The sequence below is a fragment of the Pokkaliibacter sp. CJK22405 genome (assembly GCF_046614695.1).
Taxonomy (GTDB): Bacteria; Pseudomonadota; Gammaproteobacteria; order Pseudomonadales; family Balneatricaceae; genus Pokkaliibacter.
On record NZ_JBKKHQ010000013.1, the window covers coordinates 55,620 to 113,290 of the forward strand.

The 57,671-nt window shown below is 57.6% G+C and carries 42 protein-coding genes (1 of these 42 only partly in view); 18 read left to right on the forward strand and 24 right to left on the reverse strand.

The window, feature by feature from the left end; all coding sequences use genetic code 11:
- The first annotated feature begins 127 nt into the window (after positions 1–127).
- Both ACKC9G_RS09225 and ACKC9G_RS09230 read left to right on the forward strand, forming a co-directional pair.
- Positions 128–775 (forward strand): TetR family transcriptional regulator, encoded by a 648-nt coding sequence (locus tag ACKC9G_RS09225; protein WP_411404658.1) that lies wholly within the window; start codon positions 128–130, stop codon positions 773–775.
- A gap of 94 nt (positions 776–869) precedes the next feature.
- Positions 870–1,607 carry a metalloprotease gene (locus ACKC9G_RS09230; RefSeq protein ID WP_411404659.1) on the forward strand — a complete coding sequence of 246 codons (738 nt, stop codon included), beginning with the start codon at positions 870–872 and terminating at the stop codon, positions 1,605–1,607.
- A 78-nt stretch (positions 1,608–1,685) separates the two neighbouring features.
- Here the strand turns inward: ACKC9G_RS09230 and uvrD are convergent, their stop codons facing one another.
- Complete coding sequence (gene uvrD / locus ACKC9G_RS09235; protein WP_411404660.1) at positions 1,686–3,872, reverse strand: DNA helicase II; 2,187 nt, start codon at positions 3,870–3,872, stop codon at positions 1,686–1,688.
- Positions 3,873–4,171: 299 nt separating this feature from the next.
- On the opposite strand from uvrD, the gene ACKC9G_RS09240 reads away from it, so the two are divergent.
- Both ACKC9G_RS09240 and ACKC9G_RS09245 read left to right on the forward strand, forming a co-directional pair.
- Positions 4,172–4,723 (forward strand): TRAP transporter small permease subunit, encoded by a 552-nt coding sequence (locus tag ACKC9G_RS09240; RefSeq protein WP_411404661.1) that lies wholly within the window; start codon positions 4,172–4,174, stop codon positions 4,721–4,723.
- Positions 4,723–6,102, forward strand: coding sequence for a TRAP transporter large permease (locus ACKC9G_RS09245; RefSeq protein WP_411405031.1), 1,380 nt, complete (start codon positions 4,723–4,725; stop codon positions 6,100–6,102). The genes ACKC9G_RS09240 and ACKC9G_RS09245 overlap by 1 nt, the downstream gene beginning before the upstream one ends.
- 79 nt (positions 6,103–6,181) lie before the next feature.
- On the opposite strand, the gene rlmF is transcribed toward ACKC9G_RS09245, so the two are convergent.
- The 6 genes from rlmF to ACKC9G_RS09275 form a co-directional block, all read right to left on the reverse strand.
- A complete protein-coding gene (rlmF, locus tag ACKC9G_RS09250) occupies positions 6,182–7,144 on the reverse strand; it encodes a 23S rRNA (adenine(1618)-N(6))-methyltransferase RlmF (protein ID WP_411404662.1) in 963 nt (320 codons plus the stop codon).
- Positions 7,145–7,300: 156 nt separating this feature from the next.
- Complete coding sequence (locus ACKC9G_RS09255; RefSeq protein WP_411404663.1) at positions 7,301–8,125, reverse strand: HDOD domain-containing protein; 825 nt, start codon at positions 8,123–8,125, stop codon at positions 7,301–7,303.
- Between the two features lie 189 nt (positions 8,126–8,314).
- Positions 8,315–9,139: an HDOD domain-containing protein gene (locus ACKC9G_RS09260; RefSeq protein ID WP_411404664.1), complete on the reverse strand. Its 825-nt coding sequence runs from the start codon at positions 9,137–9,139 to the stop codon at positions 8,315–8,317.
- Between the two features lie 207 nt (positions 9,140–9,346).
- Complete coding sequence (locus ACKC9G_RS09265; RefSeq protein ID WP_411404665.1) at positions 9,347–10,543, reverse strand: osmoprotectant NAGGN system M42 family peptidase; 1,197 nt, start codon at positions 10,541–10,543, stop codon at positions 9,347–9,349.
- A 91-nt stretch (positions 10,544–10,634) separates the two neighbouring features.
- On the reverse strand, positions 10,635–12,380 hold the full coding sequence (gene ngg / locus ACKC9G_RS09270; RefSeq protein ID WP_411404666.1) for an N-acetylglutaminylglutamine synthetase: 1,746 nt from the start codon (positions 12,378–12,380) through the stop codon (positions 10,635–10,637).
- Positions 12,381–12,382: 2 nt separating this feature from the next.
- Complete coding sequence (locus tag ACKC9G_RS09275; RefSeq protein ID WP_411404667.1) at positions 12,383–14,152, reverse strand: N-acetylglutaminylglutamine amidotransferase; 1,770 nt, start codon at positions 14,150–14,152, stop codon at positions 12,383–12,385.
- Between the two features lie 580 nt (positions 14,153–14,732).
- On the opposite strand from ACKC9G_RS09275, the gene ACKC9G_RS09280 reads away from it, so the two are divergent.
- Together ACKC9G_RS09280 and ACKC9G_RS09285 are read left to right on the forward strand one after the other, a co-directional pair.
- Complete coding sequence (locus tag ACKC9G_RS09280; protein WP_411404668.1) at positions 14,733–15,599, forward strand: hypothetical protein; 867 nt, start codon at positions 14,733–14,735, stop codon at positions 15,597–15,599.
- A 1-nt stretch (position 15,600) separates the two neighbouring features.
- The gene (locus ACKC9G_RS09285) at positions 15,601–16,125 is read left to right on the forward strand and encodes a hypothetical protein (RefSeq protein WP_411404669.1); all 525 of its coding nucleotides are present in this window, start codon (positions 15,601–15,603) and stop codon (positions 16,123–16,125) included.
- An 88-nt stretch (positions 16,126–16,213) separates the two neighbouring features.
- On the opposite strand, the gene gpt is transcribed toward ACKC9G_RS09285, so the two are convergent.
- Positions 16,214–16,714: a xanthine phosphoribosyltransferase gene (gpt, locus tag ACKC9G_RS09290; protein ID WP_411404670.1), complete on the reverse strand. Its 501-nt coding sequence runs from the start codon at positions 16,712–16,714 to the stop codon at positions 16,214–16,216.
- 140 nt (positions 16,715–16,854) lie between these two features.
- Positions 16,855–17,400, reverse strand: a complete 546-nt coding sequence (locus ACKC9G_RS09295; RefSeq protein ID WP_411404671.1) for a gamma carbonic anhydrase family protein — start codon at positions 17,398–17,400, stop codon at positions 16,855–16,857.
- Between the two features lie 375 nt (positions 17,401–17,775).
- Between ACKC9G_RS09295 and prlC the strand changes: the two genes are divergently transcribed.
- The 3 genes from prlC (at position 17,776) to ACKC9G_RS09310 (ending at position 22,160) form a co-directional block, all read left to right on the forward strand.
- Positions 17,776–19,836: an oligopeptidase A gene (gene prlC / locus ACKC9G_RS09300; protein ID WP_411404672.1), complete on the forward strand. Its 2,061-nt coding sequence runs from the start codon at positions 17,776–17,778 to the stop codon at positions 19,834–19,836.
- 74 nt (positions 19,837–19,910) lie between these two features.
- A complete protein-coding gene (locus ACKC9G_RS09305; RefSeq protein WP_411404673.1) occupies positions 19,911–20,162 on the forward strand; it encodes a YheV family putative zinc ribbon protein in 252 nt (83 codons plus the stop codon).
- A 552-nt stretch (positions 20,163–20,714) separates the two neighbouring features.
- On the forward strand, positions 20,715–22,160 hold the full coding sequence (locus ACKC9G_RS09310; protein WP_411404674.1) for an alanine/glycine:cation symporter family protein: 1,446 nt from the start codon (positions 20,715–20,717) through the stop codon (positions 22,158–22,160).
- A gap of 81 nt (positions 22,161–22,241) precedes the next feature.
- Here ACKC9G_RS09310 and ACKC9G_RS09315 read toward each other — a convergent pair whose 3' ends face one another.
- The 6 genes from ACKC9G_RS09315 to ACKC9G_RS09340 all read right to left on the reverse strand — a co-directional run bounded on the left by ACKC9G_RS09315 (position 22,242) and on the right by ACKC9G_RS09340 (position 29,030).
- Entirely contained in the window at positions 22,242–24,047 is a 1,806-nt protein-coding gene (locus ACKC9G_RS09315) for an aminopeptidase P family protein (RefSeq protein WP_411404675.1), read from the reverse strand.
- A gap of 174 nt (positions 24,048–24,221) precedes the next feature.
- Complete coding sequence (locus tag ACKC9G_RS09320) at positions 24,222–25,598, reverse strand: hypothetical protein (RefSeq protein WP_411404676.1); 1,377 nt, start codon at positions 25,596–25,598, stop codon at positions 24,222–24,224.
- Between the two features lie 206 nt (positions 25,599–25,804).
- Entirely contained in the window at positions 25,805–26,569 is a 765-nt protein-coding gene (locus ACKC9G_RS09325; protein ID WP_411404677.1) for a class I SAM-dependent methyltransferase, read from the reverse strand.
- Positions 26,570–26,614: 45 nt separating this feature from the next.
- A complete protein-coding gene (locus ACKC9G_RS09330; RefSeq protein ID WP_411404678.1) occupies positions 26,615–27,559 on the reverse strand; it encodes a 2-hydroxyacid dehydrogenase in 945 nt (314 codons plus the stop codon).
- 69 nt (positions 27,560–27,628) lie between these two features.
- The gene (locus tag ACKC9G_RS09335) at positions 27,629–28,174 is read right to left on the reverse strand and encodes a GNAT family N-acetyltransferase (protein WP_411404679.1); all 546 of its coding nucleotides are present in this window, start codon (positions 28,172–28,174) and stop codon (positions 27,629–27,631) included.
- Positions 28,175–28,340: 166 nt separating this feature from the next.
- Entirely contained in the window at positions 28,341–29,030 is a 690-nt protein-coding gene (locus ACKC9G_RS09340) for a flagellin (RefSeq protein WP_411404680.1), read from the reverse strand.
- A 228-nt stretch (positions 29,031–29,258) separates the two neighbouring features.
- Here ACKC9G_RS09340 and ACKC9G_RS09345 point away from each other — a divergent pair, with 228 nt between their 5' ends.
- Complete coding sequence (locus tag ACKC9G_RS09345; protein ID WP_411404681.1) at positions 29,259–31,469, forward strand: ShET2/EspL2 family type III secretion system effector toxin; 2,211 nt, start codon at positions 29,259–29,261, stop codon at positions 31,467–31,469.
- 73 nt (positions 31,470–31,542) lie between these two features.
- Here the strand turns inward: ACKC9G_RS09345 and ggt are convergent, their stop codons facing one another.
- Both ggt and ACKC9G_RS09355 read right to left on the reverse strand, forming a co-directional pair.
- Positions 31,543–33,333 (reverse strand): gamma-glutamyltransferase, encoded by a 1,791-nt coding sequence (gene ggt, locus ACKC9G_RS09350; RefSeq protein WP_411404682.1) that lies wholly within the window; start codon positions 33,331–33,333, stop codon positions 31,543–31,545.
- Positions 33,334–33,529: 196 nt separating this feature from the next.
- Positions 33,530–33,901 carry a winged helix-turn-helix transcriptional regulator gene (locus ACKC9G_RS09355; protein WP_411404683.1) on the reverse strand — a complete coding sequence of 124 codons (372 nt, stop codon included), beginning with the start codon at positions 33,899–33,901 and terminating at the stop codon, positions 33,530–33,532.
- Positions 33,902–34,056: 155 nt separating this feature from the next.
- Between ACKC9G_RS09355 and ACKC9G_RS09360 the strand changes: the two genes are divergently transcribed.
- Positions 34,057–35,088 (forward strand): zinc-binding alcohol dehydrogenase family protein, encoded by a 1,032-nt coding sequence (locus ACKC9G_RS09360; protein ID WP_411404684.1) that lies wholly within the window; start codon positions 34,057–34,059, stop codon positions 35,086–35,088.
- The gene (locus ACKC9G_RS09365) at positions 35,081–35,515 is read left to right on the forward strand and encodes a GlcG/HbpS family heme-binding protein (RefSeq protein WP_411404685.1); all 435 of its coding nucleotides are present in this window, start codon (positions 35,081–35,083) and stop codon (positions 35,513–35,515) included. The genes ACKC9G_RS09360 and ACKC9G_RS09365 overlap by 8 nt, the downstream gene beginning before the upstream one ends.
- Before the next feature lie 113 nt (positions 35,516–35,628).
- On the opposite strand, the gene ACKC9G_RS09370 is transcribed toward ACKC9G_RS09365, so the two are convergent.
- The 7 genes from ACKC9G_RS09370 to ACKC9G_RS09400 form a co-directional block, all read right to left on the reverse strand.
- Entirely contained in the window at positions 35,629–36,186 is a 558-nt protein-coding gene (locus tag ACKC9G_RS09370) for a zf-TFIIB domain-containing protein (protein ID WP_411404686.1), read from the reverse strand.
- 147 nt (positions 36,187–36,333) lie between these two features.
- A complete protein-coding gene (locus tag ACKC9G_RS09375) occupies positions 36,334–37,029 on the reverse strand; it encodes a TIGR02117 family protein (RefSeq protein WP_411404687.1) in 696 nt (231 codons plus the stop codon).
- Positions 37,030–37,032: 3 nt separating this feature from the next.
- Positions 37,033–37,557: a hypothetical protein gene (locus ACKC9G_RS09380; protein ID WP_411404688.1), complete on the reverse strand. Its 525-nt coding sequence runs from the start codon at positions 37,555–37,557 to the stop codon at positions 37,033–37,035.
- 15 nt (positions 37,558–37,572) lie between these two features.
- Complete coding sequence (locus ACKC9G_RS09385; RefSeq protein ID WP_411404689.1) at positions 37,573–38,757, reverse strand: AAA family ATPase; 1,185 nt, start codon at positions 38,755–38,757, stop codon at positions 37,573–37,575.
- 231 nt (positions 38,758–38,988) lie between these two features.
- A complete protein-coding gene (gene argG / locus ACKC9G_RS09390; protein WP_411404690.1) occupies positions 38,989–40,317 on the reverse strand; it encodes an argininosuccinate synthase in 1,329 nt (442 codons plus the stop codon).
- Positions 40,318–40,577: 260 nt separating this feature from the next.
- On the reverse strand, positions 40,578–41,090 hold the full coding sequence (locus ACKC9G_RS09395) for a cytochrome b/b6 domain-containing protein (protein WP_411404691.1): 513 nt from the start codon (positions 41,088–41,090) through the stop codon (positions 40,578–40,580).
- Entirely contained in the window at positions 41,090–41,371 is a 282-nt protein-coding gene (locus ACKC9G_RS09400; RefSeq protein WP_411404692.1) for a PepSY domain-containing protein, read from the reverse strand. Before ACKC9G_RS09400 ends, ACKC9G_RS09395 begins: the two co-directional genes overlap by 1 nt.
- Before the next feature lie 542 nt (positions 41,372–41,913).
- On the opposite strand from ACKC9G_RS09400, the gene ACKC9G_RS09405 reads away from it, so the two are divergent.
- The 6 genes from ACKC9G_RS09405 to ACKC9G_RS09430 form a co-directional block, all read left to right on the forward strand.
- Entirely contained in the window at positions 41,914–42,762 is an 849-nt protein-coding gene (locus ACKC9G_RS09405) for a peptidoglycan DD-metalloendopeptidase family protein (protein WP_411404693.1), read from the forward strand.
- Between the two features lie 237 nt (positions 42,763–42,999).
- Complete coding sequence (locus ACKC9G_RS09410) at positions 43,000–46,029, forward strand: hypothetical protein (protein WP_411404694.1); 3,030 nt, start codon at positions 43,000–43,002, stop codon at positions 46,027–46,029.
- A 143-nt stretch (positions 46,030–46,172) separates the two neighbouring features.
- Positions 46,173–49,493 (forward strand): hypothetical protein, encoded by a 3,321-nt coding sequence (locus ACKC9G_RS09415; RefSeq protein WP_411404695.1) that lies wholly within the window; start codon positions 46,173–46,175, stop codon positions 49,491–49,493.
- A 128-nt stretch (positions 49,494–49,621) separates the two neighbouring features.
- Complete coding sequence (locus ACKC9G_RS09420) at positions 49,622–52,924, forward strand: hypothetical protein (RefSeq protein ID WP_411404696.1); 3,303 nt, start codon at positions 49,622–49,624, stop codon at positions 52,922–52,924.
- A 313-nt stretch (positions 52,925–53,237) separates the two neighbouring features.
- Positions 53,238–56,159: an HD domain-containing phosphohydrolase gene (locus ACKC9G_RS09425; protein ID WP_411404697.1), complete on the forward strand. Its 2,922-nt coding sequence runs from the start codon at positions 53,238–53,240 to the stop codon at positions 56,157–56,159.
- Positions 56,160–56,474: 315 nt separating this feature from the next.
- Positions 56,475–57,671 carry the 5' end (the start) of a hypothetical protein gene (locus tag ACKC9G_RS09430; RefSeq protein ID WP_411404698.1) on the forward strand. Its footprint extends 1,797 nt past the window's final position, so the window shows 1,197 of its 2,994 coding nt (coding positions 1–1,197); the start codon lies at positions 56,475–56,477; its stop codon lies off the right edge, out of view.

Here is a 57,671-nt window from a genome sequence, read left to right on the forward strand (position 1 = left end):
CAATAAACAGGCAAAATAACGCCCGCTGACGCAGGTTCATCTAACGTCAGCCGTAGAGACCAGTTCCGGCTTGTCCATCGGCAAGGAAGCGCCCCAAGGGGCATCGCAATACCTGAGAATAACGCGCATGTCAGAAAAACCTCTTATCAATATCCGTGCCCGCAGTGCAGCTGGTAAGGCTGCCCGTCGTGAAAGCATCCTGCAGGCGGCAGAGTCCCTGTTTTCTGCCAACCCCACCGTCCTGCCCACGATCGCTGAGATTTCCGATGCCTGTTCACTGGCAAAGGGCACGATTTATATCTACTTCCCGTCCAAGGAAGCGATTTTTCTGACCTTGCTGGAAGAGTCCATCCTCAAGTGGACTGCAGAAATGCGCCGCACAGCGCTGGAAGCCAAAGCCGCGCCAGCCGTGCTGGAAGTCCTGTGTGATCACGTCAATGCGCACCCGCGCCTGATGCAACTGGCCTGCCTGAGTAATGGCGTGCTTGAGCCGAACGTGTCGGATGATCTGCTGGTGCACTTCAAGCAGACCCTCTGTGATGACTTCCATCTGACCGCACGGGAAATGCGTGATCTGTTCCCGGATCAGCGTCAGGAACAAACCATTGTGCAGACACTGCTGCAAAGCTATGCGCTGCTGATCGGTCTCTGGCAGCTGGCCCACCCGACCCACAGCGCTCGCGGTGTGGAAAGCCCAACCCTGGAAACCCTGCGTCCGCCGTTTGAGCCGACTGCCCGTGAAGCCCTGAACCGGCTTTGGGGTGCGGCTGCCTGAGGTTGTCATCTCAGGCTTTACACATCCGGCATAACATAGCAGGCTACTGCGTGAAGGCGGCCCACAGGTCGCCTTACTGTTCTGGATGATGCCTATGAATTCTTCTCCAGCCTCAGCGTGGTATCACGCCCTCGACCGCCAGAGCTTCACCACCGCGGTGCTCACCTGGGCAGCTTTTGCCTGGTTGTTCGATGCCCGCACCAGCACCCTGCTGCTTTTGGTCGTCTTCGTCCATGAGATGGGTCATCTTCTGACCATTCGGGTAATGACCGGCAATGTGGCGAAAATTCGTTTTGTGCCCTTTCTCGGAGGCTACACCCAATATCAGGGCGGCTGGTTAAGCCCGCTGCAGAGTGGTTTTTTTGCGCTCGGCGGCCCCGCCATCGGTACCCTTTTTGCGCTGGGCTGCCTGATCGCCTTTCACCAAACCCACGAGCCTTTGCTCTGGCATCTGGCCTGGATTGGCGTGATCCTCAACGGCCTGAACCTGATTCCCCTGCCGCCTCTGGATGGCGGTCAGATCACCCGTTGGCTCGGACGTGGCTGGTGGCTGACCGGTGTGGCGCTGGTGCTATGGGTGGCCTGGTGGCAACAAACGCTGTGGACAATGGCCTTCGTCGCGCTGCTACTGTGGCAGGCGTGGCAATACCATGATGCCACCAAGGTAGGCAGCTTCTGCCCACGCTGTCAGTCCTCCCTTCGTCAGCATGCCCTCAACTGTGAACGCTGCGCCCTGAAACTGCGCCTGAGCTTCCGCCAGAAAGTTCTGCTCTGGGGCTGTTACCTCGGCACGCTGATCGTACTGGCTGGCATGATGAGCACCATGGAATAGCCGGCACGACGGATCAGACACAAAAAAGCCCCGCACTGGACGGGGCTTTTTTGTGCGTTACGGCTCACCGACAACGTCTTAGCTTAAGGGTGTCAGCTTCGCCATGGAGAGAATCAGCCACTTGCTGCCGACATCATCAAAGTTCACTTCGACCCGCGCCCGCGGGCCCTGACCTTCAAAGTTGATCAGCACACCATCGCCGAAGCTGGCATGGCTGACCCGCTGACCAAGATAGAACTCCGTCTGCGGCACTTCAGCTTCGTCAAACACGGACGAAGGCATCTGGCGCTGGAATGACAGGGGTCGGCGAATACTCGCACCGAGACGCACCTCTTCCAGCAACTCCTCGGGGATTTCATTGAGGAATCGCGATGGCGCCCGGCGCTCTTCCTGACCGTAGAACCTACGCGACTCCGCCCAGGTGATCATCAGGCGCTGACGTGCGCGGGTGATACCGACATAGCAAAGGCGACGCTCTTCCTCGAGACGGTCAGGGTCTTCGGCAGACATGGAGTGGGGGAACAGGCTTTCTTCCATGCCCACCATAAACACCAGCGGGAATTCGAGGCCTTTGGCGGAGTGCAGCGTCATCAGCTGAATGCTGTCGGTGAACTCCGCCGCCTGGGCATCGCCTGCATCCAGTGCGGCCTGGTCAACAAAGGCTGACAACACTTCCTGCGGGCCTTCTTCATCAGGCACCCAGTTCTGTTCAAACTGACGCGCGGCACTGACCAGTTCCTGCAAGTTCTCAACGCGGGTCTCACCCTTGTCTTTCTCCTTGCCATGATGCTCGATCAGCCCGGTGTGGTTCAGCATCTGCTCGCAGATTTCATTCATGGGCAGACCCTGCGCTGACACCGCAAGGTTATCCACCAGTGTCAGAAAGCCCTGAATCGCCGTGGCAGCGCGGCCAGAAAGCAGGCAGCGCTCCAGTGACTCCACCGATGCCTGCCACAGCGACACCCGCTGCTGGCGCGCCAGATCACGCACGGTTTCCAGCGTTTTACTGCCAATCCCCCGCGCAGGAACGTTAATCACGCGCTCAATCGCCGCATCATCATCGCGGTTCTGGATCAGGCGCAGATAAGCCAGCGCATTACGGATTTCCAGCCGGTCATAGAAGCGCTGGCCGCCGTATACGCGGTAAGGCACTGCGGCTCGCACCAACGCATCTTCCAATACGCGGGACTGGGCATTGGAGCGGTAAAGCACCGCCACTTCCTGACGGGAACCGCCCTCTTCCACCCATTTTTGCGCTTGTTCGACGACAAAGCGCGCTTCTTCCTGCTCATTGAAGGCGCAGTAGACCTGAATCTTTTCGCCAAGACCGGAGTCCGTCCATAACTCCTTGCCCAGTCGTCCGGTGTTGTTACGGATCAGGGCATTGGCGGCTTGCAGAATGGTGTCGGTGGAGCGGTAGTTCTGCTCCAGACGAATGGTCTCAGTGCCTGGGAAGTCAGCGTCGAAATTCTGGATATTCTCGATACGGGCACCGCGCCAGCCGTAAATGGACTGGTCATCATCGCCCACGGCCATCACCGGCAGCTCTTTACCCGCCAGCACCCGCAGCCAGGCGTACTGAATTTTGTTGGTATCCTGAAACTCGTCCACCAGCAGCGCCTGAAAACGCTGCTGATAATGCCGCAGCAAGGGCGGATGGTTGAGCCACAGCTCATGGGAGCGCAACAGAAGTTCGCCAAAGTCGACCATGCCACCGCGCTGACAGGCCTCTTCATAGGCGCTGTACACATCAATGCGCACCTGCCAGTTGATGTCGCCATAGCTGTCGAGATGTTTGGGACGCAGACCTTCGTCTTTCTGGGCATTGATAAACCAGGTCAGCTCTTTCGGATCCCAGCGCTTTTCATCGAGGTTCAGCTCGCGGCAGATCCGCTTGACCAGCCGCAGCTGATCATCGCTGTCCAGAATCTGGAAGTTTTCCGGCAGATTGGCTTCACGGTAATGGGCGCGCAGCAAGCGATGCGCCAGACCATGAAAAGTGCCCACCCACATGCCGCGTGGCGTTGAGCCCAAAAGCGCCTCAATACGGGTACGCATTTCCTTGGCGGCCTTGTTGGTAAAGGTCACCGCCATAATGGCGTAGGGAGAAATCTGCTCAACCTGAATCAGCCAGGCAATGCGGTGCACCAGCACGCGGGTCTTGCCACTGCCTGCCCCTGCCAGCACCAGACGACTGGCCAGCGGTGAGGATACGGCATCACGCTGGGGTGGGTTCAGGCGATCAATGAGGTGGGATACGTCCATAAAACTCTCGTCACTGGCGGCGGCAAAAGGGCTATTGTGCGCGAATTTGGCACCTTTTTGAAATCGGACAGGTCAGTGGTATCAGGCAAAGGTCGTAGAGGGCCTTAAAACACTGGCAAGGCGTAAGGGCTTTTTGTATGTTGCAAAGTGATACCCGCGTTTCTGGCACGTTGACAGCGTCATTTTCCCGGGTGGAGTTCATGTGAAGACAGGCTGGATAAAGCCCGCTCATGTTGGCTTTATCACTATAAAAAGAATACGGCAGGCTCGGCCCGCCACAGCGATCAAGCATAACGACTATGACGAACGATTCTTCCTCGGTACGCCGGGTAATTCGTGGCATTGATGCCATTAGCGAATTCACCGGGCGCTGTATCTCCTGGCTCACCCTGGCGATGGTGCTGGTCACCTTCTACATCGTGGTGATGCGCTATCTCTTTAACGAAGGCAACATCGCCGTGCAGGAATCGGTGATCTACATGCACGCCTGCGTTTTCCTGATTGGCGCGGCCTATACCCTGCGCCATGACGGCCATGTCCGCGTTGATATTTTCTACCGGCCCATGGGTGAACGCGGCAAAGCCTGGGTGAACCTGTTCGGCAATCTCTTCCTGCTGATGCCGGTCATGATCTTCTTTTTTTGGATTTCCTGGGACTACGTCGCCTTGGCCTGGTCGATCAAGGAAACCTCACAGGAAGCCGGCGGCATTCCTTATCGCTACGTGCTGAAAGGCACCCTGCTGCTGATGCCGGTGCTGGTGATACTGCAAGGGATTGGCGAGCTGCTGCGCGATCTGCTGGTGATTGCCGGCAAGACCCATCTGGTGGATGAGAAGGAGGCCGTTCTATGATCGCGGAAATCATGCCTCTGCTGCTGTTCGTCGTCGCCATCTTTATCCTGCTGATCGGCTATCCGGTCGCTATCTCACTGGCGGGAACCGGACTCCTGTTCGCCGGTGTCGGCTATATGTTCGACCTCTTTGATCCGGTCTTCCTGCAAGCCGTGCCCAACCGTATTTTCGGCATCATGAACAACGAAACCCTGATCGCGGTGCCGCTGTTCGTGTTTATGGGTGTAATGCTGGAGAAGTCGAAAATTGCCGAAGAGCTGCTGGACACCATGTCCCTGCTGTTTGGCCCGTTGCGTGGCGGTCTTGGTATTTCCGTCTGTCTGGTGGGCATGTTACTGGCGGCCAGTACCGGCATCGTCGGTGCGACCGTCGTGACCATGGGCCTGCTGTCGCTGCCGACCATGATTCGCCGCGGCTATGACCCCAAAGTGGCAACGGGCGTCATCTGCGCCTCCGGTACTCTGGGGCAGATTATTCCACCCTCCATCGTGCTGGTGCTGCTGGGCGACGTGATCTCCTCTGCTTATCAGCAGGCGCAGCTGGACATGGGAATCTACTCCCCGGAATCGGTCACCGTCGGTGATCTGTTCCTCGGCGCACTGGTGCCTGGCCTGCTGCTGGTCGTCGCCTATGTGCTCTATCTGATCTACAAGGCAGTGGCCTCGCCTGAAAGCGTCCCGGCCATTCCCGAAGAAGAGCGCGGTCAGGTCAACGACCTGGGCATGCGTGTCCTCAAGGTGCTGTTGCCACCGCTGATGCTGGTGGTTCTGGTGCTGGGTTCCATTCTGGGTGGGTTGGCAACGCCCACGGAAGCGGCATCGGTCGGCGCCATTGGTGCGATTGTGCTGTCATTACTGCGCCGCAGCCTGAGCTGGCAGGTCATGATGGAAGTGATGCGCAGCACCACTCAGGTCAGCTCCATGGTCTTCATGATTCTGGTGGGGGCAGCGGTCTTCTCACTGGTGTTCCGTGGTTACGGCGGTGATGATCTGGTGCGGGACTTCCTGCATGACATGCCCGGCGGCGAAATCGGCGCCATGATCATCGTGATGCTGGTGATGTTCTTCCTCGGCTTCTTCCTCGACTTTATCGAGATCACCTTCGTGGTGGTGCCGATTGTCGCGCCGATTCTGCTGATGATGGGGATCGATCCTATCTGGCTTGGCATCATGTTCGCCATCAACCTGCAGACCTCGTTCCTGACGCCGCCCTTTGGTTTCGCGCTCTTCTACCTGCGTGGCGTGGCACCGGATACGATTTCCACCGGCACCATCTACAAGGGTGTGATTCCGTTCATCATTATCCAGCTGCTGATGCTGGGCGTACTGGCATTCTTCCCGGCGCTGGCAACCTGGCTGCCTCATGCTGTGTATGGCTAAAGCCACTTGGCAGAGTCACTGCTGCATAAACGACAACGGCGCCTCAGGGCGCCGTTCTTGTTAATTGCGCCAAAAGCGCTTAGCGTTTCAGCCCCCAGCGCAGCTGACGCCAGACTTTGCAGGCATCGGCATTCATAAAGCTCCAGGCCACACAACGGCTTTGTTTATTGCCTTGAGCCATCGGGATGATTTCCACTCGCGCAGCCCCGGCCTTTTTCAGCGCCGCTTCAATGGCAGGCAGATGATTGCTGCGCGCCACCAGCGAGGAGAACCACAGGACCTGCTGAGCAAAGCGCTGGCTATCGGCGATCATGCCGAGAATAAACGCCTGCTCACCGCCTTCACACCAGAGTTCATTAGCGCGGCCACCAAAGTTCAGCTGCCTGCCCAGTTCGGCCTTGCCCAACTGACGCCACTTGCGACGGCTCCCCGCCATGGCATCCGCTTCGGAGTGATGAAACGGCGGGTTGCAGAAGGTCACATCCAGCGATTCCTTACCATCGATAATACCGGTGAAATAGGCCGAAGCATCGGCCTGATGACGCAGCTCCAGCCGCTCTGCCAGTTGCGGGTTAGCGTTCAGAATGCCCTGCAGATGAGCCAGTGAACCCTGATCAATATCCGCGCCGATGCCGCCCCAGCCATATTCCGCCGCGCCCAGCAGCAGATACACACCACTGGCGCCGGTGCCGACATCCAGCATGCGAATTTTCCTGCCTGCAGGCAGCTTGCCACCGGCATCCGCCGCCAGCAGATCGGCCATCACGTGCACATAGTCTGCACGACCGGGGATTGGCGGACAGAGCGCATCTTCCGGCAACTGCCAATCGACAATGCCGTACTCTGCTGCCAGCAGCGCGCGGTTCAGGCAGCGCACCGCCTCAGGCTGAGTAAAGTCCAGCGTCAGCTTGTCGGCCACGTGGGCACTTGGTACCAGAAACTGCGCCAGTGCAGGTTCAGCTTGCGTCAGCCGGGCAAAGTCATACTGCCCCTGATGACGATTACGGGGATGCAGCGAAGGGCGTTCGGAATCTTTGGCCATGGCAATGAGCTATCAGCGTCGGTAAAACAGGTCGGCCAGTATAAAACAGTGGGGGAAATATAAAACCGCCAAGCCTGCCGTCACGGGGAGGAACATGACGGCAGGCCTGGCGGTAGTGCACTGACTCAGATCAGTGCTGAAGGGATGACGCGCGGCTTAACCCAGCAGCGCATCAATATCATCAGCCTCGGCACGCAGTACGGTCAGCGCAGCCACTGCAGCTTCTGCCGTTACGCCCACCGCGGTCGCCAGTCCCTGCGGGAAGCCCGCGATAATGGCCGCATCGTCCTGGTGTTTGTGTTCAGCCGACACCAGATAGATCGACAGTGCAATCAGCACCGCATAAGGCGACGGGCTGGCTTCACGCTCAGGGTGCACGTGCTGGCGCACGGCCTTTTGAATTTCATCAGGAAATTTCCAGCGCAGCGCCAGAGACTCACCGACTTCACCGTAGTGATAATGCAGGCGGTCGGTTTCCAGATCCGCACGATCCTGCCCCTGCTCCACCGCAGAATCAATGTCCCTGGCCTGATCAGGTTCGCCCATGTGAATCAGCATCTCGCCGATGTTGTGCATCATGCCGCAGGTAAAGGCCAGCTCAGGATCAAGCCGCGCCTGCTTTGCCAGCATTTTGCAGAGAGTCGCCACCGTGAAGGTGTCTTTCCAGAAACGGCGTTTGTCGAGGTTAGGGACTTCCTTGAACGCGGCGGTCACGCCCGAGGCCGTCACCAGTGTTTTCAGGGAATTGGAACCCAGCAGCACAACGGCATTATTGATGGAAGCCACCTTGCGGCCCACACCATAGCGGGCAGAGTTAGCAAGGCGAAGCACACGGGCAGCGAAGGTCTGGTCCTTGGCGATGATGGTCGCGATACGGTCCGCATTGACCTGCTCGGACTCAAAGCAGTCCATCAGCTCCCGGACGATTTTAGGGATACTGGGCAATTCATTGACGTTGGAAAAAAGCGTTTCGACTGACATTCCCATACTCTCCTGGGTCACTGACTACCGCCCCCTTGGCTTATGGCAGTCATTCAAAAGGTAACCAGCCACAAGTACGAGGGCGGCCTGACGATAGAGAACGGGCAGCACTGACTGCTCTGCCACCAGGCCGAAACAAACCACATCAACCGAATCGGCCCTTACTACAAATAAAGACCCAAATTACCGTTATGACAACAGTTCATCGATGTCATCTTCCTCTCCTTTGAGGACAACCCATTCACCAACCACGTCGGCAGGGATAAGCCGCAAGCGTTCGGCTACCTCTTCAGGGAAGTGGGCGAGCAATTCGATCTCATCCCAGCCTTCGGCTTCACCTTCCAGCAGATAGTTCGCCAGAAAGATCAGCGCCGCGTAGGCAGAACGGGGCGACGCCAGCGGATCAAGCTGACCGGAGACGGCGTATTGGATCTCTTCGGGGAATTTCCAGCGGCGGCTTAAGACAGCGCCCACTTCGGCATAGTCATAACCCAGCAGCGCGTGTTCCGCTTCAGCCCGGGTCCTCTGGCCACTGGCGACCTGCTGGTCAATCAGCGCGCACTGGTCAGGCTCACCCATGTGAATCAGCAAAATACCGATGGAGTGCATGATGCCGCAGGTGAAGGCCACTTCCGGGTCACAGCCTGAAGGACGGGCAAAGCGACGGCAGATCGCGCCAACGGTGAAGCTGCGCTTCCAGAAGGCTTTCATGTCGAGACCGGGAACTTCAGTAAACGCCGCGCTGACACCGGTCGCCATCACCAGCGAACGCAGGGCAGAGACACCCAGCAGCACCACTGCGCTCTGGATTGAGGCAATCTTGCGACCGACACCGTAGCGGGCGGAGTTCGCCAGTCGCAGCACCTTGGCCGCGAAAGCCTGATCTTTGGCGATCATCGCCGCCATGGCATCGGCATTGGCCTTATCTGAGCCGAAGCTCGTTTGCAGGTCCTGAACCACCTTGGGAATACTTGGCAGGTTGTGGACATTGCTGAACAGCGTATCAAGCGACATGTTCCCTCTCCGCAGGGCAATGCTGGCCTTATTACCAGCAAATGCATCAAAACCTGTCCCTTATGCCACAAACTCCAGGTGTCGCCTAGTACTCTTCCCCACTTCCGAAAACCGCAGGAATACGGCGCAAAGACAGGAAAACAGCGGGTTATCTGCCCGCTGTAAACACAATGACAGCCCTCTTGCTGCCCACAACGGCAGGCAACCTCAGTCGCCTAAACGGTTCTTCACTCCCTGCTGGCGTAGCAGCGTTTCATTCAGGGCCTCCGGCATACCGGCAGGTTCCGGCTCAGGAATGGCCGCAGCAAAATCGCGCAGGGGAATGTCCGCCTTGCGGTCATTTTTAAGGGCCAGATCGCTCATCAGATACGCCGACATCAGCCGCGAGCAGGATTCCAGCGCATGAATGTGAGTACGCTCATAGCCGTGGGTGGCATCCGTGCCGAAGGTGATCAGCGCCGGACGGATATCATGACCGGCCTGTACTGCTGACACCGCATCACTGTAATAGAAGCGAAAGACATCGCGCTGCCAGGGAATATCGTGCTGACGGCACAGCTCAATCAGGTGATGACTCAGGTGGTAGTCGAAGGGGCCGCTGGAGTCTTTCATCGCCACGGTCACGCCGGTTTCCCTGGCATTCTGGCCGCTGGCGACCGGGCCGATATCAATGCCGACAAACTCGGTAATGTCATCCGACAGGGCATGACCGGCGCCGGAGCCCACTTCTTCAGAGACGGTAAAGAGAATCTGCGTGGTCAGGCGCGGGCGCAGGTTCTGGCGTTGCAGCGCCTCAAGGGAGGCCAGCAGCGCCGCTGCACCGGCCTTGTTATCCAGATGACGCGAAATAATAAAGCCGGTGTCGGTAATTTCCGGGTTCGGATCGAAGGCTACGTAATCACCGACTTCCAGCCCGGCCGCACGGACATCCTCAGCGGAACTGACCGGAAAATCGAGGCGTACCTCGACCTGTTCCCAGCTGACCGGCTGAGTATCAATTTCTTCATTAAAGGCATGGCCCGCCGCCATCAGCGGCAGCACCGTGCCACGGTACTGGGCATGTTCACCGAAGAGTGACACCCGGCCACCCTCAGCAAAACGGCTCGACCAGTGGCCGATGGGGGTAATGGCAATACGGCCATTGGGTTTGATCTCGCGCACCATGGCGCCGATGGTATCCAGGTGCGTCACCAGCGCGCGCTGCGGCCCGGCCACCTCACCATGCAAGGTCGCGCACAGCGTACCGCGACGGCTGAGGGTGTAATCGACCCCCAGTTCTTCAAGACATTCGCCGACATAACACACCACACTGTCGGTAAAACCCGTGGGCGATGGAATGCTCAGCATCTTCATCATCTTGTCGATCAGGTACTGACTATCGATAGTGGGAAGATTATGGGACATAACAAAACTCCTGACGGGACTGCTGGGGCGTGTCACTCACCCCTGTTATTCGTTGGGACGCGGCCGGTTAAAGCCTCGCCAGAGCGATGGATTACCCCTGACGCGTGGTTGGAAACAACATGTCGATAAAGCGCTCGGCGGTGGGATGAGGCTCATGATTCGCCAGCCCCGGCCGCTCGTTGGCCTCGATCAGCACGTAGTCGGGTTCGGCCGCATCAGGCACCAGCATATCGATGCCGGTGACCGGAATCTGCAGCGCCCGCGCCGCTTCAAGCGCAGCATCACGCAGTGTCGGGTGCAGGATATCAGTCACATCCTCCAACACGCCGCCGGTGTGCAAGTTGGCCGTCTTGCGCACCGCCAATGCCTGACCTTCCGGCAGGATATCCGTCAGGGCATAGCCTGCTTCCTCAACACAACGCTGGGTTTCACTGTCGCGCGGGATGCGGCTTTCTCCACCGGTCATGGCGGCACGACGACGACTGGTTCGGTCAATCAGGGTATTGATATCGTGCTGACCGGTGCCGATGACGGTGGCCGGTTTACGAATCGCCGCCGCGACCACTTCATCGTTAATCACCAGAATGCGCAGGTCATGCCCGCTGCAGAACGGCTCGACCAACACCTGCGAGGAATAGCGCCGCGCTTCAGCGACAGCCGCTTCAAGGGATTCCGGCGTGCGGATATCCACCGCAATGCCTTTGCCCTGCTCGCCGTTATGGGGTTTCACCACCAGACGCTCACCGAGGTGCTCAAACAGACCATCAGTGCTTTCCTCCCACTCCAGCAAGCGGCCCTGTGGAGTACGAATTCCCGCCCGGTTGAGGCAGCGCTGAGTCAGCCACTTGTTCTGACAGAGAGTCATGGCAGTGGCCGGGGTGAGATCAGACAGGCTCTCGTGGCAGCGGATATGCCGCCCGCCCCAGCTCAGCACAAAAATATTGTGTTCAGCGTCTTCCACATCCACATGAATGCCGCGACGCAGCGCCTCATCAACAATGATGCGTGCATAAGGATTGAGGGATTCCAGCGCCGTGGTATCGGTATACAGCGCCTGATTAATGGCGTTGCGCTTTTTCACCGCGAAGGTCTGAATCTGCCGAAAGCCCAACCGCTCATACAGGGTGATGGCGGCAGTGTTGGTGTGCAGCACCGAGAGATCAAGATAGGTACAGCGAAGGGTCAGCAGCTTTTCCGCCAGATGGCGCACCAGCGCTTCACCTACTTGGGGCAACGGGCAATCCGGATCGACCGCCAGTGACCAGAGACTGGAGCCGGATTCCGGATCGTTAAAGGCCAAACCGTGGTTGATGCCGAGAATCGCACCCAGCACACGGCCATCGCGCATATCCTCAGCCAGCAGGTAAATCTGCTCGCGGGAGTGGCGAAGCGGCATCACCACCTCAGGATCAAGGCACTGCATGCGGCAACGCTGGTAGATCGCATTGACCCGCTGCAGGTCCTCCTCCGTGCGCAGACGCCGCACCCGAATGCCCTTCACCGGATCACGCTTGGACTGGTATTCATTCAGCCACAAACGGAAGCTGTCAGAAGGGTCAAGAAACAGCCGCTGCGGGTCCTGACTGACCACCACATGGGGACGCGCCACATAAAAGGCGATGTCCCGATCACCCCTGGTTTCCGTCAGCAAGGCCGCCGCCATGGCTTCCTCACTCTGGAAGGTGTGACCAAACAGCAGTCGTCCCCAGCCGCAGTGCAGGCTGACATCAGGCTTGATGTCAGGCGTCTGCTCCGAGCCGCGGTGACGAGCCGCCTGCAAATGGTCATAGGAAGGTTGGCGGCGTTTCAGCATGCGGGCACGGTGACTGATGCTCACGGTCAGATTCCTTGTTCCTGCAACCACATTTCCAGAAGGCCGAGCTGCCAGAGCTTGGAGCCACGCAGCGGCGTAATATGCTCATCCGGACGCGCCAGCAAATGCTCGACGTACTCCGTACGGAACAGGCCACGCTCGCGGGCTTTCTGCCCCATCAGCGCTTCCTGCACCTGATCCAGCACATCGCCGCGCAGGTATTTGAGCGCAGGCACCGGGAAGTAACCCTTCGGACGGTCAATCACCTCATTAGGAATCAAACGGCGCGACACCTGCTTAAGAATGCCCTTACCGTCCTGCGCCAGCTTGTACTGGGCGGGAATTCGCGCGGCATACTCGACCAGCTCGTGATCCAGGAACGGCACGCGGGCTTCAAGGCTATGCGCCATGGTCATGGTATCCACACGCTTGACCGGGTCATCCACCAGCATCACCTGCGTATCCAGGCGCAGGGCTTTGTCGACCGGATCATCGGCACCGTAACGGGCAAAATGACTGCGCACGAACTCACCGGCCAGATCCGCCGTCTGCCAGGCAGGTTGCACGGTCTGAATGAATTCTTCGTAGCTGCGGTCGAAGAAGGCGGCGCGGTAGCTGTTCACCGGGTTGATGGTGCGCGCCAGCGGCGGATACCAGTGATAACCGGCAAAGATCTCATCCGCACCCTGACCACTCTGCACCACGCGGCAGGTTTTGCTGACCTCTTCAGAGAGCAGATAAAACGCCACGCAGTCATGGCTGACCATCGGCTCAGACATGGCGCTGATCGCTTTGGGCAACGCCGACATCATGCGCTCGGGGGCGATCTGGATTTTCTCATGTCTGGTGCCGAAGTGACGGGCGATCAGGTCGGAGTACATAAACTCATCGCCCTTCTCACCGTTCACCTCATCAAAACCGATGGAATAGGTGTGCAGATCCGGCTTTACCTCATGCAGCAATGCCGTCAGCAGGCTGGAATCCACGCCGCCGGACAAGAGCACACCGACATCCACCGCCGCGACATTACGACGCGCCACGGAGGAGCGAAGCTGTTCCAGAAGACCGTCTTCCCAGTCTTTTTCGGTACGGGCACGGTCAGCTTCCTGCATGCCGAACTCCAGCTGCCACCAGCGCTGGGTGCGGGTACGGCCATCGGCCAGCACCTTCATCCAGTGACCGGGTTCCAGCTTGCGAATGGCTTTCACCATTGTCAGCGGCGCAGGCACCACGGAATGGAAGTGCAGGTAGTAATGCAGGGCTTCCGGGTCCAGCTCACGGCTAACGCGCGGGTCTTCCAGAATCGCGGGCAGGGTCGAACCGAACACCAAGTGCTCAGCGTCCTGACTGTAATACAGCGGTTTGATGCCCAGACGGTCGCGGGCCAGCGTCAGCTCCTGACGCACCTCATTCCAAATGGCGATGGCGAACATGCCGTTAAAGCGGCTAAAGCAGTTTTCGCCCCAGGCATGAAACGCCTTGAGAATCACCTCGGTATCGCCGTCTGAGTGGAAGGCATAGCCCATGTCCTGCAGCTCATGGCGCAACTCACGGTAGTTGTAAATGGCGCCATTGAACACCAGGGCGAGGCCCAGGCCCTGATCCACCATCGGCTGGGCCGACTGATCGGATAAATCCATTACCTTCAGGCGACGATGGCCGAGGGTAATGCGGTTTTGATGAAAAATACCTTCCCCATGAGGTCCACGGGCGCGGTGGCGCTCGTTCATGCGTTCCAGTACTGCGAGTTGGCTCGGTCCGTCGGTAAAGCGAAGCTCTCCTGCTAGGCCACACATGGCGGGTATCTACCTCTCTTATTATCAATGTCTGTCATGGCAATAATTAGAGTTCTATTTATTGCTCAAAGCCAAATACCCTAACAAACCCTGACAAATGGCTCAACCAAGGCATTTAAAACGGATACTGACCGTAAAATTTAAATCGAGCTGTAAACAATTACCGAGAGTGAATCTCATTTGGTTAAGACGAAATTCCGGCAACAGCCTGTGAATAGGGGCCGACAGCGGCTCGAACAACGCCAAAAGACGCCAACTTCGCCGAACCGTTCAGAGCGCAGAAAAGACGATAAAGACAGGATAATCTGCCTGATGGAATTTCATTTCGACGAAAGGAAAATCGGCAAGCACAGTGAAGCGTCACACATGACTAAACTCCCCACTTGCCGGAGCAGAACCTTCGGAGTATGTTGCCGGGCATCACGGATGATGAATATTTTTTGGCCTCGCAAGGCTGCCAGCAGGAGGGTGAAGCACCTCCTCATTCGCACCTGATCGATGCCAATTGTCAGCTGTTCTTCCGCGACTCAAACGCACTTGGGTGCGTTTTCTGGCTTTATCGGGCAACAAGGACAGACCAATGGCCAAGCTTTATCGCAATAATCGCGCTCCACTGAGTAACAAGATCACCCTGGTAGCGGGTAACAGCCTGCCGATCAAAGTAGAAGGACTGGGCAGCAATCGCCGCCATATCATTCTCAAAAGCCGTAACCCTCAATTGCTGAAGGTCACTGCTGTTCAGGTCAATGACCGGATGCTTGAGCAGTCACTGCGTATTGATGTACGTCGTGAGGGCATCGTCACCCGCCAGCAAACCTTTCTCGACGCCTTCATTAATGACGATACCTCACCTCAGCCTAAAAAAGACCCGACAACAGCATCACTGGAAGTAGAGGTGCTCCCAGAGATAAAGCTCCCTGCAGAAAATACAGACGAAGGAATGCTGACGCGCATGCTGCTGGTGGAGAATATTACGCCTGGTTTGCCGGGCTATAACAGTAGTGAAGTTGAGGAGTGTATGAAATGGATGCGCTTTGTATTCATAAACAGAATGAAACTAGGATCGGAGTTTTTTGGTGCTGGCAAGGATATTCATAATCTGTTCGATTTTATTAAAGCACCAAATCAAGTAGAAGGCTTTTCAAATTATCCTAGACTATCTTCTACACTTAGTGAAAATCTAGCTAAATATATTAAGATTGCAAATGATGGTTCCCATATAAAAAATAAAGAATATCGGAACTACATAGAACTGGCTATGGCTACTGCACGCTTAAGCGAAAGCAATCTTGGAGAAGACCCCTGCATAACCAAACTGTATGCATGGAGAAGCAGTGGTGCGGCATCTCCGGGTAAGAACTTTGTACTCTTTTCCAGCAAAGGAGGACAGGACTTCTACACGCTTACCGAGTCTTTTATTCAAGAATCAAGCAAAGGCAGAAAATAACATGACACCTTACCTTTTATTTAAAAGATATATATTAGTATTTTCTTTTATCATCTACTCTTTAGCGTTAAATACCGCATTTGGTAGCGACATACCCAGTTCCCCATTTAGCTCTGAGAATCAGCCAAAAAACCGTTTTGACACATCAGCGAACGAGTACTTTTCTTTTCCCGAGCCTTCCATTAAGACTCGTATATCAAGATTCAACAAAAATGATCAGACAAATCATTTCTGTATTGTTGGTTATCAGTGGACTAATGGAAACATGCAAGTATGGGTACACTGGCAAGAACAACTGGAAATTATTCTATGGCAAGGCGGAGATGATGAGGAGACCCAAGTCGACAGCATGGCATTAGCACGGAAAGAGCTGGTCTTAGGACGTGATACCGTCAAATCTGAAGACGATATCAATGGCAGCACCTATCTTATTACTGAAGCGGCTTGGCACGGAATTGTAGATGACTGCGAAAAAAATGGTGAAAAGTATACGATCCCACCATTTTCTCCAGAAAACACCGAATAGAGCACAGATGAAGTGCTGGCATAGTTTATGTCAGCACTTAAGAGGAAACTGAGCCAAAACCCGCGCCGCAAAGCGGCGCGCCAGAGGATCAGCCGCGGCGTTCTGCCAGCGGTGTAGAGAAGGCGTATTCCATATCCCAGGGGAAGCGAATCCAGGTGTCCTGACTGACCTCGGTGATAAAGGTATCGACCAGCGGTTTGCCCGCGGGTTTGGCGTAAATCGTCGCAAAGTGCGCCTTGGGCAGCATTTCCCGCACCGCTTTGGCGGTTTTACCGGTATCGACCAGATCGTCGATTAACAACATGCCTTCGCCGTCACCCTCCACGCCTTTAAGCACATGCACATCCCCTTGCTGCTGCGCTGCACCGCCAGCGTGCTTGCTGGAGTAGCTGACCACGCAAAGGGTGTCGATCAGACGCAGGTCCAGTTCACGGGCGATAATCGCCGCGGGCACCAGTCCGCCACGGGTAATGGCGATGATGCCTTTCCATGGGCCCATTTCCAGAAGTCGCCAGGAAAGCGCCCGGGCGTTGCGGTGTAACTCATCCCAGGACACAGGAAAGTCTTTGCTGTAAGGCGAATGCGTCATTAAGCGTTTCTCTACTGATACAGGGCCTCGTCCCGGAGACCCGTTTCGCGAGCAAAAAATGCTCATTCCAAACCGAAAGGATGGAATTGTACTCAAGTCATCGCAGAAATGGCAGCGCGTTTCACTCTGAGTTACGCCGCTTAGGCCTCAGAAGCTGCCTCGGCGAGATATTCATCCTTCAAACGCACGTAGTTACCGGCGCTGTAGGTGAAAAACTGACGCTCCTGCTCGGTCAGCGCGCGCGCCTGTTTGGCAGGGCTGCCGACATAGAGATAACCGGATTCCAGCCGTTTACCCGGTGGCACCAAGGCACCAGCACCGATGATGACCTCATCCTCCACCACGGCGCCGTCCAGCACTCGCGCGCCCATGCCGACCAGAATGCGACTGCCTAAAGTGCAGCCGTGCAGGGTGGCCTGATGGCCGATGGTGACATCGTCACCCACTGTCAGCGGATAGCCATCAGGGTTAAAGCGGCTTGCGTGGGTGATGTGCAGCACCGCGCCATCCTGCACGCTGGTGCGCGCACCTATGCGGATACGATGCATGTCGCCACGGATCACCGCCATCGGCCATACCGACACATCGGCGCCCAGCTCGACATCGCCAATGACCACAGCACTGTCATCCACCATGACGCGCTCACCCAGAGTCGGCGTCACGCCACGAAAGGTTCTGATCTTCATCGCAGTCTCTTTTAAGTTCCAGGAAGGATGAACTGAGCCACATACCATCAAAGGCGCTCAGTGTACCGGATTGTCTTTCGCGCCATTTTTGTCAGCGCGGCACGGTTTTAACAGTTACGCGCGATTTTTGCAGCTCATCATCCTGCAGAAGCCTTTTCCTGCAGGCAAAACCCGCCAATGGCAATATCGGCGTGAGCCTGAACACAGGGAGATCAGATCCGCCATGTTCGCGCTCAGCCCGCCACAACATTTTATTCCATGGGTAGAAAGCGACGATTTCGTACCTATATAGTGCAGATAGAGCCAGCGCAGAGTTTGCGCTGCAGAAGGCCAGCACACGTGCCCTCTTCCCCTTCACCGTTTAAGGATGATTGTATGTCTCACGAGCAGCACAACCCCTTGCTGGAAAGCCACGAACTTCCTCCGTTCAGCGCCATCAAACCCGAGCACGTCGTGCCCGGCACCAAGACGCTGATCGCCGATGCTCTGGCCGAGGCCGATCGCCTGAGCCAGCAGGATTCCCCGGGCTGGGACACTTTTGTCGCCCCGCTGGAAGAAGCCTACGACCGCCTGAACTCCGCATTTTCCCCTGTTGGCCACCTGAATGCGGTTGCCAACTCCCCGGAATTGCGCAAAGCCTATGACGAAACCATGCCGCTGCTGTCCGAATACAGCACCCGTCTGGGCCAGCATCAGGGTCTGTTCAAGGCCTACCAGCGTCTGGCTGACAGCCCTGAGTTCAGCCAGCTCAATGCGGCACGTCAGGCGACCATCGAACATGCCCTGCGTGACTTCCGCCTTTCCGGTATTGATCTGCCGGAAGAGCAGCAAAAGCGTTACGGTGAGATCAGCCAGCGTCTGTCGGCCATCACCAGCACCTTCTCCAATAATGTGCTGGATGCCACACAAGCCTGGACCAAGCGCCTCGACAGTGCCGACCAGCTGCCGGGCGTACCGGAATCCAGTATTGAGTTGCTGGCACAAAATGCCGAACAGCGAGGTCAGGAAGGGTATCTGATCACTCTCGACTTCCCGGCCTTCTATCCGATTCTTAACTTCTGTGACGACCGCGCCCTGCGTGAAGAGGTGTATGTCGCCAACAGCACCAAAGCCTCAGAAACCGGCCCGAATGGCGGCGAGTTCGATAACTCCGCGCTGATGACCGAGATTCTGGAGCTGCGCAAGGAAGAGGCCGAAGTGCTGGGCTTCGCCAACTATGCCGAATTGTCGCTGGCGACCAAAATGGCCGAAAGCACGGATCAGGTGGTGGATTTCCTGCGCGAACTGGCGACCCGTTCACGCCCTGCCGCCGAGCAGGAACTGGCTGAGCTGCGCGCTTATGCCAAAGAGGAACTGGGCATCGACAGCCTTGAAGCCTGGGATGTGGCCTATGTAAGCGAGAAACTGCGCGTGGCCCGCTACGCAATTTCTCAGGAAGACCTGCGCCCGTATTTCCCCGTTCCAAAGGTCATTGATGGTCTGTTTGCGGTGGTCGAGCGCCTGTATGGCATTCAGGTCAAGGAGCTGACCCTGGAAGACACCTATCACAAGGATGTGAGCTTTTATGAGCTGAGCCGCGACGGACAGCCCATCGCCCGCTTCTTCCTGGATCTGTACGCGCGCCAGGGCAAACGCGGCGGCGCCTGGATGGACGACTGCCGGGTTCGCCGTCAGCGTCTGGATGGCAGCATTCAGCTACCCATCGCCTATCTGGTGTGCAACTTCACGCCGCCCGTCGGCAACAAGAAATCCCTGCTGACCCATAACGAAGTCACCACCCTGTTCCATGAGTTTGGCCACGGCCTGCACCACATGCTGACGCAGGTCGATGTGGGTAGCGTGTCCGGCATCAATGGCGTGGCCTGGGATGCGGTCGAGCTGCCTTCGCAGTTTCTGGAAAACTGGTGCTGGGAGAAAGAAGCGCTGGACCTGATGAGCGGCCATTACCAGACCGGCGAGCCTCTGCCTGCAGAGCTGCTGGACAAGATGCTCGCGGCGAAGAACTTCCAGGCCGCGATGATGATGCTGCGCCAGATTGAGTTCGCCCTGTTCGACTTCCTGCTGCACCGCGACTATCAGCCTGCCGCTGAAGGCAAGCCCGGCACTGATGTCCAAGCGGTACTGGATAGCGTCCGCAAAGAAGTCGCGGTGATGATTCCGCCGAGCTACAACCGTTTCGCTCACTCCTTCAGCCACATTTTCGCCGGTGGTTACGCCGCAGGCTATTACAGCTACAAGTGGGCCGAAGTGCTGTCGGCGGATGCCTTCAGCGCCTTTGAAGAGGAAGGGATTTTCAATCAGGCAACGGGCAAGCGCTTCCAGGAGTGCATTCTGGAAAAAGGCGGCAGCCAACCGGCGATGGAGCTGTTCAAAGCCTTCCGTGGCCGCGAACCCGACATTGAGCCCTTGCTGCGTCATTCGGGTCTCGCTGCCTGAGGCACGACAACGACTGACACCCGCCCGAGTGGCCCGTATACTATCGGGCCGCTCTGAGGCGGAGGAGAAGAACCGTGATTAAACGTTTTATTGCCGGTGCGGTGTGCCCACGCTGCGCCAAACAGGACACCATCCGCATGTATCGCGACGAAGAGCGTGAATATCGGGAATGCGTGGCCTGCGACTTTGCCGATTCCATGCGACTGGACGGCCAGCCTGACCACAAGGAAGAAGAGCTGATTCAGACCCGGGTCAACCAGGGACCAGCCGTTCGTGAAGATGGTGTTCAGGTGCTGAAGTTTTTTGACGCCACCACAAAACACTGAGTCTTATCATCGGGACCGGAGCGTAATTAGCGCCTCCGGCCCTGCTTTTCTCTTGCTCGCTGATCCCACTTGCCATGGCTTGCCTGCCACGATACTCACCACTGAGTCATCCGCCTTTCTGAGCAGGGCATCCTCGCACCATAAAAACGCCTGCAAAGTCGCGCGACTTCAGCATGTATCGCCTTTTTCGCATATCTCTTCGTGCCCACGATTCGTCCTCATAGCAGCCTTGCTTGGCCCCTGTATTGGTGCACAGAAAAGCATTTCGCAGGTGCGAATTACGCCACCTTTTGCTCACTAATTAGCCGGTTTTACTGGCTATTAACTAACCAAGTGGTTGATTTCCATTAATAAATGAACGCAAGTTATTTCTTGTCAAACCAAAGTATTACGAGTATTTTCAGCGCGCCCTAAAACCCAAGAAGCGGCCAGTATGATCGACATCCGGTCACATTAGGCCGACAAAACGATGCCACCACAGCGGAAGCAAATTTTCCTGTGCCTGTGTGCAGATAACGATAAAAATCACCATTGCATGAGGTCCCCTCTGACATGGCTAACATTGTCGACGTGCTCAATAGCTACATCTGGAGTAACTACCTGATCGGCCTTTGCCTGCTGGTAGGTTGCTACTTCTCCCTGCGTACTCGCTTCCTGCAGGTTCGCCACATCAAGGAAATGGTTTCCCTGATGTTCGAAGGCAAACCCTCTGCAAGCGGAGTCTCCTCTTTCCAGGCCCTGACCCTGTCCCTGTCAGGCCGTGTAGGTACCGGTAACATTGCCGGTGTTGCCTCTGCGATCACTTTCGGTGGCCCTGGTGCCGTCTTCTGGATGTGGGCTGTTGCCTTCCTCGGCGCGAGCACCGCGTACGTTGAAGCCACGCTGGCGCAGATCTACAAAGAAAAAGAAGATGGCCAGTACCGTGGTGGCCCTGCTTACTTCATCGAGAAGGGCATGGGTCAGAAGTGGTATGCCATGATCTTCGCTTTCGCCACCATCATCGGTGCCGGTCTGCTGCTGCCAGGCGTTCAGGCGAACTCCATCGCTTCCGGTGTTGAGCATGCCTTCGGCATCTCCACTTCTGTCACCGGCGCGGCCGTGACTGTGGCGCTGGGCCTGATCATCTTCGGTGGCATCAAGCGTATCGCCAGCTTCGCGGAAGTTGTCGTACCTTTCATGGCGCTGGGCTACATCATCGTGGCAATCATCATCATCGCCATGAACGTTGAGCAGCTGGGTTCCGTTTTCGCACTGATCTTCAAAAGCGCTTTCAACATGGAAGCAGGCTTTGGTGCGGTGATCGGTCTGGCCGTTCAGTGGGGTGTAAAGCGTGGTATTTACTCCAACGAAGCCGGTCAGGGTACTGCGCCTCACGCGGCAGCGGCGGCTGAAGTTTCCCACCCTGCCAAACAGGGTCTGGTTCAGGGCTTCTCCGTGTACGTTGACACCCTGTTCGTTTGTACTGCCACCGCGCTGATGATTCTGCTGACCGGTGCTTACAACGTGGTTAACCCTGCAGGCGGTTTCCTGGTGGAAAACCTGAAAGGTGTTGAAGCGGGCCCGGGCTACACCCAGATGGCGGTTGAAACCCTGCTGCCAGGTTTTGGTGATGCCTTCGTTGCTATCGCGCTGCTGTTCTTCGCTTTCACCACCATCATTGCCTACTACTACATCGCTGAAACCAACGTGACCTACATCACCAACCGTCTGCGTCTGCCTGGCCTGAGCCTGCTGCTGCGCGTCGTGCTGATGGGTGCGGTGTTCTACGGCAGCATCAAGTCTGCCAGCGTTGCCTGGGGTATGGGTGACGTCGGTGTAGGGATCATGGCATGGCTGAACATCATCGCCATCCTGATCATGCAGCGTCCTGCGCTGCTGGCACTGAAAGACTACGAAGCCCAGCGTAAGCAGGGTCTGAACCCGGTATTCCGCCCAAGCAAACTGGGCATCAAGAATGCTGAGTTCTGGGACGAGCGCGTTGATGCTGACAAGCAGTAAACGCTCCGCCTGAATAAAAAAGCCCGGCTGATGCCGGGCTTTTTTGTATCTGTGCGATTGCTTGCGCCTGCTCTAAAGGGCTCAGACAGGTTCGGTACGCCGTACCAACCAGTCACGCGCACTGCCGCTTACCTTGGGCAGCAAACGCTCGCGCACCAGCGCATGGTAAGTATTGAGCCAGGACTTCTCATCCTCCTGCAGCAAGCCAAGATCCATACAACGGGTGTCAATCGGGCACAAGGTCAACGTTTCAAAAGCCAGATAGCTGCCGAACTCAAGCTCGCCCAGATCCTGATTCATCACCAGATTCTCAATGCGCACACCCCATTTGCCGGGTCGGTAAATACCGGGCTCGATGGAGGTGATCATGCCGGGCAGCATGGTGGTCTGGGGCGCAGGCTGGGCATGGTAGGAAATCACCTGCGGGCCTTCATGCACGTTGAGGAAATAACCAACGCCATGACCCGTGCCGTGGCCATAATCGATACCTTCTGCCCACAGAGGCGCACGGGCAATGGCATCCAGTTGCGGCGATTTGATGCCGTGAGGGAATTGCGCCCGTGACAAGGCCATCATGCCTTTGAACACCAGCGCCACATCGCGTTTTTGCGCTGCAGAGGTTTCACCAACAGGCACCACGCGGGTGATATCCGTGGTCCCACCGAGGTACTGACCACCCGAATCGATCAGCAACAGACCATCGCCTTCAATCACACTGTGGGCTTCCTGCGTTGCCCGATAATGCGGCAGCGCGCCGTTGGCATTGAAGCCCGCAATGGTGGCAAAGCTTGGGCAGATATAATTCGGCCGACGGGCACGGGCAGCGGTAATCTGCTCATCAATGGTCAGCTCGGTAATACTCTCGCCCCGCGCCAGCGCCTCTTCCAGCCAGGCGAAGAACTCACACAGCGCCGCGCCATCCTCGGCCATGGCTTCACGGATATGCGCTGCTTCCGCTGCCGATTTGCGTGATTTCAGTAGCGTCGTCGGGCCAATCTGCTCAACCCGTTTTACGCCCTCTGCCACGGCACCGACAATGCCGCCGGTCACTCGCGCCGGGTCATACATCAACGTGGCATCCACAGGCAGGGACGACAGCGCCCCGGCAATGGCATCGTAAGGCTCGACGGCGATGTCATCATCTTCCAGCGCCGCCAGCAGTGCCTGATCCACCTTGCCCTCGGCCACGAATAACAGACCGCGTTCCTGACCGAGCAGCAAGTGACCGACAAACACCGGGTTGTAGTCGACATCAGCACCACGAAGCCCCGTCACCCAGGCCAGATCATCCACGGTGGAGATCAGCAGCCAGTCCGCACCGGCGGCCTTCATCGCTTCGCGTACCTGTGCCAGACGATCCGCACGGGAAGCCACCGCGTAGGGTTCAGGATGTGGATAGACCGGCGCCTGCGGCAGGCTCGCCCGGTCAGGCCAGATACTCTCAAGCAGATCCAGATCCGCCCGCAGCTGAATACCGGTGCCCAGCAGCTTTTGCTCCAGCAGACGGGTGAGGCCAAGGCTCAGTACCTGACCATCCACAGCGATGCTGTTGCCATCGGCCAGATGCTCTGCCAGCCAGTCAACCCAACCGACCTGCTGAACCGCCACCAGCTTCATCAGCTCAATGCCGGTGCCCGCCAGTTGGCTGGCCGCCTGCTCCCAGTAGCGGCTATCAACCCACAGACCCGCCCAGTCTTTCAGCACAATCAGCGTGCCGACCGAGCCGGTAAAGCCGGACAGCCAGGCGCGGCCTTGCCAGCGTTCGGGCAGGTATTCAGAAAGATGAGGGTCAGCGGAAGGAATCAGGCAGGCATCAACGCCTGCAGAGTGCATCGCCTGGCGAAGGGCCGTCAGACGGGAGTGAACCTGGGAAACCGTGGTTGTCATGCTGCGTCCTGTCAAAGGCATGGTGAGGCAAAATCGGCGCTGCCCGCAGACAGCATTGCCCCTCAGCATAACACCCACCCGCCGAGACTCAACGGCGGGCGGGCATCACTGCGTTGATTCAGACTACAGGCTGGTAGCCTAGAGCTGAATCCTATAGGTGCGCGTTAATTCCGCTCAGAACTGCGCGTCTTTCAACAGCATTTTCAGAAGATCACTCAGTATCACGCCTTCGCTCAGGGTGGTGCAGGAGCCCAGCGCCTCGCCTTCCGGTGCAGGCAGTGTGGCGGCAGGCGTCGACTCCACCGAAAACTGGCGAATATAGTTTTCTTTGGCTTGTGTCAGCGGGAAGTTGGCAGGCTCGGAGTCGTTCTTCTGGAGGTAATTGCGGTTATCCACCCAATTGTGGAACGCCATGGGTTTTTCCAGGTTAATTTGGCGATGATCGGCCACTTTCCTGCCATCGACCAGATACTGCACACCGTCATAACGCAGCTCGATTTTATAGGTGTGCCAGTCATAAATGCTGAACTCCTTCGAATCGAGCACCGTGGAGCAATAGCGCAGGCTTTTGCCATCTTCCGTGCGGCCGATGGTCTGCATCAGCAGGGTGCGATTGGACTGGCCGTCCTTAGTGTCGCTCTGCGGCATGCTGTACTCCATAAACCACGCCAGCTGCATCATGCCCGGGTCCATGGTGGTATTCCAGAACCCCCAGCCACGGCTGCCACCCTGATTTTGGGTGGTCGCACGGATCTCGGTGGTCAGCAACAGCGAATCATTAATATCCGCCCGGTACGGGTTGTTAAAGACGATATCGCGGGTGGCTTTCCAGTCGGCTTCGACATCATAGAGCGTCATCGATAGCGGATTCGACTCAAGATGGACCGGCGCGTTATGGCTCCAGGAGGAAGTGATGCCTTTGGGGGTGAGAGGGCTTTTGGCACTTTGGTACGGATAAGGCTGATCACACAGCGTGGTAACGTGCCGCTGCAACGCCTTGCCCCAGACACTCAGGCCAAGGGTCGCCAGCTGCTGGGAGGCATCAGCGGAGGTCGCGGCCTCTGTCTGCTGGGCTTTACCGGCTTTCTCCGCTGAGGCACCGACGGCCTCTGCGGCTTTATCCACAGCAGCCATTTTGCTGTCCGAAGCACCTTTGCTGCAGCTGTTGTTGTACATCTCGGCGTTGGTGTAGGCCGTGTTCACCGCATAGGCGCTGGCCGTGAGAGCCACGCAGGGTTTTTCCGCCGTGCAACCATCCACATCGCTGACATTAAAGCGGTGACTGGCGGCGGAGTCCTCACGCCAGAACCAGGTATTGAAGGTCGAATTTTCCGGCGTTTGCGAAGCGTAATTGAAGGAGTCCTGATCGACAGTCATCCAGGTCGCGGCGGCACTGATGCCGGGCAGACCGCAGGCGCCGATCACCAGCGCGAGGGCAAGTCGGCGCCCCATCGCGGGAAATGTCGGGGAGGAAAAACGGGAGTTATCGGCAAACCCGGCTTTGCTCAAAGCCTTGTTAACGGCTGCCTCTGGAACTGCATAGGCGCTCATACATTGCTCTCAAGGTATTTTTTAGGTGTAACGCCTTTCATACCTTATTTGTGCGATTCACGCCAAGCAATTGATTACTTTTCGCACACTGACAATGCGGGATATCACCTGCGGGTTTGCGCTAGCGGATGAGCGAGGAGAGGTAAGGTTACGGTGAAATAGAGCAAAAGCCACCGGACGTAGCGTCCGGCAGCCTTGTTGTTGCCTCAGCGATGAATTTTGCCGACGCGATAAACAATGTGGGAATCCCCCTCGCGGAAAGGGTTCAGCTCCCAGTCACGGAAACGAGCCTGCACTTCAAGGCCCGCCTCATAGAGCAGACTTTCGAGCTGTTCCTGCGAGGTGTAACGCAGGCGCACCTGCTGGTGCTCTTCCTCACCCTTGCGCAGGATGCGCTTATGCCAGGTCTGGCACTGGCTGATGCTGTCGTAGTAGCGCGTGGCATACTCCACCACTTCATGACAGCCCTCATCCAGATACCGCGCCAGCTCAACTTCTTCCTCGATGGGATGCAGCTGTTCCGGTGTCGGCAAGCGCAGATCGAAGACAAACACGCCCTGATCATTTAGCCAGTCGGATACCCGCTCAAGGCAGCCCTGCAAACGGGTTTCATCCAGCAGATACTGCAGCCGATGATGGCTCATCAGCACCAGCCCGAAGCGCCAGGGTGGCTCGTATGCCAACGGGTCAGCATGGATAAAGCTGATGCGCTCGGCCTCTTTTTGCTGTCGGGCATGGCTGATCAGATCCCCATCACCATCGACGCAAACGATGTCCAGATCACCGCCTGCCGCGCGGGCCAGCCGTAAGCCATCACTGTACTGCAACCCCAGCAACGGACCGCCCACCTCGGGCAATAACTGGCTCAGGTAGCGGCGGGTCACTTCATCCCGACGAGGCAGATCGCCCGTGTCGGCTTGCGAACGCTTATCGCCGTAGCGCAGCGTCTCTGACTGTCTGAGCGTGTCCATCCTCGTGTTTCTCCATCGTTAGGTCGCCGGGCTGAACTCAGCGGTTCATGACTCCGGCACCGGTGTCAAAAGTTTGCCTCCGGCAAAATGCGCCTCCAGATTGGCGTGAGCCAGCTGCGCCATGGCCTGACGGGTCTGCCAGGTGGCGCTGCCCACGTGTGGTGCCAGCACCACATTGGGCAGACTCAGGAAACGCTCATTAATGCCGGGTTCGGTGGCGAACACATCGAGCCCTGCCCCCGCGATACGACCCTGCTCCAGCGCATCCAGCAGTGCGGGTTCATCAATGATGGAGCCGCGGGCAATGTTGATCAGATAGCCTTTCTTGCCCAGCGCTTCGAGCACAGACTCATCCACCAGACCTTCAGTGCTTGGGCCACCGTAGGCGGCAATCACCAGAAAATCTGACGCCGTGGCCAGCTCGTTGAGGGAGTCGTGAAAGGTGTAGTCCACATCGAATTTGCGGGTACGGGAGTGATAGCCCACGTGCATACCGAGGGCTTCGCCGCGTTTGGCAATGGCACGCCCGATACGGCCCAGCCCCATGATGCCAAGACGGGCACCGGAGACTTTACGCTGTAACGGGAAGGCACCCTGCGCCCAGTTGCCATCGCGCACAAAGCGGTCGGCGGCGGGCAGTTGGCGGGCAATATTGAACATCAGCGCCATGGACAGGTCGGCCACATCGTCCGTCAGTACATCCGGGGTGTGGGACACCGGAATACCTCGGGCCTTGGCGGCGGCGACATCCACCTTGTCGTAGCCCACGGCGAAAACGGAAATCACTTCCAGCGCGGGCAGCTGATCGAGCAGCTCTTTGGTCACCGGACTGCCGCCACCGACAATCAGGCCACGTATTCGCGGTGCGATTTCAGCAAAGGCGGCAGGATCTTTCTTGTGCAGCCGGTCGTGGAATTCGAAATCCTTCTCCAGCGGCGACTGTAAAAACTCCGGTAGGGCCGAAGCGCCAAGTACACAGGGGCGTGCCATTGTCATCATCCTTTTTGTCATGGCGGCGCTTCACTGCGCACAGCGAACACCGCTGTTGAACTTGTGCTGTCAGTCCTGACCTTCAGCAAGTGAGAGGGCATAGAAACACGTATCAACCTGCATCACCGGGAAACGTTCGGGTAACGCCTCAGGTTCAATGCGCAGAAAGCCGTGTTTTTCATAGAAACGGTGAGCCGCCAGAAAAGCGGACGTCGTCCCCAGATAGATTTCCTCCAGCTGTTGCTCCCGCGACCAGGCAATCAGGGTCGCCAGCAATGCAGCGGCGACACCGCGCTCGCGGCCACGGTACTCGGGGTGAACGAACATTTTGCGAAGTGCGGCCTGATCATTGCCGATATCCAGCAGCGCAATCGACCCCACCACCTTGTCGCCATCCAGCGCGACCCAGAAATTCCCCTTGCCATGCTGGTAGAAGCTTTCAATCTGGCGAAGATCCGGCTGGTCCTCAAAGGTAATGGGGATATTGAACTCCTGCTGCTGGATCGGCACGATCAGCTCGGCAATGCCGGTCTGATGGCGCGCTGGCTGGCAAATCGCGATCTGCACCGCGGTGGCCGTGCCGTTAGTCGTCTCTTTCGCTACTTCAGTGTTCACCCGAATGCTCCTCAGGTCAGCGTGTCGCTTAACTCACTTGGAAAAGTCAAAAACAGATAGGTTCAGCACAAAAAAATACCCGCACAGGGCGGGTATTCATTATTCCCCTGAGTCCGGCTCAAGGGAACGCTGCTTTTGGCAACGCTGAGTCATTGGGGAGATAGCATCACACCAGCGTGTTAATCAACAAGCCCTGCTGTGCCTGACGGTCACGCTGTACTGTCAACGCAGCCTGACCCAGCACGGAATTCTGCGACTGTTCGCTGATGGTGCTGGCGTAATCGGTTTCGTTGATACGCTGACGCGCCGCCGCAGTATTCACGGCCACCAGCTGATAGGTATTGGCCTGACTCTGCAGCGCGTTGGAATTCGCGCCGTTGGTGGTCGCAGCATCATTCACGGTGGAGAAAGCACTGTTGAGGGTGCTTTGCAGGGCTGCCGGGTCAGAGGCACTGACGCCTGAGAGGAAGTTATCCTGTCCCAGCGCTTCGGAAGCCAGTGCATTAGTGCTGGCCGTCAGGTTATCCAGCTCCTGCTGAATCGCATCAGAACCGGCATACAGCGGGTTTCCGGCTTTCACTGACAGCTCGTTCATGCGCTGAAGGTTATCGTTAATCGCGCTTAACTGGCTGTCCTGAATGTTATTGAGGTTAATCTGGTCCAGCGAGTTGTAGGCGCGCTGAGTTGCCTCAGACTCTGTGGACGTCAGGCGGTTGGCGATTTGCAGACCTGCTGCATCATCGGCCGCACTATTAATCCGCAGCCCCGATGCCAGCTTTTCGTTCTGCTCTTTCTGCGTCTGCTGGAAACGGTCCAGTGCTGACGTTGAAGTATTGGAAGAAAAGGAAATGGCCATGGGTTAGCCCTCGCAGTTAAAAAACGGCACTATCTGCGCCGTTGACTATTCTTTGATCAATTATAGGGACTGACTGCCTAAAAGACAGAAGATCATTGCACCTTTTTTACTCCCTTATGTAACCATTAACAATAATTGTGTAATTGAATATTTCTCACGCCCTGCGGGGAACCTGTGATTCCAGGCATCCACTGAGGGGCAGATGCTTTTTGTCGTCAGGAATCCGACATGCCCTTGCCTATTCATGGTCTCTACGCGCCACCCATCATTGCCGGCAACTCGATTCATGCAGGCCAGCAGGAGGAGCCACAGTCTCCCGCCAGTACCATCAGTGATGCGGACAGCCTGATGCACCCGCTGACCAGCTGCCAGCCGCCAAGTACGCCGCAACGGCCTAAGTCGCCGATTCCTGAGTTCAAGCGCCACGCCTACGAGAGTCAGCAGCTGGGCGATCCGCAGCACCTTAATGGCCAGTTGCAGCTGAAAAGCAAAAAGTACGAGAACGAGCTTAACTACATCTACTGTCGCCATCTGGCGGTGCATTACCTCTATCCCGACCTGAATAACGACGGCCCGGCCGAAGCCTCCAATGCCATCTTTAAAAAGGCGTTGCGCGAAGCGGCCATCGCTGCAGGGGAGCCTCTGGAGGAGAAAAGCTATCCGCCGTACAGCGCCGGGCGTGATTTTCTGAACGAAGGCGCCGCCAGTCTGGACAAGCTCCGCGAGTATTTCAGCGATTACGATGAAGCGGAGGACCGCACCGCAGGCATCCAGAACACCCTCGTTGCCAGTGCCGATGGCAAAGCCAACCTGCTGACTGCCGGTGGCCTGGGGAATTATCTGGCCGATGCCGCCCAGTATCTGCGCAGCAATAACAAGCGCGAGGGGCGCATTCTGTTGCTGACGGCCACCCACGCCATGGCCGTGCATCTGCAAAGCAAGGATAACGACCGCCGTATTACCGCCAGCTTCTATGACCCTAACATCACCAATAAGCACCGGCGCATCGTCACCGATGACATTGAAAGCCTGCGCAAGCTGACGATGGCAGAGGCCCTGCCGTTCTTCTCCCACTACACCCAGAGCAAACCGCCCGCTAAAGACGTGACGTTTTCCCTGGCGCTGAGTGAAGACATTCCGCCGCTGAATAAAAAAACGGCGTACCTGATTCCCGACGGCGCCTCGGTCAGTGATACCGTTTCACCGCACCTGATCGAACAGCTGGTCAACCACAAACAGCACCAGACCATGAAGGATCTGGCTGAGCGCATGAAGCAGGACGGAATTACCGGCGCTGCCGCTGTGCCCTACTTCGACACCTCACCGAATGCCACCCTGGGCGCCACGAACTCGCTGATTGCCTCCCAACTGCGCTTTTCCCCGGAAAGCTCCATTCTGGGCGACCTGTGCGAGATGATGCGCACGCTGGAACTGCCCGGCGCCAAGAAAGCCGATGTGCTGACCCAGAAGTGTGATGGCCAGACGCCGCTGGAATCCCAGCGCAAATCCCTGGATGACTTCAGCACCCTGCGCGCCGGCAACCCTGACTTCGCCCGCTACTTAAAGCTGCTGGACAAAGCCGGGCTGCCCATGGCCGATGTGCTTCATATCCTGCGGCCCGAACAGTCCGGCCCGGTGCTGCAACGCCTGATGGACGCCAATAACAGCAGTGGCCTGACCGCCTTGTTTGATCTGCTGAAAAAGGCTGGCCCGGAACACCGGGAGGCAGTCAAGGCCATTCTCGATATCCGCACCCCGAGCGGCGACCCGGCGTATTACAGCGCGATGGAGCACGCCAGGACCCGCGCCTGTGATGCGTATCTGATGGGAGTGTGCGAGTGCCCCTGTCTGAATACTCAGGACAAACAAAGCCTGCTGCGCGCCGAAGTGGATGGCTTTACCGCTCTTGGCATTGCCGTGCATCAGGGCAATATTCTGGGCGCCGCCACCTTTCTGGGCGGCCTGCCTTTTATGGGCATGAAGGAAGATGAACTGGGCGAGTTGCTGCATCAGGGCAATGCTCATCCCCTCGCCCTTGGGCCTTCGGAGTTCACCGCGACGCTCGAAAAGGCACTGGAAGTACTGAACTACCACGACTACCCCGCCAATATCCGCGATCTGGTGCTCAACCTGCGGGATGATCAGGGTCTGACGCTACCGCATATTCTTTGTGCCAACGGTATGTCGAGCCGTCTGGAAGCCCTCGGTACCGGGCTTCGCCCGCTCAAGTGGGACGCTGACACCGCGCGTAAATATCTGAACGACAGCGAGAAGGATAAAGGCGCGCTGCACCGCGCTCAGGCCCAGGGGTTTTATTACATGAGCAGCTCGCTGGATCAGGCCGTCGCCAATGCCACCGCGCCCAGCCGCCCCGCAACGCCGGTCGATAGCAGCGCTGCCGTTACGGGGCTGGGAATCAGCGGCCTTGATCTTGGCTGACACTCAAGCCGCGCCCGGTTCATAAAAAAACCCGCCACACGGCGGGTTTTACTTTGTCAGCTAAGCGGTTCGCTTAATAACCGATCGCCGCTCCCGCAGGGCGACGTGGGTCATTGGCACCGTACAGATAACCTTCGCGGACCTTGCCGGACACCGCGCCATCGTTACCGGAACTGGCGGTATCGCCCTCTTTATGCGGCAGGCCAACCATAATCAGCTCGGCTGCCCCCCAGGGAGTTTGCTCCTTCAGGGTATAACCCATCTGCGTCAGCAGTTTCTGGGTATCGGGCGACAGGCCACCTTCCTCGAAATACACCACATCGGGCTGCCACTGGTGATGAATGCGTGGCGCATCCACCGCCGCCTGCGGCGCCATGCCGTGGTCGATGATATTCATCACCGTTTCCAGCGTGATGGTGATAATGCGCGAACCACCGGGTGAGCCAACCACCAGATAGATCTTGCCATCCCGCGTCACCAGCGTCGGCGACATGGACGACAGCGGCCGTTTACCCGGCACGATACTGTTTGCCTTGCCCTGCACCAGGCCATACATGTTTTTCGCGCCGACTTTGGCGGTGAAGTCATCCATCTCATCATTGAGGAAGAAGCCGGTACCGGGCGCAATCACGCCAGCGCCGAAGCGCCCGTTAATGGTGTAGGTCGTAGACACCGCATTACCGGCTTCATCGACGATGGAATAATGGGTGGTTTCGGGCTTCTCATGGGGGCCGACACCGGGCTGAACTTCGCTGGAGGGCGTGGCTTTATCGGCCTGAATCTCTTTGCGCAGGGAGGCGGCGTAGTCTTTGCTCAGCAGCTTTTTCAGCGGCACATCGACAAAATCCGGGTCGCCCAGCAGGGTGTTGCGGTCAAGGTAGGCGTGGCGCATGGCCTCGGTCATGTAATGCACCGACATCGCCGAGCCGTAACCCATGCCCTTGATGTCATAACCTTCGAGGATATTCAGAATCTCGCACATAGTGGTACCGCCGGAGCTGGGCGGTGGCGCAGAGATAAATTCATAGCCGCGGTAACTGCACTCGACGGGCAGGCGCTCGACGGCCTTGTAGCTGGCGAAATCCTTCGCCGTCAGGATGCCGCCACCCTGACTGGACGCGGTTTCCACGGCTTTGGGAATCTCGCCTTCGTAGAAAGCACTGGGGCCTTCTTTGGCGATACGCTCAAGGGTGTTGGCCAGGTCCGTCTGCACCAGACGATCACCCGGTTGCATCGGCGTACCGTCGGGGCGCAGGAAGATTTTGGCGGAAACCGGATCAGCCTTGAACTTGTCGATGGAAGTATCCAGCACATCGGTATCGGCGCGGGTCAGCACAAAGCCGTCGCGGGCAAGTTTGATCGCCGGCGCCATAATCTGTTCACGGCTGAGTTTGTGGCTACCGTACTGCACAAGGGCCATTTCCAGACCGCGCACCGTACCGGGCACGCCGGCGGCCAGATAACCGTAGAGGCTCGCACCTTTTTTCAGCTCGCCCTTGGCATCCAGATACATATCCGCCGTCGCCGCGGCCGGTGCCTGCTCACGAAAGTCGATAAAGGTGTCTTTGCCATCGGCTAAGTGCAGCGTCATAAAACCACCGCCGCCGATATTACCGCAGCAAGGGTTCACCACCGCCTGGGCATAGCCCACGGCCACGGCCGCATCGACCGCGTTGCCGCCGGCTTTCAAAATATCGACCCCAATCTGCGAGGCCAGCCGCTGGGAACTCACCACCATGCCGTGCTGAGCCTCGACCGCAGGCAGGGACGCTGCCTCGGCCACCGGCAGGCCGGAGAGGGCAAAAATCGACAGAGGAATCGCTGCGGCCAGTGGTCGCAACGCAAAGGAAAGGGGTAAGCGCATTGAAGGCTCCTTGCCATCAGATCAGTCGGGTTCGCCGGGCGCCTGCACGCGGTGCGCAAGCGGCCAGCCTTTCTCCACAGCCTGAATGACTATAGGCCAAAGTGCGGTGGCTGCGCTTTCGGCTGCGGCTCAACAGTCTGTCTTGCGGCAGCCGGTTTCACTGCCGGGAACGCATCAAGGCGTTATGGCCATGTTCTCAGGACGCTTCCGTCACCTTGCGACGCTCATCAAACAGGCTCAGGTTGTCATCGCCCCACGCCTTCAGCGCTTCCAGAATTGGTGACAGGCTCTTACCGCGTTCAGACAGACTGTATTCCACCTTGGGCGGCACCTGCGGATACACCTCTCGCTCGATCAGCCCATCGACTTCCAGCTCACGCAGCTGGTTGGTAAGCATGCGCTGGGTGACGCCCGGCAGATTTCGGCGCAGTTCATTGAAGCGCAGCACGCCGGATTCACGCAGGTGCCAGAGAATCACGCACTTCCATTTACCGTCAATCAGGCTGATGGCGGCTTCCACGGCGCAGCCGGGGTTACAGTCGAGGCGGGAATGTCGGGCTTTGGCCATTACAGTATCCTTTTTGATACTACCTGCACTTTTTGTCACTACTGGTGAAAAACTTCACTAAGTACAGATAAGCACACTAGTAGCGTTTTTTGTGCGTAGTCGCATTTTTCTCTGTACGTCATTGTAGAGCCTCATTTGACAGAAGGAAGCCCTGCATGAAAACCATCGCCTTCACCCACAACGGCCCCATCGACCGCGCCGATGCCCTGCAACTGCTGGAACTGCCCCGCCCTGAAGCCACAGGCCGCGACCTGCTGGTGCAGGTCAAAGCCATCTCCGTCAATCCGGTGGATGTGAAACTGCGCCAGAATGCCGACCCGGCCAGTCGCCCGGAAGGCTATCGCGTACTGGGCTGGGATGCGGCGGGTATCGTGACTGCCGTGGGGCCTGAAGTGGAAGGCTTCGTGCCGGGTGATGAAGTCTGGTACGCCGGGGATATCACCCGCGCGGGCAGTAATGCCGAATATCAGCTGGTGGATGAGCGCATCGTCGCCAAAAAGCCGACTACCCTCGACTGGGCAGCGGCGGCGTCTCTGCCGCTGACGACCATCACCGCCTGGGAAGGCCTGTTTGACCGCCTGAATGTGAACCGCCCGGTTCCCGGTGCGACGCCCGCCATTCTGATCATTGGCGGCGCCGGTGGAGTGGGCTCCATCGCCATTCAGCTGGCGCGCCAGTTAACCGACCTCACCGTGATTGCCACCGCCTCCCGCGAGGAAACCCGCGCCTGGGTGAAGGAGCTGGGCGCCCACCATGTGATTGACCACAGCCAGCCACTGCCAGCACAGATCGACGCCCTCGGCCTTGGCGCACCGGCCTTTGTGTTCTCCACCACCCACACCGACCAGCATCTGGCGGACATTGCCCAGCTGCTTGCCGTGCAGGGCCGACTGGTACTGATTGATGACCCGGAAACCCTGGATATTCGACGCTTCAAGGAGAAATCCCTGTCAGTGCACTGGGAGCTGATGTTTACCCGCTCTCTCTTCACCACGGCGGATATCGCCGCTCAGGGTGAGTTACTGGCCGCCGTCGCCCAGCTGGTGGATGAGCAAGTGATTCGCCCCACCCTCAACAAAACCCTGTCGCCGATTAATGTCAGCAATCTCATCAGCGCCCACCGCGAAGTGGAAAGCGGTTCGATGTGCGGCAAGCTGGTGCTGGAAGGATGGCAAGCCGATGACTGATACCGGGACTTATCTGATCCCCACAGCGCAGCTGAGTCTGCAGGCTGCAGAAAACCTGTTGGCCCGGAGTCTTGCCGGAGCTCGCGAGGCCGGTTTCCCGGTCGCCGTGGCGGTGGTGGATAGCGGCGGCGCCTTGCGCGCTTTTGCCCGCAGCGATGATGCGCCCTTTCTGACGGCGCAGGTAGCGATGGACAAAGCCTGGACCGCCGCCTCCTTTGGCTTCTCCACCGCCGAGTGGAATGACTATATGGCCAACCCCAGAGTCGCTCCGCTGGCCAATACTCCACGCATGATGCCTGTTGCCGGTGGCATTGCCCTGCGCCGGCACGGGCAGATTATCGGCGCAATCGGTATCTCCGGCGGTAGTTATACGCAGGATGATGAACTGGCCCGCTCGGCCATTGCCGCCCTCGGGCTGGCTGAGTAACGACTTTTTCAGGATCAGCGAACGCGCGCAAAGCTCAATATCACCGCGCCAGAACGCAAAACGGCGAAGGAGTCACCTTCGCCGTTTTTGTTTTCACCGGGTAGCGTTGCCGCTTAACGTTCTGCCGAGTATGGGTCCGTCGCCAGCAGATAGGCACGCACATCGGCCTTGCGCGGATGACTGTTCAGCCAGGCGCGGATTTCCTTCACGCGGGAGTAGTCCTCATCACCAAACTTGCCCTGATACAGCTCGGTAAAGGCTTCCTTGGCGGTGGTGTTTTTCAGCTTCTTTTGCCAGTGCAACGTCAGGATGCTGTTCAGCGAACCGGCCAGGCCTTCGCTTTTCAGCAGCTCCCACTCGCCTTTATCCAGCCAGATGCCACCCACAGTGGCGCTGTAATCCAGACGATGGTTATGTCGGGCCGACATGCGGTAACGCTGCATCAATACGCCGGAATCCGGGCAGAGCATCGCGCTGGGGGTATCGACGGCATCCGCTTCGCTGAAAAGGAGCGAGGTCGAGAAAGGGTAATTCGGGTGGTTATCTTTCCAGGCGACGAAATCCTCAATCAGGATCCAGTTACCACCGCAGTGAGAGCAGGTGTGCGCGCGGAAAAGTTGGTCCATGTTACCTTCAACCAGCGTACCCGCTTTACAACTTGTGCATTGCATCGTGCCATTCCTTGTTTGATCACGTATCAGCCGCGCCATACTTTGCCCGTGAATGTCAGGACTGACAAGTTAAAACACCCCGTCCACAGGCGCTGAAGGCCAAGGTTGCAGGCTTTATCCACAATCGATCTGGAGAACACACCGCGGTCACGGCGAGCGCGTTTTTCCGCTAACGCTAAGAAGCTCCGTGGAGTTCAGCGCCTTTAATGAAGCCTTCACCTGTCGCATCACACTGCCCGCCGTCAGGCTGCGCCACGGGTGCAACGGCAAACCGCCCTCGGTAAGCATCTGCGCCGTCCAGCGGTTACAGGTGTTGGTCAGGTAATAGTGGCCTTTGGCCGCGTAGAAATAGCTTTTGCCGTAAATACCGGGCTGGGTGATCACCCCGTGGCCCTGAGCATCCAGCACAAAGGTCGCCAGTACCGACTGCTGTAATTTCGCCATGCCCTCCTGAGACACCGGCACGGCCACGACCTTGCTGGCACTAAAATAATCCGCTGGCGCTTCCGGCACCGACACCACATGCAGAATGCTGTCCGTTGGCCAGAACATCGCCTTCAGGGTCAGCTTGACGGTAATTTCCGGCGCCTGATAAAAGCCCTTATCGCCCCAGCCAATCTCGACATAAGGCCCGTCGACAAAATCTTCCTTGAGGAAGTTCAGCGCAGGTAGCAGCTCTGCCGTCGGCAGAATAATCCCCGTATGCCAGTCATGACTCACGACATAAAGGGTTTGCTGATTCGCCGCCGTGGGCGGGTGTTGCCAGGGTGAAGTGCTGCAGCCGGTAAGAAAAAGAAAGCCGGGCAGCAAAAGCCAGAACAGGCGCTGGCAGAGGCGATTCATGGTTTAAGGATTGCTGTCGCTGATGGCGTTCCGCACATCAACAACAGAGCTATTTGTAGTGCTCTCTAAAACTACTTTAGGAAATAGTGCAGCATAAGATCTTGACTGTGTATGTGGGCCGTTTAAACGCGGGTGAAGCCGCTTTTTAAGATCCTGACTAGTTTCGTGTTCGTTAACACGCTCACCCAAAACATCCAATAAAGCACCTTCGAGAGACTGTGGCGACCAGAGGATAATATCAAATCCGCCTTCTCTAGCCTTTTTACTATCTTCTGCATTTGGTGGAAGATCAGAATCTAATACAAATAACTTACAATCATATTCATCCGCTTTAAAAGTACGCAATGCATTGGTAATTATATTACCGGCAGACCCACCATCTCCTGACTCAATTTTTGGCCCTTTATTGCCCTTTTGACGACGAAAAAAAAGTTCTTTCATATGGTTAATAAAAGCCTCATCGTCGGCACCTTCACCAACAATCAAGAGAGTTGTCTTAACAATGGGGCGTTTCGCTTTCCTTGCCATCCATGACACCTCTATTCAAAGATCAGGTACAGCACCGAGGGCGCCTGCCATATATTTTGCGTAAAGGTTGTCGTCAGCACGCAAACCTGTCATTTCATCTAAACGCCATGCTTCACTTCGTTGATTATATTTTTCGACCAAATACACTTGGTGTTTTTGTAACCGATTTAAAATTTGAGGGGCATGACAAGTGAAAATCAACTGCGCTTGATGAGGGTTGGTATGCTCTAACCTGAACCACTCCATTAGCTGAGGCACAAGGTGTGGATGAAGATCATTATCTAATTCATCAATAACGGCAATTCCCCCATGATGAAGAGCAAATAAGATTGGCTCTAAAAGCACAAATGCCGATTGAGTTCCGCTAGATTCATCAAAAAACGCCAACTCAAAAGAGTTTCCATCTTCATCACTATGTTTTCCAAATGGCAAAAAGAATGATACTTCTGTACCTTGCTCATCCGTTCCTTTTACCTCCCGAATATCTATACTACTAATACCTAAATCAAAGCCACATAAAACCTCAGATAAACGTGGCAATAAACTAGGATATTTAATAAAACTTTCTGCAGCCCCAACAACATGACCATGCTCAAAATGACGTCGACCTATACGATTAACATTAGTCATAATACGTTCAAAAAATTCAACAAAAGGTCGAGCTTCTTTTACATCATAGCTATGAGCCGCAGCGATTAAAGAAGCATTCCCTCTTAATTTTTCTGCTTGGGCTTTATTAAACGGAAATCCCTTTTGCTTAAAGCTATATCCGGTCTCATTTTTCTCACGCTTGAAAATATAACTATATTGGCTACTGGTTTTAGCAAACATAGCCTCAGAAATAACCTCTCCACGCGTTAAGCTAACTTGATATCGATATTCGCGATCATTCAGCACAAACTCGATTTCGAATCGAGTAGGTTCACTCACTTTGAATCTATGAGGTTCGATAGGATTTTTATCTTCTGGTTTCGCTGATAGAAATGAGTGTGCGATAAACCATCTTAGAAAGGCTAAAGGTTTAAGCAACTGTGTCTTACCAGCGCCATTGGCGCCCATGATAGCGATGGCTTTGGTGTAACGTTTATCTCCGATCGATAGATCATAGCCGGAAGGAGTCGGCTGTTTCCCTACGCTAAAGTCGATGACCGTCTCATCAGCAAAGCTATAGAAGTTTTCGATGGTCAGCTTAGTAATCATATTCTTCAAAAACCAACAATGTTTTGTTGATATTGCAGATACACAAACCAATTAGCAAGAGACATATCAGCCAACTACACACATATCAAGCTCGCCAACATGTTCGCCACTAAGCAGTGTGCGCACTGCAGTTAACAAAAAAGCTCCCCGAAACAACTACCACATCAGGCAGGTTTCGGGGAGCTTTTTTTAGCACGGCGGCCGCCTAGGCAGCCGCGTGTTATTGCAAACTTACTTCTCTTCGAGCTGTGGCAGCGCGCTGGTCACAGAGGCAGAGAGCAGGCCGCTTTTCGCGTAGACACCCAGTTTCGCGCGGGTGTCGGCGATATCCAGGTTACGCATGGTCAGCTGGCCGATACGGTCGTTCGGGGAGAAGGCAGACTCGCCTTTTTCCATGGTCAGACGCTCGGCTTCGTAGGTCAGGTTGGGGGATTCGGTGTTCATGATGGAGTAGTCGTTACCACGACGCAGCTCCAGCGTGACTTCGCCGGTGATGGCAGAAGCCACCCAACGCTGTGCGGTTTCACGCAGCATCAGGGACTGGGAATCAAACCAGCGGCCCTGATACAGCAGACGACCCAGACGAATACCGTTGATGCGGTATTGCTCGATGGTGTCTTCGTTATGGATACCTGTCACCAGACGCTCGTAGCAGATGTGCAGCAGCGCCATTCCCGGAGCTTCGTAGATGCCACGGCTCTTGGCTTCGATGATACGGTTTTCGATCTGGTCGCTCATGCCGAGGCCATGACGGCCACCGATGCGGTTCGCTTCCAGCATCAGTTCAACTTCGCTGGCGAAGGTCTGGCCATTCAGGGCCACAGGACGGCCTTCTTCGAAGCGCACAGTCACGGTTTCAGGAGCGATCTTGACGCTTTCGTCCCAGAACTTCACGCCCATGATGGGGTTAACGATATGCATGCCGGAGTTCAGGAATTCCAGATCCTTGGCTTCGTGAGTCGCGCCCAGCATGTTGGAATCGGTGGAGTAGGCTTTTTCGGCTGACATTTTGTAGTCGAATCCGGCCTTGGTCATGAATTCGGACATTTCCGCACGACCGCCCAGCTCTTCGATGAAGTCATCATCCAGCCAGGGCTTGTAGATTTTCAGTTCAGGGTTAGCCAGCAGGCCGTAACGATAGAAACGCTCGATATCGTTACCTTTGTAGGTGCTGCCGTCACCCCAGATGTTGACGCCGTCTTCTTTCATGGCGGTCACCAGCATAGTGCCGGTCACAGCGCGGCCCAGCGGGGTGGTGTTGAAGTAGGTGTTGCCACCGGTAGTCACGTGGAAGGCGCCACACTGAATCGCGGCGATACCTTCAGCCACCAGCTGCTTGCGGCAGTCGATCAGACGGGCATCCTCGGCGCCGTACTGCTTGGCCTTACGGGGAATGGCAGTGTAGTCGTCTTCATCGGGCTGGCCCAGGTCTGCCGTGTAGGCATAAGGAACCGCACCCTTGAGACGCATCCAGTGCAGCGCTGCACTGGTGTCCAGGCCGCCAGAGAAGGCGATACCCACACGTTGGCCGACAGGAAGGCTTTTGAGGATGGTGGTCATGGGTTTTGAGTCCGCGGAATAATGAGATGAGATGGCCGTGCACAGCCGGAAAAAACGATGGGCAAATACTATCAGCCCGCTTCGGTCTGTCAAATCCGGCGGCGCTCACCACACCGATCACGACAGGCCTTTCACGCCACTGTTCGCGTTGGTTCGCAGGTTTTTCAGGCGATATTGCACGCAGTCGCCCTCAGGCCGGAAAACAAAAAGGGCGACCGCGTTAGCGTCACCCTTTCCTTAAGTTTCCTGCCGATGATTCTCTATTTACGTCCGGTAATCATGGCGCGTACCAGCCGTTCGCCGGTTTTGTGCATGGTCCAGAACACCGCAGCAATGTGAACACCGGCGAAGACCAGAATGGCATTGGCAAAAAAGCTGTGAATGCCGTGCATCAGGTCATCACCCCAGAAGGTATCGGTGGTGAGCAGGTAGCCGGTCAGGGAGGTCATAAACACCAGAAACAGCAGGGCAACAATCATCGCGCCGCCCGCCGGGTTATGGCCTTCATATTTGGGGTGCTCGCCTTTCCAGAGTTGCTGGATATACGCCTTGAAGCGGCGTGGCCCCGGCACGAAGTGGGCAAAACGGGCATGATGGCTGCCGATAAAGCCCCAGATCACTCGTGCCACGACCAGTCCGCCGAGGAAGTAACCCACGTAGCGATGGTTGGTACGCCCTTCTTCCAGCACCATTTCATTCAGAACGATGCCGATGACCAGACTCCAGTGAAACAGGCGGACGAAAGGGTCCCAGATCCAGCGCTTAGTCGTCATTAGTCTTCCTCTTTGACCTTGTTCATGGTGACGGGATCAAAATAGATCTCGACACGTTTGCCTTCGGCGCTTTTGCCGTACAGCTCATAGCAGCCGGTTTTGGTTTCCTTGAACTTCTTGATGCTGTAGCCCATTTCCTGAATCTTTGCCTTGGCCGCGTCCTGGGTCATCCACTTGTCTTTAGGGGCATCGGTACAGGTCGGATCGGCCAGTGCCACGTTGCCAAGAGCGGCGCCCAGCAGGGTCAGGGCCAGGGTCGACTGCAGTAATTTTTTGTTCATTGTTGGTATCTCTCCAGATCGAACACATCGCAAAAGCGTCGATGTGCCATTGACGGTAGGCGTGCAGTCTTAAGGCAAACTTAAGCCGCTCTTCACGGAGTGTGACGACTTTTTTGCACTGTCATTCATGTCATTGCGAACGCAATTCACTTAATTTTTCGTTAAGTAATGAACTCCAGGATGTAGGTCAGACAGCGCTGATGTTGACCCATGGATGACCCTTCCCCTGTGATCCCTGCGGTCATCGTCACGCCCTGCCAAAGACAGAAACCCGCGCGTTTACGGGCAACAAAAAAAGGCCATCTGCGATGGCCTTTTTCATTAGGTCGGGATATCCGGCTGCGCCCGGCTGGTGTCCCTGTAGCGATGCTCAAATCCTGGCTCCCATTTCCTATGTTTCATAAAGCGTTCGCAGCATGCCGTAAATATCGCCCATGCCAGAGGCATGCTTTAGACTCAGCAACATTAAGCGGTATGCCGTTTTTTCGCGTTTACGCCCCCATAGAAGACTAAATTCCTCGTTCCTGACCAAGGTAGTTATTGTGAAAAGCTGCTTTTTAAAACGCTCATTGCTGACGCTTGCCTTGATGGCGCTTTCGCTGGCGAACCCGCTGGCCCATGCTGAGGGGTTTATTACCCGGCTGCTGAACCATCCGGTACCGGGTGGAGTGGCAGTGGTGGATCTTGGTGAGGGCACCAGCGCGCCGGATGCCCGGTATGAAGGCAAGCCGGTGCTGCGCATCAGGGAGGATGACCAGCGCTGGATTGCCATTGTCGGCATTGACCTCAAAACCGCGCCCGGTCGCCAGCAGTTGCTGGTGAACGGCCAGCCGCTCGCCTTTACCGTGGAGTCGCGCCATTACAAAGAACAGCACATCAAGATCAAGGACAGCCGCAAGGTCGATCCGCTGGCTGAGGATTTGAAGCGCATCAACCGCGAAATGGCCGAACAGAACAGCGCCTATGCGGTGTTCAGCCCGGATCAGCCGAGCAATCTGCTGTTTGACCTGCCGGTGGATGGCCCGCTCTCCAGCCCCTTTGGTCTGCGCCGCTTCTTTAATGGCAAGGAGCGCAACCCCCATTCCGGACTGGATTTTGCCGTCGGCGCCGGCACCCCGGTGAAAACCCCGGCGGCAGGCAAGGTGCTACTCACGGGCAACCTCTTCTTCAACGGCAACACGGTGTTTATCGACCACGGTCAGGGGCTGATTTCCATGGTCTGCCACTTATCAGAAATTGATGTGAAGAAAGGTCAGGTGCTGCCGCGCGGTGCCGTGGTCGGCAAGGTCGGCCAGACCGGTCGGGCCACCGGCCCGCACCTGCACTGGAATGTCAGCCTCAATGGTAACCGCGTCGATCCGAGTATCTTTATTGGCCGTTATACCCCCTGATCGACGCCGTTTTCGATGATTTAGCACGGTTATTTGTCCTTCACCGACCCGCGCGGGGAACTCGCCCCGCTTTGCCTTCACTCAGTCAGGGAATCAGCACTTTAGCTATTTTCGGGACCTGCTTACCTCATGTGCATCGTCCCGATTCTTTTTTCCTGAAGTGACCGCCCGCGGCATGGATGTCCACGCGAGCACTGTGAGCACTGTCACCCCAGAGCCACCTGAGACGGGATTTCCATGATCCGTACCATTCCTGCACATCACGCTGCCGGTGACCTGATCAGCAGCACGCCATTACAGACCCGCCCTGGGCTTCAGGGTATCGCCGGGCCACACCAGAGCCAGGACGATGTCGACCTGCACCAGCAGCAACAGCTGCAGGCCAAACTCGAACAGCTCAACCAGCACAGCACTCAGCGCGGTGAGATTGATACCGATGTGCAGCGCAATCTTGAGCGCCACTGGCGGCATGATCGCAGTGTGCATCAGGACTGGCTGGCGAGTTCCCCTCACAGCGAAAGGCGCCGTCAGGAGCTGCATCAGCTGCCCGGAGGCGAGAAGCTGGCCGGTCAGTACGGCCTGTCGATTTCCATGGCGAAAAAGATGGAGCGGGAAATTAACCCGCAGCTGCGCATTACCAATCAGGTCGATGCCCACTATCAGCGCGATGCGCCCTCCCAGGCTTTTCGTCAGCGCTGTCTGGATATTTTCGCCAAACAGGGCGGCAATCCGCGCTCGCCGGTGGTGTTTATCAACAGCATCAACGCTGCAGAGCGGGTACTGACGCATTTGCCGAAAGAGCATCTGGATGGCGAGACACCGCGACAATATCTCAACCGTAACCTGAAACCCTTACAGGCCGGGCTGTTTGCCCTGAAGCTGGATTCCCGCGAGGCCCAGACAACGGCCAACTATTTCACTTACGCCTTTGGCGGTACGCCGTCGCTGTACGGTGCGATGGAAACCGCACTGCCGCCGATGAAGCACACCCAGCCGCCCCGGCCCCTGAGTAATCTGGCGCTGGTCGATACCCTTCGTGGCGAGCCGGGCACCAATGTGATTGATCGCCTCAAGGGCCTGCCCCGCGACCACAATCTGGCGGCCTTGTCGGATACCGCCGGAGCGATGATCGACACCCTGCTGGACACCATTGAGGATCATCAGGACAACCCCAGGGTGCGCAGTAATCCGCTGCTGCATCAGGGGCTGACATCACTGCGTAACATCGCCGATGTGATGCCAAGCCTGACCCACGACAGCCGCAAGTTCATCAGTGCCTACCATGCGCTGGTCGAGGAAATCGGCATTTGCCTTGGCGCCTTTCAGCCCTACAACCATGAAGGTTTTATTGAAGCGGCCTCAGACATGCTGCCGCTGGATCAGCTCTCGCCGAACATTCCCGTGCCGCGACCTTACCTCACCTCCTCAGGCATGGGGGCGATTACCCAGGCGGTTGAGCTGGTCAGCACCCTGACGGGCAAGCCGGATATCCGCAACGCTTTCTCCGGCAAGTACGGTGAAAGCCCGGCCTATTTTGAGGTGGATTACCTGCGCCGGGTGATGAAGTTTGGTGAGAACAGCCGCGAAGCCATTTACGCCACACTCAATCACAGCCTGCCCGGCATCAAGGAAGATGACAGCCAGCGCAGCTGGGATGTGGACGGCGTGATTGATGCCACACGGCGCTCTCTGGGGAAAACCCCCAATAACAAACCGCTGCTACTGGTGCTGGATGCCACCCTGGAGCGGCCCAATGATCTCAGCAAGCTGGCCGGGCATTTCTCCCGCGAAATTGAGGATGGCAAGCTGCGCCTGCTGATCTGCAAGAGCTATCAGAAGTATTCCAACCTGGGCACTGCCAAGGTGATGGCGGGGAGCATCTCGCTGATTTCCAAAGCCGATGGCCCGGCGCGTGAGGCGCTGATGCAGCTGCGCGCCAACGAGAAGGATCTGGCCTGGTATCACAATCCGGAAACCCAGTTGCTGACGCACCTGCTGCGCCATCGGGATCAGGAGTTTGCCCAGCTTAATCAGGCCACGGCCAACGCCCGCTTTGTGCGGGAGAACTTCTTTAACGGCAAGAATGGCAACACCCGCTTTGACGGGGTCGACAGCCACCTGCCTTTTAGCCTGCACAAGGACAATCCCGCCGAGATGAAGCACCGCTTCAGCTTTAACCTCGGTGGACAGGCTCAGCGCGTGAGCTTTAACCGCAGCGGCCATCTGAACAAGGAAGCGGTGCGCTACCGTGACAGTTTCGCCTTTGCCAACACCACCCGCGCCGGTATCCCGATGGAGGATGACAAGCTCGGCATGCGCCTGTGTTACGGGCAGGAAAGCCAGGCGGAGCTGACTGAGAGCTTCTACATGGCGGGCAAGCTGATGCATGCCAAGGGCAGCAAGTGGTCAGTGACCGATGCCCACAAGGAAGTGAACCTGCTGATTAACCAGTCCCTCGGCAACAAGGCGGCGCTGTCGACCGCGCCGCTGCTGCAGAAACTCAACGACGTCGCCAAAAAAGAGTACAGCACGACCTCGCCGATCATGGATGCGGTTTCCAATGTGGAAACCCTGCGCCATCTGCGCGAGGCCGACCCCAAGGCGGGTCGCACTTTTAACAAGATCGCCTCGGTACTGATTCACGCCTCCGGGCTGATCCGTGAATACGTCAGCACGGCGGACTGCTGTGGTGGCGCCGACCGGAGTCTGCTCGATGAACTGCTGAATGCCATGCTCGATAGCGGAATGCCGGGCGTATCCTCTTCCGGGCGCGGCAGCATTCTGGCGCTGTATAACCATCTGGCGGTGGCCGACATGACCCAGGGCAGCCCGGATCAGCAACTGGATGCCATGAAACGTCTGGCCCGTGCCGCCCAGCGTTATCCGGCGCAGGCAGGCAATGCCGACATGCTGACCACTATCCCGGACCGGCTGTTTAAACGCGCCGACAGTGCGGATCAGCAGGCCGTGATTGACGCCATGTTTTCCCCTTTGGATGCCAAGTCCAAAGTCGGCATGATCGATCATCTAATCAAGAAACATCACTTCGCCACGGCCGAAAGCTGCATTCAGCGCTTTGAGCAGCAGCTCGACAAACTCATGCTGGCGCCTTCAGGCACGCTGGCCAATACCGCCGAACCCGGCGTCGGGCCGCACTCTCTGCCGATGGCGGACCGTAAGGCGATTCGTGACCGGTTGATTCAACAGCAGCTGGAAGCACGCCGACCGCCCGAAGGTGTGCCCACGCCACCGCCGCCGGAAAGCTGATTTTTGCCCCGGTGCAGCGCATCGGGCAGCAATAGCACTCAGGGAACCCCGCGGCCTGAGTCGCCACCTACAACCAACAAAGAAGGCTCCGATCTACGGATTGTGGAGCCACCGCGTCGTCTCATTTGCAGTGGTCGTAACTTATGGCAATCAATATCAATGCACTCGATCTGGCACGTCATGCTGCCCTTGGCCATGTGGATGAGACGCCCCACCCTGCCCGTGAAGAGCGGGCCCGACCGCCCGCTGGAACCCTCGAAGCACTGGAGCAAAAGCTGGAGCAGCTGAAGCAAATGCAGCAACGGCAGCAACTGCCTATGCAGAGTGGCTCACTCGAGCATGCGATACGCCTGCACCTGGCCCATAAAAGCGGCTACGAGCGCATGGTTAATGCCGACTGGCTGAGCACGCCTTTCGTCCAGCGCCGCAAAGAGGAATACAAAAGTATTCCCGGTGGCGAGGATGTCAGTGCGCAATACGGCCTGTCGATGGCGCAGGCCAACAATAACCTTCAGCACCGGCAGATGAAGGTGAATACCGAAGCCGATGCCATCTATAACCGTGCCACCGATCATCACGGCATGAACCGCCAACTGATGATGCTGCTGCATGCACGTGGCGGTAACCCCCGCGAACCCCATGTGTTTGTGAACAGTCAGGCCATGGTCAACAAGCTGACCCAGCGCCTTGGGCCGCAGTTGCATCAGCCGTTACAGTCGGCCGAGCTCAACCCCGGTGTCTTTGCGGTGCGCTGTGAAAGCATCGATATTGCCCGCAAAGCCAGCCGACTGATCACCGTACTCGGTGGACGCCCCTCGGTGTATCAGATGATGGCCAACCGCAACGGCCCGCCCAGAGACCGCGTCTCCCTGCCCGGCACCGATGTGCATCAGGTGTTCGGCCATTTAAAAGGGCTGAACGGCAAACCATCGGTGGCCGATCAGCTGCGCAACCTGCCGGAGAACCACGGCCATGCGGCGGTCTGCAATGCGGCGGCCAAAATGATTGATGAGCTGACCAGCACCATGGAAGCCAAGGGGCTGCAAAACCAGCGCCGCCGTGACCCGATTCTGCAGCGCGGTCTGCAGGGTGTGCACATGGCGGCGATGCAGATGACCACCCTGCACGGGGACAGCGCCAAACTCTTTAGTGCCTTTCAGATTCTTGCCGAGGAAATGCAGGTCTGCCTGACCCAGTGCAAACCCTATGGCCTGCAGGATTTTCGCAAAGCCGGTTCGGCCATGCTGGCGGGCGACAAGCTTGCCCCTTCCGCGCTGCCACCCACCATGTTCCTGACCACTTCGGGCATGGGTGCGCTCAGCAATGCTGTGGAAATCGCCGGTAGCCTGACCGCAGGTAAAACCCTGGAAGAGCGCGGTGTTGCCGTGCTGACCAACGGCGAAGGGGAAAAATCCCCGGTCTATTACGAGATGAATTTCCTCAAGCCCAAGGTTGAACCACGGGCGTTGTATGCCACCCTCAATCAGAGCCAGCCCGGCCGCGAAGGTCTGCACAAGCACAACTGGGGCGTAGAGGATGTGATCTCCGGCCTCTGTCATCACCTCGATAACAAGACCAGCCCGGAGCCGACGATTCTGGTGCTGGATGCCACCGTCGAGCGCAAGGATGACATGGACAAGCTGGTACACAGCATGAAGGCGGACATCGAGTCCGGCCAGCTCAAGATCATCGTCAACAAGAGCTACCAGAAGTACACCAACCTTGGCACCGGCAAAGTCATGGCCGGTGGCACCGGCATTATCAGCAATGATGATGCACTGGGCTGGGAGATCACCAACCGTCTGGCCGACCACGAGCAGGGCCTGAACTGGATCAAAAACCCGGAAACCCAGCTGCTGACCCACATGCTCAAGTGCCGTGATCAGGAACTGGCGCTAATCGAGCGTGGCAGCGATAACGCCCGCTTTGTGAAAGAGAACTTCTTCCACGGCAAGGACGGCCATGTGGAATTTCTGGGCCACGATGATCACCTGCCCTTCGCCACTTTCCTCTCCGAGCAGGGTCAGGGTAACCACCTGATGCACATCGACCTGATCTCCGGGCCGGGCTTTCCCCATGCTGCGGATACCAGCGATGAGCCCTTCTCGGCGCTGGATCACTTAAGCGAAAACCGTATCGGCTCGCGCGCCAGCTTTGGTTTCTCCATGACCACCTTCAGCCCCCTGGGCAACATGGATAATGAGACCGAGATGCGCCTGTGCATGGGTCAGGAAACCCAGGCTGAGCTGACGGAAATCTTCTATATGCCAAGCCGCCTGCTGACACCGGAGGGCTCCCTGTGGGATGCCAACCGCGCAGAGGCACTGATCAATGAACTGGTCCGCGATGCCTTGAAACAGCACCCGATGCCCCCCGGTCAGGAGCGTGCGTCCCTGGCGCAGAAACTGGAGCATATTGCCCGTGCGGAGCAGCCCAGGGTGACCGATGAGCAGCGCATGAACGATCCGCTCAAGACCAAGCAGCTGATCGGTCAGGATGGCGGTGCCTACACCATTCACAAGGTCGCCTCGGTGATGGTGCATCTGGCGGAATTCATCAACAAACACATCAGCCCCGAGGACTTTCCCTGTCAGGCACCGGGCCGTGGGCAGATTGATCACCTGTTGAAAAGCATGCTGAATTCCGGGATGCCCGGCATTTCCATGCCCGCACGCATGTCGATTCTGGAGCTGCAAAGCCGCCTGCGCTTAAGTGATATGCACTTTGATGGCGATAACATGATCGACCACTTCCATGCCTGGATGAATGATCTGGAGCGTTACCCCAATACGCCGATCCGCATGCAGTCGCCACTGGATCTGCCGCCGCACCTGTTTGACTACCTTGGCACCGAAGACCGCAGCCGCCTGACCAAACAGCTCTTTAACGGCACCGATCTGTCATCGCGCATTCAGTTTGTCAGCCGCATTCTGCACATCGGTGTGCAGATTGATCTGGCCGAGCACCTGCTTGCTGAACTGGATAACGAGCTGGCCCGCGCTGCCCGTCATCCGCGCGCCAATGACAAGGCAATACAAAACACCGGCCTGCAGCTCAGCCACCTGCGCCAGCACCTCAATATGCAGCTGGATTCGATCCGCTCTGAGGAGGAAATGGACTTTTCGGAAGATGGCTCCGAGATGTCGGATTCGAGCGATAACGACTCGACCACGACGGAAGTGCCGACCAATCAGTCCATCGCAGGCTCCGTCAACCAGGGTATCGCTGGCTCAATCAACCAGGGCATCAACCGTACCCAGACGCAAATGACCCTGAACAGTCTTCGCACCGTCGCCAGTGGCCCGCCCATGGGTAGCCCCGGGTCCGCCTCCGGCAGTGGTGCCAGCACACCACGCGCCGCAGCCGCGCCCTCGGACGATGTGGAAATGACGGATGTGGATTCCACCAGCGAGTCAGAGTCCGATAGCGGCTCGGATTCAGAAATGACAGACAGCGACAACTGAGTACAATGCGTGCCGCCATGAGTCAGCGGTACGCTCAGGCAGGGTCTGGCCCTGCCTATAAAAACAATAACGACTAACTGCAACGACCCCGAACATCCGCAAGGAATGACCCAGGTCAGGAAACAACGATGTCTAGATTGTCCGGGCTGGATTTAGCCAGCCGACACTTGGCCCACGCGGCCCTGCAGGAAAATCCCTCGCAGGTGAAACAGCTCAAGGAGCAGCCGGAAGCGGGCACGCTGGATGCGCTGGAAAAACGTCTGGCGCAGCTGCGCGAGAAGTCGCCGGCGGCCTCCAGTCTCAAAGCCGGGCTGGATGCCCACCTGCATCAGCTGTTTCAGCATCAGCGCGCAATCGGCAAGGACTGGGCCGGTCACTCGCCCTACGTCACCCAGCGTCAGGACGCTATTGAGCGCGCGGGTGGTCTTTCCATTGCCCGCCAGTACGGCATAACCCTGGCCGAGAACCGCGATGGCGAGGACCACGGCGACTATCGGCAGTTGCACGTCTTCAATGCCACGAACTCCACCTACAACCGCATTACCCAAAGCCCCGGCACCCGGCAGATGATGCGTCACCTGTACCTGAGCGCAGGCAACGGCAACAGCCACAATGATCAGGTGTTCTTTGCCAACTCCATGACCAGCGCCCAGCGCGTCATCGCCCATGCCGGTCTGGAGCACAAAGGCCGCACCCTGACCCAGCTGGCACCGGGACTGGTTTCCTGCAAGGTGGCGACCGAGAGCGATAAATACGCGGCGGAAGATGAGCTGGACATGCTCGGTGGCCGACCCTCGGCCTCCATGGTGATGTCCGCCTATTCCGGCGGCGTCCAGCCCATCCCTTCGGATTCTCGCATCAATAACCAGCCGCTGATCAAGCAGCTGCGCGGGCCGGATTCAGCCGCCGCCAAACTTCATGACATTCCGAAGGATCATGGTCGTGCCGCACTTTCCCACACCGCCGCACTGCTGCTGGAACATCTCGGTAGCGTACTGGATGCCCGCGAAGCCCGTCAGGACCGGCAAAACCCGGTGCTGAACGAAGGCCTCAAAGGCCTGCTGGAAATCGCCGATCGCCTGCCCAGCCTGCATAGCGATGCCACCACCTTCGCCAATGGTTTTCATATTCTCTGTGAGGAGCTGCAGGTCTGTCTGGCCTCCATTCAGGCCTACAACGAGTCCGACATGCATGATGTCGCCTCGAAGATGCTCAAGGAGCTGCCGCTACCGGCAGGCCTGATCGAGCCGACCATGCATCTGGCCTCCTCCGGCATGGGCGCGCTCAATACCGCGCTGGACAACAGCCGCGGCTTTACCGGCCAGAAAACCATTGAAGTGCTGACCACACCCGAGGGTGATCGCAGCCCGGTGTACTACGAACAACACATGGAGAAGGCGCCACGCAGCCGTAACCTCTTTGCCACCCTGAATATCAGCCAGCCCGGCCATGCCTTTGAGCACAAACCCGGCTGGGGGGTGAAGGATGTGATCAGCGCCCTGGATCAGCGCCTGAAAAGCGCCACAGCGGAGGAAAAACCGCTGGTACTGACGCTGGATGCCACCCTTGAAGTCCCGGGGGATCTCAAGGCCCTGACCTCGCATTTCTCCGAGGCACTGGCGGATGGCAGCCTGAGCGTGCACGTCTGCAAAAGCTTTCAGAAGTACGCCAACCTCTGCTCCGGCAAGGTGGTCGCCGGTGGCGTTGGCGTTCTCACCAAGGACGATACCTTCGGCAATAACCTCAAGGGCGGTCTGGAAATGGCCGAAAGTCTGCTGGAGTGGTCAAAAAACCCCGACATGCAGCTGATGACCCACCTGCTGGAATGCCGTGATCAGGAAATGGCACTGGTGGAGCGCTCTGTCGCTAACGCCAATTTTGTCGCCGATAACTTCTTCACCGGCAAGGATGGACACCAGACCCTGCAGGGCCATGACCGTCACCTGCCTTTTCTGAGTTTTCTCAGTGAGCGAAGCGGCAAAAACCAGCAGGAATTTGAGCTCAAGCTGGTCAGCACCTATCAGGGCAGAGAAGCCGCTGTCACCCAGCAAATGCGGGACTCGGCGCTGGATCACCTGAGCACCCAGATGGTCAACGAGCGCGCCAGCTTCGGCTTTGCGCATACCACCTTTGGCTTTCTCGCCGGTACGCAGGATGCCAATGAAGTGCGTCTCTCCTTTGGTCAGGAAACCCAGGCGGAGCTGACGGAGCTGTTCTACATGCCCAGCCGCCTGATGAACCACGAAGGCTCGCAATGGAGCGCCTCTCAGGCCGCCCAGCATATTTTTGATCTGGTCAAGGAAGGTCTGAAGCAGTACCCGATGCCACCACAGATGGGCCACGTCAGTCTGGCGGAGCGCCTGATTCACCTTGCCCGCGCCGAGCGTACCGAACCCGGCCAGCCGGGCCGTGGCGCTCACTCGGCCGAACAATTACTGCTGCAGGGTGGCCGCGACCGTGGCGCCCCCATCATTAACAAGATCGCCTCGGTGATGCTGCACCTGTGCGAAAAGGCCAAGTCAGAACTGATTCAAGAAGAGGAATGCAAAGGCCCGGACCGGCAGACCTTGGATCACCTGCTGCAGGCCATGATCCAGTCCGGCATGCCGGGAGTCTCGGGTCAGGTCAAAGACCGCATCGCCACCCTGCAAAGTGAGCTTCTGGTGAGCGATATGACCCACGGCCCGCGCGGCCAGTCGGTCGAGACGGCCAAACAATGGCTGGATCATCTCGAACGCTTGCCCAGCATGAAGACCAATCTTCAGCAGGTGCACATGATTCCGGAAGACACCTTCAACATGCTCGACAGCGCCAACCAGCTGCGCTGTGCCGATCTGATCGTCCGCCATATGGATGACTTCACCCGCTTTAACGTGGTTAACAGTGCCATCCGCCGGGAAGCCAATCTCTCCCTGACCTCCGCGCTGCTGTCAGCCATGGAGCGCGATCACAGCAAACAGCTGAAAGACCCGGCACGTCAGCAGCCGACCCCGCGCGAGCATCTGCCGGCCATGGGCTTGCAGCTTAACCTGCTGCGCAGTGCCCTGACGGCGACACAGTCCGCCATGGCCGTCATTGATGACAAGGATGATGACGATAATCTCAGCATCGCCAGTGAGGACAGTTTTGCCCTGGGCGACAATGATGTGCCCATCATTGATGTGGAGGATGGCCTGATCGAGGTGGATGGCTTTTCCAGTGGCACCACCACGCCTTCGCGGGTCGACAGCCCGATGCAGGAGATGCCACCGGGATTCCCACGTCCGCCCGGTCGCCCCGAAAGCCCGGATGTGGAATACCGCTCGGTGCTTAACCGCCCACCCACGCCCTGGCCGTTCCGTGAATTGCAGAACATTCCGGCCGATGAAGGCGGCCCGTCACGCCCGACCAGCCCCGCGGATAACCGCGGTGATGATCAGCAATCGGGCTAAGTCATTCTCCAGGCTCTTTTGTCTGCGCTCTTTTTTTCATTAGCAGTCTTTGCATCAGCAGCACTAACGCCCGGTGGTTAACCACTCTGGCGCTAGTGCTGTTTCATCCCTGACTCCGCCCCCGCCAGCAGGGCGCTGTAAGCCACGCCCTACCTGATATCCAAAGCGTTACTGTCAGCATTGCTTTACTGCATTCGCCGTTTATTGATCGACGTCGGACTCCGTTCATTAAAGCTTGCAGCCCGCCCTTGCATGAGCTACACCCAAAGGAATCTTTTCGCGCCAAAACCGCGACAACCCCTATGGATAGCCCATGAAAAAAGACGCCAGGATCAGCCTGACCCTGCTGGTCAGTAGTGCCATTGTTGTCGCCATGCTGACCCTCGCGGTGGCGCTGATTCTGGTGTCCTACCAAAGTAACCGTCAGCTGCTGATCAACGCGGCGGAAGAGAACGCCCAGCAACTGGCGCGCAATATTGATATTCGCCTTGAGCACTTCACCCAGCCGCTGATCAGCAATCTGCACTTACTGGAACTTGATCCCCTGCTGGATGCCCGCAGCCTGCCCGAGCGCCTGCAGCGTCTGCCGCTACTGGCCCGCATGCTGGATGCCAGCCCGCTGATCAGCGCCCTCTATGTCGGCTATGACGATGGCGACTTTTTCCTGCTACGCCGCCTGCCCATGCCGCGTCCTGCGCAGCTGATGGGCGTCCCGGACGGCGCCCAGTTTCTGATGCAGACCATCGACCGCGATGCCAGCGGCGAAATTCAGGGTCGCTACTGGCAATACTTTGATGATGACCTGCAACCCCTGGGCTTTGGCGACAGCCGCCAGTACACCTACGACCCACGGGTGCGGCCCTGGTTTACCCAAGCCTTTACCAGCACGGGTCCGGTACTGACGCCGCCCTATGTGTTCTTCACGACCCGTGAAATCGGCACCACCCTGTCGCTGCGCAATGAAGCGCGCCATGCCGTCATCGGCATTGATGCCTCCATTGCCGATCTCTCCAGCCTGCTGGCCTCCCTGAAAACCAATCCAAGCCATGAGCTGGCGCTGATCAACGGTCAGCAGAAAGTCATCGGCTTTCCCTCGAAGAAGACGCTGGTCACCACCGCGCCCGATGGCCAATTGCACCTCACCAGTATCGGCGACCTCAATGAACCGGCGCTGACTGCCCTCGCTCTTGGCCGCCAGAACGATAAGCTGCGCCGCTTTGAAGCCGATGGGCAGGAGTATTTCGGCCTTAAAACCACCGTTGGCCATGACCAGATGGGGCAACTGCGTCTGCTGTTTGCCATTCCTGCCAGTGAATTGCTGACCGCCGCCACCGCCCAGCGCAATCACCAGCTGCTCTGGTCGGCGATGCTGATTCTGGTGCTGGTCGCCCTCGGAGTGCTGGTGGCCCGGCGCATCAGCCGTCCGTTACAGCAACTGGGCGAGCGCGTGCATGCCCTTAGCAGTTTTGACTTCAGCCAGCGCCTGAAAATTGATTCGCGGGTGCGGGAAGTTCACGATCTGGCCGCCCTGATTGACCGCATGACGGCGGATATTCAGCACTTCCAGAAGATCTCCCGCACGCTGGCGCGGGAGGAGAACCTGGATCACATGCTCAGTGAGGTGGCCCATCACCTGATCAGCGTTACCGGCGCGGAAACCGGCGTGATCTACCTGCTCGATCAGGATGAGGAACAGTTAAGCCTGATGGCCGGTAGCTGGATGCGCGCCCCGGCGGAGCTGCATCCGCAGGATCTCGGGCTGGAGACGTTCTCCTCGGAGGACTTGCTCGACCGGGTACAGCAGCACCTCGGTGATAGCCAGCATCCGCTGATCGCCACCGCGCTGGAGGACAGGCACCAGCGTCTGCTCGGCATTCTGGTGCTGATCCGCCCGGCAACGGCGGCTTCGCGCGGACAGGCCGATGACGATGCCCAAAGCCGTCAGTTCCAGCGGGATTACCGCAAGTTTATCGAGGAAGTCTCAGGTTCGGCCGCCACCGCGCTGGATACCCGCCAGCAGGTGCTGAACCAGCAGGCCATGATCGAGGCGATTATTCGGCTGCTGGCCGATGCCATTGATGCAAAATCCCCCTACACCAGCGGCCATTGTGAGCGCGTGCCGCAGCTGGCCGAAATGCTGATTCTCGCCGCCCAGCACGACACCCGCCCGAACTTTGCCGGGTTCCGGATGACCACCGAAGAACTGCGGGAGTTTCGTATCGCGGCCTGGCTGCATGACTGCGGCAAGATCACGAGCCCGGAATACGTGGTCGACAAGGCCACCAAGCTCGAAACCCTCTACAACCGTATTCATGAAATCCGCACCCGTTTTGAGGTGTTGTGGCGGGATGCAGAAATCACCTACTGGCAGGGCCTTGCTGCCGGGGGTGACAGCGAGTCCCTGAACCGCAAGCGTGCCGAGTTGCAGCAAAAGCTGCAGCAGGAATTCGCCTTTATTGCCGAGTGCAATATCGGCGGTGAGTATCTGGATGACGCCAGCAAGGCGCGGCTGAAAGAAATCGGCCAGCGCCACTGGCGCCGCCAGTTCAGTAAAACCCTGGGGCTGTCATGGGAGGAGCGCCAGCGCTTGGGCAACCAGCCCGATACCCTGCCCGCCCATGAAACTCTGCTGGCCGACCTGCCCGAACACTGTATCGGCTGGGGCGATCGTCGACCGCCGGTGGAGAAGGACAATCCGGCCAATACCTGGGGCTTTGACATGGACCTGCCGGAGCATGCCCGTAATCTCGGTGAGCTTTATAACCTGAGCGTCGAGCGCGGCACCCTCAATGAGGAGGAGCGCTTTATGATCAACGATCACATCGTGCAGACCATCCGTATGCTCTCGGCCCTGCCGCTGCCCGATGAGATGAAGCGCATTCCCGCCATTGCCGGTAATCATCATGAGCGCATGGACGGTCAGGGTTATCCGCGCAAACTGGTGGCTGCGACCCTGAGTCTGCCTGAGCGCATCATGGCGGTCGCCGATGTGTTCGAAGCTCTCACCGCCGCCGACCGTCCCTACAAGGAGGCCAAAACCCTGTCTCAGGCCCTGACGATTCTGGCCTACATGGTGCGCGAAGGGCACATTGATGGCGAGGTCTTCCGCCTGCTGCTCGACTCCGGGGTGTACCGCGACTATGGCCGCCGCTTCCTCAACCAGCAGCAGCTGGGCCCGGTGGATATCACGGCATTGCTGACAACCGCAGGGCTTAACCCCGCCGGGGAACCATAACGCGTTCCCGCCTACATAAAGCACATCAGCGGTGGGGTTTGACCCCACCGGCGAGCGCCGGCTCCGGTCACAGGGGACATTGTTCAGACAAGAACCCTGCCCACCGGAGCTTCTTTCATTCATCACCGGCACAACAACAGAGCACCCAGCGCAGACGACCGCCTTATTGTCACGCCAATATTCGCCTATAATGCCCCGCCGGATTATTCGTGTCGGGCAGCAAGCGGATGCAGGGCAGGTGAGCCTAAGGATGCCACGCTGCAGATGTCAGGCAACCCCGGTGTGAATCGCAACAAATCAGGCAAGGTGTGCAACATGGTCATACATCTCGGCGGCTTTCGTGCAGTCAGTGAACCTCCCGTTCTTAATCCGCAACAGGAACCGGTGGCTCAGGCGCCGCGCGCCAAGGACGAAATGGCCCTCACGGCCCAGCGCCAGCAGCTGGATCAGCGCCTGCACATGCTTTCCCGGCATCCGCAGCCAGGCTCGTTGCAGCATCAGCTGCTGCAGACACTGGAGCGCCAGTGGCGTTTCCAGCGCACCGTCCATCAGGACTGGCTGAATAACACCCCCTATGCCCAGCAGCGGCGCAGTGAACTGCGCAATCTTGCCGGGGGTGCCCGGGTGCAGAACCAGTACGGCCTGAGCTTTGCCGCCGCCAGGCAGGATGCCAAATCCCAGTCGCACCAGCTTCGCATCGGCAACCAGAGTGATTCGGATTACCAGCGCGACAACCCCTCGGCGCAGTTTCTCAAGTGCTGCCGCGAGCTGTACACGCGCAAAGGCGGCAACCCGTCAACGCCTGTGCTCTTTGTGAACCATGAGGATGTGGCGCGGCGTATTCTCTGCCAGATTCCCTCCCGCCATCTGATGAGCGGTTCGATTCCCGGGGATCTGCAAAAGCACTGCAAGGAGCTGGCGCCCGGTGTACTGGCGCTGGAAATGCGCTCCGGCAAAGCGCTGGAGCGCGGCAAAGAGCTTTGCTACACCTTCGGCGGCACGCCATCGGCCTTTCAGGTGATGCGCGGCCTGAGCCCGGCGAATATTTCCCGTGGCCCGCGCAGGGTCGATAACCGTCCGGTTCTGGAGCAGCTACGCGGCACACCGGACAATAACGTCTGCGATCGCCTGCGCCGCCTGCCGCCCAACCATGCCATGGCACCGCTGGCGAATATCGCCGCCAACATGATTGATGACCTGCTTTCACAGATTGAAGACAGCCCGCGCAAGAACAGCCTGCTGCAAAGCCCGCTGCTCGGTAACAGCCTCAATGCCCTGCACAAGGTGGCGGATGGCATGCCGCTGCTGACCGGCGATACCCTCGCCTTTACCAACGGTTATCAGGCGCTGATGGAAGAGCTGCAGGTCTGCCTCACGACCGTCAAGCCCTACGGCGAAGCCGAGTTCCGGGAGGCGGCATCAGCCATCGTTGCGGATGGACTGTCGCCCACGCTGCCTGCGCCGCAAACCTATCTGATGTCCTCGGGCATGGGCGCCATGGCCCAGGGCATG

Excerpts from the sequence above, each read along its gene's own strand:
- ACKC9G_RS09225 (WP_411404658.1), top strand. The coding sequence starts at position 128 with ATGTCAGAAAAACCTCTTATCAATATCCGTGCCCGCAGTGCAGCTGGT.
- ACKC9G_RS09230 (WP_411404659.1), top strand. The coding sequence starts at position 870 with ATGAATTCTTCTCCAGCCTCAGCGTGGTATCACGCCCTCGACCGCCAG.
- uvrD (WP_411404660.1), bottom strand. The coding sequence starts at position 3,872 with ATGGACGTATCCCACCTCATTGATCGCCTGAACCCACCCCAGCGTGAT.
- ACKC9G_RS09240 (WP_411404661.1), top strand. The coding sequence starts at position 4,172 with ATGACGAACGATTCTTCCTCGGTACGCCGGGTAATTCGTGGCATTGAT.
- rlmF (WP_411404662.1), bottom strand. The coding sequence starts at position 7,144 with ATGGCCAAAGATTCCGAACGCCCTTCGCTGCATCCCCGTAATCGTCAT.
- ACKC9G_RS09255 (WP_411404663.1), bottom strand. The coding sequence starts at position 8,125 with ATGTCAGTCGAAACGCTTTTTTCCAACGTCAATGAATTGCCCAGTATC.
- ACKC9G_RS09260 (WP_411404664.1), bottom strand. The coding sequence starts at position 9,139 with ATGTCGCTTGATACGCTGTTCAGCAATGTCCACAACCTGCCAAGTATT.
- ACKC9G_RS09265 (WP_411404665.1), bottom strand. The coding sequence starts at position 10,543 with ATGTCCCATAATCTTCCCACTATCGATAGTCAGTACCTGATCGACAAG.
- ACKC9G_RS09275 (WP_411404667.1), bottom strand. The coding sequence starts at position 14,152 with ATGTGTGGCCTAGCAGGAGAGCTTCGCTTTACCGACGGACCGAGCCAA.
- ACKC9G_RS09280 (WP_411404668.1), top strand. The coding sequence starts at position 14,733 with ATGGCCAAGCTTTATCGCAATAATCGCGCTCCACTGAGTAACAAGATC.
- ACKC9G_RS09285 (WP_411404669.1), top strand. The coding sequence starts at position 15,601 with ATGACACCTTACCTTTTATTTAAAAGATATATATTAGTATTTTCTTTT.
- gpt (WP_411404670.1), bottom strand. The coding sequence starts at position 16,714 with ATGACGCATTCGCCTTACAGCAAAGACTTTCCTGTGTCCTGGGATGAG.
- ACKC9G_RS09295 (WP_411404671.1), bottom strand. The coding sequence starts at position 17,400 with ATGAAGATCAGAACCTTTCGTGGCGTGACGCCGACTCTGGGTGAGCGC.
- prlC (WP_411404672.1), top strand. The coding sequence starts at position 17,776 with ATGTCTCACGAGCAGCACAACCCCTTGCTGGAAAGCCACGAACTTCCT.
- ACKC9G_RS09310 (WP_411404674.1), top strand. The coding sequence starts at position 20,715 with ATGGCTAACATTGTCGACGTGCTCAATAGCTACATCTGGAGTAACTAC.
- ACKC9G_RS09315 (WP_411404675.1), bottom strand. The coding sequence starts at position 24,047 with ATGACAACCACGGTTTCCCAGGTTCACTCCCGTCTGACGGCCCTTCGC.
- ACKC9G_RS09320 (WP_411404676.1), bottom strand. The coding sequence starts at position 25,598 with ATGAGCGCCTATGCAGTTCCAGAGGCAGCCGTTAACAAGGCTTTGAGC.
- ACKC9G_RS09325 (WP_411404677.1), bottom strand. The coding sequence starts at position 26,569 with ATGGACACGCTCAGACAGTCAGAGACGCTGCGCTACGGCGATAAGCGT.
- ACKC9G_RS09330 (WP_411404678.1), bottom strand. The coding sequence starts at position 27,559 with ATGGCACGCCCCTGTGTACTTGGCGCTTCGGCCCTACCGGAGTTTTTA.
- ACKC9G_RS09340 (WP_411404680.1), bottom strand. The coding sequence starts at position 29,030 with ATGGCCATTTCCTTTTCTTCCAATACTTCAACGTCAGCACTGGACCGT.
- ACKC9G_RS09345 (WP_411404681.1), top strand. The coding sequence starts at position 29,259 with ATGCCCTTGCCTATTCATGGTCTCTACGCGCCACCCATCATTGCCGGC.
- ggt (WP_411404682.1), bottom strand. The coding sequence starts at position 33,333 with ATGCGCTTACCCCTTTCCTTTGCGTTGCGACCACTGGCCGCAGCGATT.
- ACKC9G_RS09355 (WP_411404683.1), bottom strand. The coding sequence starts at position 33,901 with ATGGCCAAAGCCCGACATTCCCGCCTCGACTGTAACCCCGGCTGCGCC.
- ACKC9G_RS09360 (WP_411404684.1), top strand. The coding sequence starts at position 34,057 with ATGAAAACCATCGCCTTCACCCACAACGGCCCCATCGACCGCGCCGAT.
- ACKC9G_RS09365 (WP_411404685.1), top strand. The coding sequence starts at position 35,081 with ATGACTGATACCGGGACTTATCTGATCCCCACAGCGCAGCTGAGTCTG.
- ACKC9G_RS09370 (WP_411404686.1), bottom strand. The coding sequence starts at position 36,186 with ATGCAATGCACAAGTTGTAAAGCGGGTACGCTGGTTGAAGGTAACATG.
- ACKC9G_RS09375 (WP_411404687.1), bottom strand. The coding sequence starts at position 37,029 with ATGAATCGCCTCTGCCAGCGCCTGTTCTGGCTTTTGCTGCCCGGCTTT.
- ACKC9G_RS09380 (WP_411404688.1), bottom strand. The coding sequence starts at position 37,557 with ATGGCAAGGAAAGCGAAACGCCCCATTGTTAAGACAACTCTCTTGATT.
- ACKC9G_RS09385 (WP_411404689.1), bottom strand. The coding sequence starts at position 38,757 with ATGATTACTAAGCTGACCATCGAAAACTTCTATAGCTTTGCTGATGAG.
- argG (WP_411404690.1), bottom strand. The coding sequence starts at position 40,317 with ATGACCACCATCCTCAAAAGCCTTCCTGTCGGCCAACGTGTGGGTATC.
- ACKC9G_RS09395 (WP_411404691.1), bottom strand. The coding sequence starts at position 41,090 with ATGACGACTAAGCGCTGGATCTGGGACCCTTTCGTCCGCCTGTTTCAC.
- ACKC9G_RS09400 (WP_411404692.1), bottom strand. The coding sequence starts at position 41,371 with ATGAACAAAAAATTACTGCAGTCGACCCTGGCCCTGACCCTGCTGGGC.
- ACKC9G_RS09410 (WP_411404694.1), top strand. The coding sequence starts at position 43,000 with ATGATCCGTACCATTCCTGCACATCACGCTGCCGGTGACCTGATCAGC.
- ACKC9G_RS09415 (WP_411404695.1), top strand. The coding sequence starts at position 46,173 with ATGGCAATCAATATCAATGCACTCGATCTGGCACGTCATGCTGCCCTT.
- ACKC9G_RS09420 (WP_411404696.1), top strand. The coding sequence starts at position 49,622 with ATGTCTAGATTGTCCGGGCTGGATTTAGCCAGCCGACACTTGGCCCAC.
- ACKC9G_RS09425 (WP_411404697.1), top strand. The coding sequence starts at position 53,238 with ATGAAAAAAGACGCCAGGATCAGCCTGACCCTGCTGGTCAGTAGTGCC.